Raw genomic sequence first — 56,156 nt, 5'->3', positions numbered from 1 at the left:
ACCTGGAGATCCTCGGCGCCCTGTCCGGCAGCCATGCCAACTTCGAACTGCGGGTCTACAACCCGACCTTCGGCAAGGCGCGCCTGAACTACTTCGATTACGCCGCCAGCGTGGTGTGCTGCTTCCGCCGTTTCAACCAGCGCATGCACAACAAGCTGCTGGTGGTCGACGATGCACTGGGCGTGGTCGGTGGGCGCAACTACCAGGACGACTATTACGACTGGGACAGCGAATACAACTTCCGCGACCGCGATGTGATCGTGGCCGGCCCGGAAGTGCGTGAGATGGCCGCCAACTTCGATGCGTTCTGGCGCGCGCCGCGCAGTGTGCCGGCCGAGCGCCTCAACGATGTCGGCCGCACGCTGCTCCGCCAGGGCGTGCCGACCATGCCGCCGGCCGACTTCCGGCGGCCCGAGCGGGTCGAGCGGGTCAGTGAAGAGGCCGACGATCCGGACTACGTGCGCCGCACCTTCGTCGATACCGCCCTGCCGGTGGCCTCGGTGCAGTACGTCGCCGATCTGCCGCGCAAGCATCGCCGCGAACGTGCCAGCCAGCCGGCCAACGGCCAGCACGTGACCGAGCCGCAGCTGGATGCGCTGATCGCCAGCGCACAGTCCGAGGTGCTGCTGCAGACGCCGTATCTGGTGTTGTCCAAGCCGGCGCAGCGCCTGTTCCGCGACCTGCGCAAACGCGAGCAGGCACCGCGCGTGGTGGTGTCCACCAACAGCCTGGCCGCCACCGACAACCCGATCGTCTACGCGCTGTCCTACAAGTACAAACGCCGCAACCTGCGTGAGCTCGGGTTCAACATCTACGAGTTCAAACCGTTCCCGCTCGATGCCCCGGTGGACTACCGCAACCTGCTGCCGGCACCGCTGGGTTCCGAGGTGCCGCCGTCGCAGGGCAAGCGCAGCAGTCTGCTCGGGGGCAGCGCGGCCGGCAGCAATGCGCGCGGTGGCAGTGACGGCCGTGCCAGCGATGGCCCGCGCCGTGGCAACGCCGACCGCAACAGCGCCAGCGGGCGCCGCCGCAGTACCGATGGCAGCGAAGTGGAGCGCCGCGTGCTGCGTGCTGAAACCCGGCCCTCGTTCCTGGGCACCAAGGCGGTCAACAAGCCGCTGCCGGTCACCCGCAAGGGCGCCCGCATGGGCCTGCATGCCAAATCGATGGTGGTGGATCGCCGCATCGGCGTGATCGGCACCCACAACTTCGACCCGCGCAGCGAGAACTACAACACCGAAGGGGCGGTGATCATCGATGACCCGGTGTTCGCCGAGGCGCTGGCGCAGAGCATCCTGCGCGACATCCACCCGCAGAACTCCTGGGTGGTCGCGCCGCGTGCCAAGCCGCCGGTCCTGTCCGGCCTGAACTACAGTGTCGGCAAGGCCTCCGAGGCGCTGCCCGTGCTCGATTTCTGGCCGTGGCGCTACGCCACCGATTACGAGTTCCAGCCCGGGCCCGAGTGCCCGGATCCGCTCAAGCGGCAGGACCCGGCCTTCCACACCTGCTACGTCGCCGTCGGGGATTTCCCCGAGGTGAATGTCGGGCCGAAGTGGCTGCTGGTGCGCATGCTCACCGCCTTCGGCGCCGGGCTGGTTCCGATTCTGTAAATCTGCAACCCCACGGAGAAGCTGCATGCCCCAGGTATTCCGCGACGCGGTGTCGATCCAGGCGCTCAACACGCTCAGCCGCAACACGCTCATCGAGCACCTGGGCATCGTGTTCACCGCCGCGGGCGAGGACTGGATCAGCGCCACCATGCCGGTGGACGAACGCACCCGCCAGCCGTACGGCATCCTGCATGGCGGGGCATCGGTCGTGCTGGCCGAAACCCTCGGCAGCAGCGCCGGCAACCTGTGCGTGGATACCACCAGGGAGGTCTGCGTCGGGTTGGAGATCAATGCCAACCACATCCGCGCGGTGCGCGCCGGCACGGTCACCAGCACTGCGCGTGCGGTCCATGTGGGGCGCAGCACCCAGGTGTGGGACATCCGCATCGAGGACGCGGCCGGCAAGCTGGTCTGCACGTCGCGGTTGACCCTGGCGGTGGTGCCCGCGGTGCGCCCGGGCTGATCGCACGCATGGCACGGATGCTGTGTTGCGTGGCTCATGACAGTGCGCCGGCGCATGTGCGCACGGCCGTTGTGCCGCCGGTGGCCGTTGGCTTGACAGCGTGCGGCGGCTGGCTTGGGCCTGCCATCGATTTGTCCGGATTCCGCTGGCAGAGCCTGCGGCGCTCGGGTATCGTTCGCGGATGAATTCCCCCACTCCGGCCTCACGTGGCGGCGTGGCGCGTGTGTGCCGTTACCTGTACCGCGTACCGCTGCTGCTGGTCCACCTGTTGCTGTTCCTGCCGATGCTGCTGATCGCCATGCTGCCGCCGTGGGGGCGCGTGCGCGTGGGCCAGCGCACGTTCGAGCATGTGGCGGTGAACGCCTGGTCGGGCGGGCTGATGTGGATCTTCGGCTTCCGCCTGCACCGGATCGGCACACCGCTGCCGGGTGCGGTGCTGTTCGTGGCCAACCATGTCAGCTGGGTCGATATTTCGATGCTGCACAGCCAGCGCATGATGGGCTTCGTGGCCAAGCAGGAGATCGCCGGCTGGCCGGTGGTCGGCTGGCTGGCCGCGCGCGGGCAGACGATCTTCCACCAGCGCGGCAGCACCGAGTCGCTGGGTGGGGTGATGCAGGAAATGGTCGTGCGCCTGCGCGAGGGCAAGGCAGTGGGCGTGTTCCCGGAAGGGCGCACCCGCGGTGGCCATGAAGTCGGCCCCTTCCATGCGCGCATCTTCCAGGCCGCGGTCGAGACCCAGGTCCCGGTGCAGCCGGTCGCGTTGCGCTACGGCTGGCGCGGTGACGCGCAGACCATTGTCGCGTTCGGCCCGAAAGAGAGTTTCTTCGCCAACTTCCTGCGTCTGCTGGGAGAGCCGGCACGGCGGGCCGAGGTGCACTTCCTCGCGCCCATTGATACCCACGATCTGGAAGGCCGTCGCCGCATCGCGGAAACCTCGCGCGCGCGCATCCTGGCGGCCATGTCCGCCGAGTAAGCGGTGGTGGTCCTTCACACGCCAGCGTCGCGGCCGGGAGCAGGCTCGCGCCCATGTTGACCGCTGCCGACTATCACCCCCCGCGTTGGCTGCGCAACCCGCACCTGCAGTCGATGCTCAGCTCGAGCCGGATGCGGATGCAGCGCGGGCTGGTGCTGCTGGCGGCGACCGGCGCGCACACCGACGAGCTGATCCTCGATGGCGGTGAAGGCGTGCGCCTGCAGGGCTGGCACAGCTACCTCCAGGGGCGCCAGCCGGTCGGCATGGCGCTGCTGCTGCATGGTTGGGAAGGCAGTGCCGAATCGAGCTACATGCGCATGACCGCCGCGCGGCTGCTGGAAGAAGGCTACGACGTGGTGCGGCTGAATTTCCGCGACCATGGCAATACCCACCACCTCAACCCGGGCATCTTCCACTCCAACCGCATCGATGAAGTGGTGCACGCAGCCGGTGACATCGCCCGCCGCTGGCCCGAGCTGCCGCTGGTCGCCGCCGGCTATTCGCTGGGCGGCAACTTCGTGCTGCGCCTGGCCCTGCGCGCGCCCTCGGCCGGCGTGCCGCTGCGCCGCGTGGCCTCGGTGTGCCCGGTGCTGGACCCGGCGATCACGATGGAGAGCATCGAGAACGGCCCGGCGATGTACGACTGGTACTTCCGGCGCAAATGGGCCGGCTCGCTGCGTCGCAAGCGCGATCTGTTCCCCGAGCTGAGCGACTGGGACGACCGCGTGCTCAAGCTGGACATCCGCGCGCTGACCGCCTGGCTGGTCGAGCACCACACCGAGTTCGGTTCGCTGCAGGCCTACTTCGATGGTTACTCCATCGCGGGCGACCGCCTGGCCGGGCTGCAGGTGCCGGCCGACATCCTGATGGCGCAGGATGACCCGGTGATCCCGTTCGCCACCTTCAACGGCTGGCGGCTGCCGGCCCACGCCCACCTGGAAATCGCCCCGTGGGGTGGCCACTGCGGCTTCCTGGAAAACTGGCGTGGTGATGGCTTCTCCGAACGCTGGGTGGCCCAGCGGCTGCGGATCGAGGCGAACACGCCGGCCTGACAGCCGTTCTGGCCGGCCGGCCCCGCTACAATCGGGGTTTGCCCTCGAGTTCGGACCGTCATGCAAGACCAGATTCTCCAAGCCCTGCGCCGCAATGCGGTGGACGATGCCGTGCAGCTGGCGCGCGAGTGGATCGCGGCCGAGCCGGAGCAGCCGCAGGCGCACCGCTGGCTGTCGCTGTCGCTGCAGCAGCAGGGCCAGTTCGATGACGCGCTGGCCAGCCTGCAGCAGGCCCTGACGCTGGCGCCGGACAACGCCGACCTGCATCTGCAGCAGGCCGGCCTGTTGCTGGCCCTGCGCCAGTTCGACGCGGCCGGCTCGGCGCTGGACCGCACCGCCGAACTCAACCCCAACGAACTGTCCGCGTACGTGATGCAGGCGCACCTGGCACTGGCCCGCAATGATGTGGACGACGCCGACCGCCTGACCCGCCTGGGCCTGCGCGTGGATGAGGAACATCCGGAACTGGCCGCCCTCTCGGGCATGGTCGCGCTGCGCCGGGGTGAGGTGGATCGCGCGCTGGCCCAGCTCTCGGCGGCCAGCCAGGCGCTGCCGGATGATGCCCGGGTGCTTTACGCACTGGGCTTTGCCTACCTGGGCAAGGACATGCTGGCCTTCGCCGAGCAGGCCTTCCGCCGGGTACTTGCCCTGAATCCGGCCACCACCGCCCTGCAGGGGCTGGTCGTCCAGCTCGCGCTGCGCCAGGGCAACCTGGAGAGCGCAGCGGACATGATGCGCCAGGTCCTGGCCGTGCCCGGCGGCGATACGCCGGCCATGCGCCGCCTGGCCGGCGAGCTCGAACTGCAGGCCGGCCAGCCGTTGCAGGCGCTGGAGCACCTGCTGCCGGTGCTGGCGCAGTGGCCCTCCGATCGGCACACGCTTCAGCTGCTGCTGATGGCGTGGCAGCGCCTGGGCCGTGAACAGCAGGCCCGCGAGACGCTGGATGCGACCTTGGCCGATCATCCCGAGGTGCATGACCTGTGGATGGCGCGCCTTACCGTGGAACCGGTGGGTGGCCCGGAAGCGGTGGCCGTGGGCGAACGCTGGCTGCAGGCCATGCCGGAGCACCTGCCGGCACTGGAAACGCGTTTGCGCCTGCACGACATGAACAACGAAGCCGACCAGGCCGAGGCCGTGGCCGAGCGCATCGTCGCGCTGGAGCCGGGCCGGGTTTCCGGTGAAGTGCGCCTGGTCGATGGACTGCTCACGCGTGAGCCGGCTGCCGCGATCGCGCGCGTGCAGGCGCTGCTGGACACGGCCCCGGAGGATGCCCGGGCGGGGCTGCGCGCCTGGCTGGGCTCTGTGCAGGACCGTGCCGGCCAGTACCAGGATGCGCTGCGGACGTGGGTCGACCTGCATGCGGCCGAGGCGCCGCAGCGCCTGCCGCTGCCGCCGCAGGCCAAGGCACCGCTGAGCTGGCCGGACCTTGCGCCGGTGGCTGAAGACAATGCGATCGCCCCGCTGTTCATCTGGGGCGCACCCGGCTCCGGCGTTGAACGCGTGGTCGCCGCGATGGCCGCCGCCAGCCCGGTGATGCGTGGTGACCGCTTCGGGCCGACGCCGCCCAACGATCCCTTCCAGCGCTATCACACGCTGCAGGAGCTCTCGACCGGCAAGCTCACGCCCGAGGCACTGGTGGAGCAGTGGCGCAGCCAGTTGCCAGCCCGGGGCATCGCCGACGGGGCGGTGATCGATTGGCTGCTGTGGTGGGACAACGCGCTGCTGTGGGCGCTGCGCCCCCAGCTGCCGGAGGCACGCCTGGTCATCGTGCTGCGCGACCCGCGCGACATGCTGCTGGAGTGGATCGCCTTCAGTGCCCCGGCCCCGCTCGCGGTGACCTCGGTGCACGAAGCGGCCGAATGGCTGGCGCGTGCGCTGGCCCAGGTCGCCACCCTGCACGAGCAGAGCCTGTACCCGCACGCGCTGTTGAAGATCGACGAGATCGGCAACGATCCGCAGGCGATGGCCGAGTACCTCGGTGCCCACTTCGGCATGCGTTTCCCGCCGGCCGGCACGCTGGGCCCGGCCCGCATGGCCCCCGGCCACTGGCGCGATTACCGCGAGGTGATGGGGCCGGCGTTCGCGCTGCTGACCTCGGTCGCGGTGCGCCTGGGTTACCCGGAAGAATGAGGAGACCTGTATGCATCTGAGCAGTGACAGCATCACCAACGGCCAACCGATCGCCGCCACCTTCGCGGCCGGCGATGCCGAAGGCTTCGCCCCCAACCGCAACCCGCAGCTGGCCTGGCACGATGTGCCGGCCGGCACCCGGTCGTTCGCGCTGCTGTGCATCGACCCGGATGTGCCGACCGTGCCCGATACGGTCGGCCGCCAGGATTGCACGGTGCCACGCGATCAACCGCGTGCGCACTTCGCGCACTGGGCGATGGCCGATATTCCGGCCGATGTGCGCGCGCTGGCCGCGGGCAGCTGCAGCGACGGCTTCACCGTGCGCGGCAAGACCCAGCCGGCCGGCCCGGCGGGCAGCCGCCAGGGCCTGAACGATTTCACCGGTTGGTTCGCCGGCAATCCGGACATGGCCGGCCAGTACCTGGGCTATGACGGCCCGTACCCGCCGTTCAACGACGAGCGCGTGCACCGCTACTTCTTCCGCGTGTTCGCGCTGGACGTGGCGCAGCTGGAGCTGCCCACGCCGTTTACGGCTGCCGATGTGCTGCATGCGATGCACGGGCACGTGCTGGCCGAAGCATCGCTGCATGGCACGTATACGTTGAACCCGGCGCTGGCGTGATCCCCCGGTGGGTGCCGACCGTTGGTCGCCACCACATCCGGTAGATGCCGACCGTTGGTCGGCGTTACATCCGGTAGGTACCGACCGTTGGTCGGTACTGCGCTGTCGGGAGCCGGCCAGCGGCCGGCACTACAGTCCGGAGCCCGCCAGCGGCCGGCACTACAGGATGAAGAAGGGCGGCCAGCGGCCGCCCTTCTGCGTTCTTATTTCTTCTCGTTCGCCGACTCGACCACCATGTCCAGCACGTAAGCGTTGGACGAGGCATCGGCCGGTGGGTTGGCGATCGTGTAGCGCTTCACGCGCACCACGTTGCGCACGCCGTCTTCGTGGGTGTAGCCCTCGATGACGTCGTAGAAGTTCTGCCACTCGCCCGGCTCGCCCTGCTTGATGCCGTTGGCGTCGTAGCGGATCTCGCGCGTCTGCAGGCACTGCTTGTCGCGGATCAGCGGGTGCGGGCACGGCTTGGTCTGCGCGGCCACCTCCAGGAACACCGTTTCGCCTTCGCCGCCGTAGCGGGTCTCAGCGGTCGGCTCCGGGGTGAACACCAGCACATCGCCGTTGGCGGTACGCAGGGTCAGCTGGCCGGCATCGCCCAGCTCGGTCTTGAGCGCGCCTTCCAGGCGGCTGCCGACGGCCTGGTCCAGCGCCATCAGGTTCTTGTCGGTGCAGGCCATCATGGTCGAGGCCATCGGCGAGACGGTCAGCGAACCATCGGCCAGCGTGTAGCCCCCGCCCATGCGGTTGCAGGTGTTGCTGATCGCGATGCGGTCATCCTTGAAGTCCAGCGTGACCGGCTTGTCCGCGCGGGCGAACAGCGCATCGATGCGCTTGCCGCTTGCATCGGTGGCCGATTCCAGGCGCCAATGGCTGCCCTGCAGGCGCTGCACATCCAGGCGGGCCACGGCAGCCTGGTCGGCGGCGGCGGTCGGTGCCGGGGCGAGGTCATCGCGGCCGGCCGGGGCGGTGGAAGGGTTGCTGCAGGCGGCCATCAGGGCCAGCGGCAGCATCAGCATCAGGGTGCGTTTCATGTACATCTCCTTGGGAACCTGGGGAAAAACGCCGACGCGCCCCCAACGGGGTCAGGTCGGCGCCGGGCCGTTCAGTTGCCAGCGGGCAACCAGAGCAGCAAGGCCGCGCCCAGTGCGATGCGGTAGACCGCGAACGCCGTGAACTTGTGCGACTTGATGTAGCCCAGCAACCACTTCACTACGATGAAGCCGGTGACGACCGCGGCAAGGAAGGCCACGCCGACGTCGGTCCAGTTCTCACTGGCGAGCTTGCCGTCCTTGGCCAGTTCCAGGAAGGCATAGCCGCTGGCGGCGAACATGGTCGGGATGCCGACCAGGAACACGAACTCGGTGGCTTTCGCGCGGCGGCTCAGGCCGAACAGCATCGCGATGAAGATCGCCGCCGCCGACCGCGAGGTGCCCGGGAACACACCGGCCACCACCTGCGCCACACCGACCAGGATGGCGACCTTCCAGGTCACCTCATCGCGCTCGGGCAGGCGTGCGGTGTAGGCCTCCACCAGGATCATCCACAGGCCGCCGATGATCAGTGCCCAGGCTACCGGCGTGACCGTCTCCGGCAGTTCCCAGCCGGCCAGGCGGACCGGCAGGCCGACCACGGCGGTGACCAGGAAGGCGGTGCCGAGCTTGAGCACGTAATCGCGGTTGGCGCGCTCATGCAGGCCGGTCGCCAGGGTCCACAGCCGCTGCCGGAACACCAGCGTGATCGCCAGGATCGCGCCGGCCTGGATGATGATGTTGAAGAAGTCCGAGCGTGCGCCCAACCAGTGCTGGGCGATCAGCAGGTGGCCGGTGCTGGAGATCGGCAAGAATTCGGTGAGGCCTTCAAGAATGCCCAGAAGGAGGGCGGAGAGCAGGTCGGACATCGGGGGGGCTGGGGCTCGGAATGGGTGAAATCGGGAGGCAGCATAAAACATCCGCGTCCCGCACCAAATGTGTGCGTGGTGCAGGGCGCGCACTATTTTGGTGCGGATAGCCGTGCACTGCGGGGTCGGGCAGCCCAGTGAAATCAAGGGTTTGTGAAGTCTGAAAAGTTGGCACGGGGATTGCTTTATCCACTCAGGCAATCACCCATCTGAGGTTTCACCGATGTCCGTGGAAAATGTTGAGAAGCTGATCAAGGACAACCAGATCGAGTTCGTCGACCTGCGTTTCGTCGATATGCGTGGTATCGAGCAGCACGTCACCTTCCCGGTCAGCATCGTGGAGCCGTCGCTGTTTGAAGAAGGCAAGATGTTCGATGGCAGCTCGATCGCCGGCTGGAAGGGCATCAACGAGTCGGACATGGTCCTGCTGCCGGACCCGTCCAGCGCCTACATCGACCCGTTCTACGCCGACCCGACCCTGGTCATCAGCTGCGACATCCTCGATCCGGCCACCATGCAGCCGTACGGCCGCTGCCCGCGCGGCATCGCCAAGCGCGCCGAGGCCTACCTGAAGTCCTCCGGCATCGCCGAGCAGGCCTTCTTCGGTCCGGAGCCGGAGTTCTTCATCTTCGATTCGGTCCGCTTCGCCAACGACATGGGCCACACCTTCTTCAAGATCGATTCCGAAGAAGCGGCCTGGAGCACCGGTGACAAGTACGACGGCGCCAACAGCGGCTACCGTCCGGCCGTCAAGGGCGGCTACTTCCCGGTCCCGCCGACCGATTCGCTGCACGACCTGCGTGCGGAAATGTGCAAGACCCTGGAACAGGTCGGCATCGAAGTGGAAGTGCAGCACCACGAAGTGGCGACCGCCGGCCAGTGCGAAATCGGCACCAAGTTCAGCACCCTGGTGCAGAAGGCCGATGAACTGCTGCGCATGAAGCACGTCATCAAGAACGTTGCCCACCGCAACGGCAAGACCGCCACCTTCATGCCCAAGCCGCTGGTCGGCGACAACGGCAGCGGCATGCACGTGCACCAGTCGCTCTCCAAGGGCGGCACCAACCTGTTCTCCGGTGATGGCTACGGCGGCCTGAGCCAGCTGGCGCTGTGGTACATCGGCGGCATCTTCAAGCACGCCAAGGCGATCAATGCCTTCGCCAACTCCGGCACCAACAGCTACAAGCGCCTGGTCCCGGGCTTCGAAGCCCCGGTGATGCTGGCCTACTCGGCCCGCAACCGTTCCGCCTCGTGCCGCATTCCGTGGGTGTCCAACCCGAAGGCGCGCCGCATCGAAATGCGCTTCCCCGATCCGATCCAGTCCGGCTACCTAACTTTCACCGTGCTGATGATGGCCGGCCTGGACGGCATCAAGAACCAGATCGACCCGGGCGCACCGAGCGACAAGGATCTGTACGACCTGCCGCCGGAAGAAGAGAAGCTGATCCCGCAGGTCTGCTCCTCGCTGGACCAGGCCCTGGAAGCGCTGGACAAGGACCGCGAGTTCCTCAAGGCCGGTGGCGTGATGAGCGACGACTTCATCGACGGCTACATCGCACTGAAGATGCAGGAAGTCACCAAGTTCCGCGCGGCGACCCACCCGCTCGAGTACCAGATGTACTACGCGAACTGAGCAACAGGTGACGATGACGAAGGATTTCCCTCCCACCCTTCGTCATCGTCGCCGCTTTTCCGGCTGGGGAGCCGGCAAGGCGACCATGTTGTAGAGCGGACCGTTGGTCCGCTGAAAAAGGTAGAGCGGACCGTTGGTCCGCTCTACCACCAGGGGCAAGAGAGACCGGACGCGTGTCATGGGCCCTTCCTCCCTCCCGCGTCACCGCTGGCGTCGCCCTTCGGGCGTCGGCAACGGCGTGGCCCATGCAACGTTCGGCGCAACGACCGGCGGCCATGTGCAAGTGGCCGCCGGTTGACCTGACATCGGCCCCATGCGGGCCGGTTCCATCCACCATCGGGATATGCGCATGAAACTGATCTCCGCCATCATCCGGCCGTTCAAGCTCGACGAGGTCCGCGAGGCCCTCTCCGACGCTGGCGTGTCGGGCATCACCGTGACCGAAGTCAAAGGCTTCGGGCGCCAGAAGGGCCACACCGAGTTGTATCGCGGCGCGGAGTACGTCGTGGATTTCCTGCCGAAGATCAAGATCGAGACCGTCGTGACCGACGATCGCCTGGAGGCCGTGGTCGAGGCCATCCAGACCGCGGCCGGCACCGGCAAGATCGGCGACGGCAAGATCTTTGTCACCGCGGTCGAACAGGTCGTCCGCATCCGCACCGGCGAAATCGGCGCTGACGCGCTCTAACCCCACTCGGAGCCCACAATGAAGACCTCTTTGTTCACCGGGTGGCAAGCCCGGTTCCATGCCGTGTGCCTGATGATGGTGCTCAGCGCGCTGGCCGTCGGTGCCTTCTCCACCAGTGCGCACGCCCAGGCCCAGGTTACCCCGGCACCGTCGGAGACGGTCGCGGTCGAGCCGCTGCCGGCCACGCCGGAAGCCACGGCCGCCCCGGTCGCCGAAGCCGCCGCGGCGGCCACGTTCGATCACGGCGATGTCGCCTGGATGCTCACCTCCACCCTGCTGGTGCTGCTGATGGTGGTGCCGGGCCTGGCCCTGTTCTACGGCGGCCTGGTGCGCTCCAAGAACGTGCTGTCCATCCTCAGCCAGATCCTGGTGGTGTTCTCGCTGGTGCTGATGCTGTGGGTGGCCTACGGCTACAGCGCGGTGTTCAGCCAAGGCAACGCCTTCTTCGGCTCGTTCACCGAGTTCGCCTTCCTCAAGGGCTTCGGCCCGGATACCGTCGGCAACACGCCGATCGCCGGCCTGCCGGACTACCTGTTCGTCGCCTTCCAGTCGACCTTCGCCGGCATTACCACCGCGCTGATCGTCGGTGCGTTCGCCGAGCGCATCAAGTTCAAGGCCGTGCTGCTGTTCTCGGCCCTGTGGTTCACCCTGAGCTACATCCCGATGGCGCACATCGTGTGGGGCGGCGGCTATCTGGGTGAGATGGGCGCGATCGACTTCGCCGGTGGCACCGTGGTCCACATCAATGCCGGCGTGGCGGGCCTGGTGGGGGCGTACTTCGTCGGCAAGCGCATCGGCTACGGCCAGACCGCATTGAAGCCGCACAACGTGCCGTTCACCTACATCGGCGCGATGCTGCTGTGGGTGGGCTGGTTCGGCTTCAACGCCGGCTCGGCCGCCGCCGCCGACACCGTCGCCTCGCTGGCCTTCATCAACACCATCCTCGCCACCGCCGCCGCGGTACTGGGCTGGACCCTGGTCGAAGCGGTCAGCAAGGGCAAGCCGTCCGCGCTGGGCGCTGCCTCCGGCGCCGTCGCCGGCCTGGTCGGCATCACCCCGGCCTGCGGCACCGTCGGCCCGCTGGGCGCGATCGTGATCGGCCTGGTCGCCGGCGTGGTCTGCGTCTGGGGCGTCACCGGCCTCAAGCGCCTGCTCAAGGTCGATGACACCGCCGATGTGTTCGGCGTGCACGGCATCGGCGGCATCGTCGGTGCGCTGCTCACCGGTGTGTTCAGCGCGCAATCGCTGGGCGGCACCAAGGCCGACCTGGACATCGGCCACCAGGTCTGGGTGCAGCTGGTCAGCGTCGGCTTCACCATCGTCTGGTGTGCCGTAGCCACCGTGCTGATCCTGCTGGTGGTGCGCATGGTGTTTGGCCTGCGCGTCACTGAAGAAGCAGAGCGCACCGGCCTGGACGTCACCTCGCACGGCGAGTCGGCCTACGAGGCCTGATCCGCGCGCGCTACCGCATTAGAAACGAGAGAGAGATGTTCTACCTTTGCCGGCGGCCTTCGGGTCGCCGGTTTTTTGTGGGCGCCTGCCGGGCATTACCGTGCTTTGGCAGCTGATCGTGCAATCACGCACAATGCAGGCATGCACGTGACCCGTACTTCCCTCGCACTGCTCGCCCTTCTGCTGCTCGCCGCCTGCGCCAGCACCGAGGTCCGCAGCCCGCTCGCCACCTGGGTGCCGTCGCCGAACCACAACGCGCGCGCGCCGGTGGTGATCGTGCTGCACCACACCGATCAGCATTCCGTGCAGCAGAGCCTGGACACGCTGCGCAGCGCCAACAGCGGCGGCAAGGTCAGTTCGCACTATCTGGTCGGGGCCGATGGCCACATCTACCAACTGGTCGGCGATGACCGGCGCGCCTGGCATGCCGGTCCCGGTCGCTGGGGGACGATCACCGATCTCAACTCGGCCTCGATCGGCATCGAGATCGACAACGATGGCGACACGCCGTTCGCACCGGCACAGATCGCGGCCCTGATCCGCCTGCTGGATGACCTGTGCACGCGCCTGCGCATTCCGCCCAGCCAGATCATCGCGCATGCCGATCTGGCCCCCTCGCGCAAGCAGGATCCCAGCCGTTTCTTCCCGTGGCAGCAACTGGCCGAAGCCGGTTTCGGCGTATGGCCGCGCGCAGCCGATGGCCCGGCACCGGCCGGCTTTGATGCCTGGATGGCCCTGCAGGCCTTCGGCTACCCGATGGACGACCGGGCGGCCGCCGTCGGCGCCTTCCATCGCCGCTTCCGCGGGCGCGACGATCTTCCCGCAGATCTTGATGCCGAAGACGCCCGCATCCTGCACTCGCTGCTGCTGCAACAGGAACGCCGCCCATGAAGTCCGATTCCCTTCGCCACGCACTCAAGCACGCCGCGCTGTCGGGGGTCGGGTTGGCCATGTTGAGCGCCTGCGCGGTCGCGCCGCAGCGCCCTGCGTCATCGCCAGCGACCGTGCCCACCAGCACCTACGCAAAGACGAGTTGGAACGCATTGCCCGCCGTCGCGGACGCCGATCTGCAGGCCGGCTTCGCCGCCTGGCGCAGTGCCTGCCCGCGCCTGAAGACAGAGGCCAACTGGGCACCCACCTGCGCCGCGGCCGCCAAGGTTGCCACCACGCCGGCCGCCATCCGCCAGTTCCTGCAGGCGAATCTCGACGTCTATGCCCTGCGCGCCGGTGGCAACCGGGCCGATGGCCTGATCACCGGTTACTACGAGCCGATCTATGCCGGCAGCCTCACCCGCACCGCCAAGGCGGCGGTGCCGGTGTACGGTGTGCCCGACGACATGATCAGCGTCCAGCTCGAGAGTCTTTATCCCGAACTCAAGGGCAAGCGCCTGCGCGGACGCGTGGAAGGGCGCGTGCTCAAGCCGTATGACGATGCCGCGCGGATCGCCGCGAACGGCGTCAAGGCACCCGTACTGGCCTGGCTGACCAGCCCGATGGACCTGCAGTTCCTGCAGATCCAGGGATCGGGCCGCGTCCAGCTGGCCGATGGCCGTCAGCTGCGGATCGCCTACGCCGACCAGAATGGCCATCCCTATCGCCCCATCGGCCGCTGGCTGGTGGAGCAGGGTGAACTGAAGCAAGCCGACGTCAGCATGGCCGCCATCCGCGCCTGGGCCGATGCCCACCCGACCCGTGTGCCCGAACTGCTTGCCAGCAATCCCAGCTATGTGTTCTTCACCCGCGGCCCGGACAGCGACGAAGGCCCGCGCGGCTCGTTGAACGTGCCGCTGACCGCCGGCTACAGCGTTGCCGTGGATCGCAACGTGGTGCCGTTGGGCAGCCTGCTGTGGCTGTCCACCACGCGCCCGGGCGGCACCGCGCTGGTGCGCCCGGTCGCCGCGCAGGATACCGGCGGTGCCATCACCGGTGAGGTCCGCGCGGACCTGTTCTGGGGCACCGGCGATGCGGCCGGCGAACTGGCGGGGCACATGAAGCAGAAGGGCACGATCTGGATGTTGTGGCCGAAGGGCGTGGCGTTGCCGAAGGCGCCGGTCACGGCGAACTGACGACGCGCGGATCTGGTGGAGGCGGGTATACGTGCGGTTGTTGCAGCGCCCGGGAGGGCTCATGAAGGTCAAACGCATCATCGCCAATATCGCCGCGTCCGATCCGTCCGCCGCGGACAGTTTCTATCGGGACATCCTCGGCCTGGAGCTGGTCATGGATCACGGCTGGATCCGCACCTATGCGGGATCCGCGGATATGACCGTCCAGGTGAGTGTGGCGTCCGAAGGCGGCTCCGGTACCGCCGTGCCCGATCTCTCCATCGAGGTCGACGATCTGGACGAACTGCTTCGTCGGGTGAACGCGGCCAACCTCCCCATCGCCTATGGCCCAGCCAACGAACCGTGGGGCGTGCGTCGGTTCTACCTCCGCGATCCGTTGGGCCGGCTGGTCAACATCCTGCAGCATGCGTGAGCGAGGCAGGAAACCGGGATCAACAGGCTTGCCGTTTTGCACTACATTGGTGCAATGACCACCGCGCTCCCGCCTCCCGCCCTCGACGCCCTCGGCACCCCGGTCGCCTGGGCCGATGCCAGTGGCCGCCTGGTGGGCTGCAATCCCGCCTTCGCGCGCTGGCTGGGCGTGAGCGTGCGGCGCTTGCTGGGCCAGCCGATGGCCTCGCTGGAGGCCCAGGGCGACGCCCTGGCCCACTTCCTGGCCCGTGACGAGCGCGACACCCTGCGCCTGCACCGGCTGGCCCTGGCGCTGCCGGGCGATGCGCCGCGCTTTGCCGAGGGCTGGCTGAGCCGCTGGGACGAGGGTGGCTGGTTGCTGGAGGCGCATCCGGTCGATGAATTCCCGGGGCTGGATCCCACGCAGGCGCTGCCCAGCGCGCTCAGTGCCGCGCTCAAGGGTCTGGCGCACGAGCTGCGTAACCCGCTGGCCGGGTTGAAAGGCGCGGCCCAGCTGCTGGCACGGCGCAACGCGCAACGCGATCCGGACGAGCGTGAACTGATCGAGCTGATCGGCTCGGAGATCGAACGCCTCAACGGCCTGCTCGAGCAGCTGCTGTCGCCGGCGCCGGCCGCGCCGCATGCAGCGCTCAACATCCATGCCTCGCTGGAGCGCGTGCTGCGCCTGGCCGAGAGCGAGGGTGGCTGGGCCGTCCGGATGCAGCGCGATTACGACCCCAGCATTCCCGAGTTCGATGGCGACGCCGACCGCCTCACCCAGGCCGTGTGGAACCTGGTCCGCAATGCGATCCAGGCCGGTGCGGGCACCGTCACCCTGCGCACGCGCGTGGAGCACGGCGTGCGGATCACCGATCAGCTGCACCCGCTGGCACTGCGGCTGGAAATCGCCGATGACGGCCGTGGCGTGCCCGAAGACCTGGCCGAGCACCTGTTCCTGCCGCTGGTCAGTGGTCGTGCCGAGGGCACCGGGCTGGGCCTGGCGCTGGCGCAGCAGGTCGCGCGCGAGCATCGCGGCACCCTGACCTACCGCTCGCGCCCGGGCCATACCGTATTCACCGTGCTGCTGCCGATCGGGCAGGGCACCCCCGCCGAGGACACCGCCACTCATGGCTGACCAGGTCGATACCACTGCCCAGCGCGTCTGGGTGGTCGACGATGACCGCGCGGTGCGCTTCGTGCTGTGCACCGCGCTGCGCGAGGCCGGCTACCGTGTCGAAGGGTTCGACGGTGCGGCTGCCGCGCTGGCGATGCTCGCCGAGCAGGCGCCGCCGGATCTGCTGTTCACCGATGTCCGCATGCCCGGCGATGATGGGCTGGTGTTGCTCGACAAGCTCAAGGCAGCGCATCCGCAGCTGCCGGTGATCGTGATGTCGGCCTATACCGATGTGGCGAGCACCGCAGGTGCCTTCCGCGGCGGTGCACAGGAGTTCCTGTCCAAGCCATTCGATCTGGACGATGCGGTCGCCCTGGCGCAGCGCGTCCTGCCGGCCCCGGATGTCACCTTGGCCGAGCCGAGCGAGACCGCCAGCACGATACCGCCCGATCAGCGTCCGCAGCTGGTCGGCGATACGCCGGCGATGCGCGCGCTGTTCCGCGCGATCGGGCGCCTCGCGCAGGCGCCGTTGTCGGTCTTGATCAACGGCGAAACCGGCACCGGCAAGGAGCTGGTCGCGCATGCGCTGCACCACGAGTCGCCGCGCGTGCAGGGGCCGTTCGTCGCCCTCAATACCGCGGCGATTCCGTCCGAGTTGCTGGAGAGCGAGCTGTTCGGCCACGAGGCGGGTGCGTTCACCGGTGCACAGCGTCGCCATATCGGCCGCTTCGAGCAGGCCAATGGCGGCACCTTGTTCCTGGATGAAATCGGCGACATGCCGTTGCCGCTGCAGACGCGCCTGCTGCGCGTCCTGGCCGAGGGCGAGTTCTTCCGCGTCGGCGGGCGCGAGTTGATCCGGGTCGATGTGCGTGTGATCGCCGCGACCCATCAGGATCTGGAAACGCTGGTCGCGCAGGGGCGCTTCCGCGCCGATCTGCTGCACCGGCTGGATGTGGTGCGGTTGCGATTGCCACCGCTGCGTGAGCGTCGCGACGATGTCGCGCAACTGGCCGAGACCTTCCTGGCCGCGGCCGCGCGCAAACTGGATACGCCTCCCAAGCGGCTGACCGCGGCGGCGCTGCAGGCGCTGCGCGAACACGATTGGCCCGGCAACGTGCGTGAGCTGGAGAACGTGTGCTGGCGCATGGCGGCGCTTGCCGCGGCCGACAGCATCGGCGTGGCCGATGTGGACAGCGCACTGCACCGCGGTGCCGGCGCACCGCGCTCGCGCAGTGCCGGCGATCCGGGGCAGTGGGAAACGTTGCTCTCGGCATGGGCGCGCCAGCGTCTGGCCGAAGGTGCCGAAGGCCTGCACGCGCAGGTGCGTGACCGGGTCGACCAGGCCCTGCTCGAAGCGGCGCTGCAGATCACCCACGGCCGCCGTGCCGAGGCCGCCGCGCGGCTGGGCATGGGCCGCAACACCCTGACCCGCAAGCTCGGCGCCGGCCGCCGTCGCGGCGGATGAACCGCATGTCCACACCGCGTGTGCGCCATGTCCGGGCCGCTTTCATGGCCTGTGGACGAGCACACGGTTAGTTTGCAACCAAGGAGTCTTCCCATGCGCAGTTCCCATGTCGTCCTCGCTGCGGCGATCACGGTCGGTCTGGCCGCCTGCGGCAGCACACCGCCGCCGCGCCCCGTCGCCCCCGTCGTGCCGGTGGTCAGCACCGCGCAGATGGCAGAGGCCAATCTGTCGCCCGCCTCGGCCAGCCTGGTCAGTGGGCGCCTTGCTCTGGTGCCGGATGCCCGTGGCGTGCACATCACCGGGGTCATCGGTGGCCTGCAGCCGCTGCAGGTGGCCGGGTTCCACGTGCATGAGCGCGGCGACTGCAGTGCGGTCGACGCGAGCAGCGCTGGCGCGCATTTCAATCCCGCCGGTCAGCCGCACGGCCGCAACAGTGCCGGTGCGCATCACGCCGGTGACATGGACAACCTGCGCGCCGATGCGCAGGGTCGCGTCAATGTCGACATCCGCCTGCCAGCGGTTACGCTTGGCGGCGGCGCAGCCACCGATATCGCCGGGCGTGCACTGATCGTGCACGCCAACGCCGACGATTACCGCAGCCAGCCGGCCGGCAACGCCGGCGCCCGCATTGCCTGCGGCGTCATCCGGGTCGTGCGCTGATCGCGCCCTCCCACGACGTCGTTTCTATCAACGCTACCCGCAAGGAGATCCACATGCGCCTGATCCACACCACGCTGTTCGCTGCCATCGCCGCGCTCGGCCTGACCGCCTGCAACAAGCCGGCCGACACCACCCCTGAAGCCACCCCGGCCGCCGAAGCCACTGCCGCCCAGCCGACCGCTGAAGCGACCCCCGAGGCACCGCCGGCGATGACCAGCGAAGCCCATGCCAACCACACCGCCAGTGCCGATCTCGCGGCCACCCAGGGCAATGACGTCAAAGGCACCGTGACCTTCAGCGTCGTTGACGGCAAGGTGCACGTGAAAGGCCAGGTCAGCGGCCTGAAGCCGAACAGCGAGCACGGCTTCCACATCCATGAGAAGGGCGACTGCAGCGCGCCGGACGGCGCCAGCGCCGGCGGCCACTTCAACCCGGGCCAGGAAGACCATGGCAGCGTGGCCAGCGAACCGCATCACGGCGGCGACATGCCCAACATCAAGGCCGACGCCCAGGGCAACGCCGTGGTCGACGCCCCGGTGTCGACCAACGTCAACATCGGCAAGGGGGATGGCTTTGACATCATCGGCCGCGGCCTGATCGTCCATGCCGACGCGGATGACTACAAGACCCAGCCGACCGGCAATGCCGGTGCGCGCCTGGCCTGTGCGGTGATCAAAGCGGCCCCGTAATCCGGGCCGTGTTTGACGAAAAACGCCGGCGAACGCCGGCGTTTTTTTTGAACGTTGGTAGAGCCACGCCATGCGTGGCTGCCATGAGCGATATCGATTTTCCCGAGGGAGCCGGCCAGCGGCCGGCACTACCGTCAACGCGCCAGCAGCTCGCGCGCGTCCTGTCCGGCCTCGCAATGCACGAACAGCACCGGCAGGCCATGCGCTTCGAGCACGGCGGCCATCTGCCGCTGGCGGATCAGGTACTGGTCGTAGATGCCCTGCAGGCGATCGCAGTCGCCGGTGCCGTGGTTGTAGTACGCACACCAGCCGGCGGGATCGAACAGCGCCATACGCACTTCGCCATCAGCGTATCGAAGCAGCGGCTCCGGCGCGGCATCCAGCCACTCTTCCACGTGCGGTGCCATCAGCGCGGTTTCGATTAGCGGCCACAGAATCGCCAGGCCCTGGTTGTCGTACTGCATCGACATCATCGCGGCGAGATCATTCACCGTGAAATAGCGGGCGTGCTCGATCTGCGCGCCGAAGGCGTTCTGCGCCTGCAGCGCGGTATCGGCCTGCGCCATGCCCTGGGCCAGCAGCACCTCTTCCAGTGCTTCGGCCACGGCCTGGGTCTGGACGACTTCGGTGCCGGTCAGCAGGAACGGGACGACCCGCAGGCCGCCACCGGTCAGGCTGGCATCGGCCTGGAACGGCAACGGCACATCGCCGTCGGCGCCGGCACCAAAGGCCAGCACGCGCGGGCCCTGGTTGCGGCCCGGGGCGCGCATCTGCAGTTCTTCCAGGCGCCGGTGCACCGGCCAGCCCGGGCGCAGGATTTCCGCCGGATCGAAATGGGCGCCGGCGAACACGAAGTCCAGCCCGCTGACGCCGGGCACCAGCTTGGCCAGATCGCGGCCGACGCGCTCGGCCAGTTCACCAGCCTGTTCGGAGGACAGCGCGGCATGGCGCGGGGCGTCGCCGCCGGCCAGTTCCAATGCCAGTACGCCAATGGCATTCATGCCGTGGTCGGGTTTGCTCATGGTTTCACGGTTGGCCCATCACAGGGCGGCAGCTACACTTGGCCCCATTATGCCTGCTCCTTCGTGCAGGCCATGTTGCAGACACCCCTCCCATGCCAGGTATCTCCATGCCCAACGCCCGTCCCGTCGCCATCCTCGGCGGCGTCCGCATTCCGTTCTGTCGCCAGAACACGGCTTATTCGGACGTCGGCAACCTCGGTATGTCGGTGCGCACCCTCGGTGCGCTGGTCGAACGCTTCGGCCTGCACGGCCAGCAGTTGGGCGAAGTGGCGATGGGCGCGGTGATCAAGCACTCCAGCGACTGGAACCTCGGCCGCGAAGCCACGCTGTCCTCGGGCCTGTCTCCGCTGACCCCCGGTATCACCATGCAGCGCGCCTGCGGCACCTCGCTGGATACGATCATCGCGGTGGCCAACAAGATCGCGCTGGGCCAGATCGATTCGGGCATCGGCGGCGGTTCGGACACCACCTCCGATGTGCCGATCGTCTATGGCAAGAAGCTGCGCGCGCGCCTGCTGGCGGCCAACCGCGCCAAGAGCACCGGCGACAAGCTCAAGGCACTGACCCGCGGCTTCAAGCTGAGCGAGCTCAAGCCGGAGTTCCCGGGCGTGGCCGAGCCGCGCACCGGCAAGAGCATGGGCGACCACTGCGAAGACATGGCCAAGGAGTGGAACATCTCCCGCGACTCGCAGGATGAGTGGGCGGTGTCCTCGCACAAGAAGCTGGCCGCTGCCTACGAGCGCGGGTTCTTCAACGACCTGATCGCGCCGTTCCGCGGCGTGGAGCGCGACAACATCCTGCGCGCCGATACCTCGCTGGAAAAACTGGCCACGCTGAAGCCCGCCTTCGACAAGGTCTCCGGGCGCGGCACGCTGACCGCCGCCAACTCCACCCCGCTCACCGACGGCGCCTCGGCGGTGCTGTTGGCCAGCGAAGAGTGGGCGCGCGCGCATGGCCACGAGCCGCTGGCGTACCTGCGTGATTCGCAGGTGGCGGCCGTTGATTTCGTACACGGCGAAGGCCTGCTGATGGCGCCGACCATCGCGGTGCCGGAGATGCTCAAGCGCAATGGCCTGACCCTGCAGGATTTCGATCTCTACGAAATCCACGAGGCCTTCGCTGCACAGGTGCTGTGCACGTTGCGCGCGTGGGAAAGCGAAGACTACTGCCGCAACCGGCTGGGCCTGGAGGCGCCGCTGGGCAAGATCGATCCGGCCAAGATCAATCCGCTGGGCTCCTCGCTGGCCACCGGCCACCCGTTCGCCGCCACCGGCGCCCGCGTGATCGCCACGGCGGCCAAGCAGCTGGCCGAACGCGGCGGTGGCCGCGCGCTGGTCTCGATCTGCACCGCCGGCGGCATGGGCGTGGTGGCGATCGTCGAGCGCTGATCGCCGACGCAGGAAATGAAGAAGGCCGCCCAAGGGCGGCCTTCTTCGTTTCCGGGTAGATCCACGCCATGCGTGGATGTCCCAAATCCCGCGCCGGCTGTTACGGCAGGCGCGGGTTGCCGAACTCGTCGCGTTCCACGTGCAGGCGATCTTCCTCGGCGTGCATGCGGCCCTGCTCCACGTGCAGGCGATCATGCACCGGCGCCGGTTCACCCATCAGCGATTGCTCTTCGACGGTGGCGCGCTCGGGCACGATCGGGTCCAGCGACGTCGCGGTCGAGGCACGGGCCAGCGCCACGCTGTCGTCGCCGCGCTGCTGGCGCAGGGCATTGGCGAAGCACTGCGAGGCCAGTGCGGTCTCGCCGCGTTCCAGGAGCAGCTCGCCCAACGCTTCCCAAGCGGCCGGGCCGGCACCAGCGGCGATCGCGCGGTGCAGGTAATCCTCGGCCAGCGTGTGCTGGCGCTGACGGGCGGCAATGCGACCCAGCGCCAGCAGCAGTGCGGGGCTGGAGGGCTGGGTGGTCAACCAGCGCTGCAGGTTGGCCTGGCGCGTGGCCAGCTTCTCCACCGGCATCTGGCCGTAGAGCGTCACCACCGAGTCGTCCCAGCGCGTGTCCAGCGCCTGCTCCAGGTTCAGCAGGGCCGGTTCGTCCCAGTCCAGGGCAACCGCCCGCAGGGCATAGGCCGAAACCACGTCCGGATCGCTGCGCAGGGCCTTCGGCGTGGCCTCCCACTGCGCGGCCAGTGCGTTGACATCACCGGCCTCCAGCAGCGACTGGGCCGCCAGGCGGATTTCCAGTTCGGCCACGGCGGTGTCCGGCAGCACCTTCTGCTTGCGCAGCGCGCCCAGCTGCCCGTACGCCTCATGCGCGCGATCGGCACGGGCCAGTGCCTCGGTGCGCAGCCACAGGCCGCGGGGCGGCAGCGGCTGGATCGCGGCGATGTCGAGCACGTTGATCGCATCCACCGGGCGCTCCTGTGCCAGCAGACGTTCGGCCTGCAGCAGGGCATGGCTGGTGGCGTCTTCGGCGGCCAGGCGCTGCAGATACTGGTTGACCGCGGTGTCGTCGTCGCGCGCCTGCGCGCTGCGCACCGCAGTGACCAAGGCGACAGCACTCACTTCCTTGTCTTCGGCGGCGCTGGTCAACAGCTTTTCCGCACGCTGCCAGTGGCCCTGTTCATGGGCCTGCAGGCCCTCGGTCAGGCGCGCACGGCCCTGCTTGCGGCGGTAGCGGCCCCAGGCGCGGAACGGCGAGGCCAGCAGGCTCCACAGCAGCCACAGCACCAGCAGACCCACCAGCACCATCAGGGCGACCTGCGGCACGGTGGAGCGGTAGTCGGTACCGCCGTAGCGGTAGATCACTTCGCCGAACTGCCGCAGCTGTTCGGTGCCGAGCCACTGTGAGGCGATCACGCCCAGGGCGACGGCCAAGAGCAGGACCACCAGAGATTGAAAGGGCTTCATCGATTACCTCCCGTTACGCATCGAGCGCAGTTGCTGCAGGGTGCTGCCCAGTTCGGGCAACGATGGACGCAGCTCGCAGGCGCGTAGTTGATGCAGTTCAGCACGTTGCTCGCGCAGAGCAGGTGAATCCGGCCACAGCCGCGGCAGCCACAGCGCCACGCGGTCCAGCGCCTGGAGATAGCCCGGCTGATCGCCGCGCTCCACCGCTGCCCGCGCCAAGGTCAGTTCCAGCTGCAGCGAATCCCACGCGGCCACGCGGTCGGCTTCGGTCAGCGGGCCCTGCAGGCGGGTGGGGGTGATGGTCACGAACGGCGCCAGCACCTGGTGCCACCAGGGCGTGGCGCCAGCGGTATCGGCGGGGGCGTCGATCTGTTCGGGCAGGGTGGTCAGGGCCTGGGCGAACCGGCCCAACCGTGCCTGGGTCTGCGCGCGCACCCCGGGGCCGAGCGCGTCCACCGCATTGCGCTCCTGCATCAATGCCTGCCGCAGGTTCAGATACTCGTTGCCCTGCACATCGTCCAGCGAGGCGGCCGCCAACGCGTACAGGCGCTTGGCGCCTTCTGCGTCATCGGCATAGGCCAGCCGCTGGCCGGCCTGGCTCAACAACAGTTCGGCTTCTTCCAGCTGCAGTGCCTGCGCGCCGTGGCGGGTGCTGTCGGCCAGCTTGGCCAGGTTCTCTTCAAGCAGCGCATTGCGCTGGCTCAGGCCGAGCATTTCATCGCGCAGCACGCGGTTGGTGGCGGCGGCGTCCTGCACGCGCTGTGAGGTCGAACGCTGGTCGCGGCGCAGTGCTTCCACGCTGTCCAGCAGGCCCTGCACCTGCAGCTGGTCGTTCTCTTCCCGCAGTCGTTCCTGCGCCTGTCGCGATTGCCACTGCGTCCAGCCCCAGGCGCCGCCGGCGGCCAACACGACAAGCGCCGTGATCGGCACGATCCAGCGCAGGGGGCGGCTCGGAGAGGGGGGCGAAACAGGGTCATTCATACGGGCATCCTTGTCGCGCGCGCCGGGCAATCCGCTTGGCTGGCGAGCGACGTGGCACACAGCATCGCCCGCCGCCCAAGGCCCCTGCAAGACCGCCCCGGCTCCCTGTTCAGGAAGATGCGGGCGGGATGAGCGCGGCGTGTGCAGCCGCAACCAGCTGTGCCGGCATCGGCCCGGCGGCGACCCGCACCTGCCCGAAGCCTGCGGCGCGCGCCTGTGCGGCCAGCCGCTCGCTGGCGGCCACCACGGTGGCCGCGCGCAGCGGTGCCTGCAGATCGTCGGGCAACTGCGCCAGCAACAGCGCCAGGGCCTCGCCGCTGCTCAGCGCCAGCACCCAGGGCATGGCCGCACGGCGCAGGCGCTGCAGGGTGCGCGGGGCCAGCGGCAGCGGCTGGCGCGCATAGACGTTGGCGCGCAGCAGTTGGGCACCACGTTGCTCAAGGGTCTGGGCGATCACCCCGCGGCCGCCGGGGGCGGTGACCAGGCCCGCGCGCAGGCCGCGCAGGTCAGCCAATGCCGGCAACGCAAGCAGGCCCTCGCTGTCCATCCGTGCCGGTGCGGCGATGTCCTGCGCGCCCTGGCGGTGCAGCGCCGCTGCCGTGCCGGCGCCCACGGCAAGCCACTGCCCCGGGTGGGGTGCGGCCAGATCCACCAGGCGCGCGGCGGCCTCCACCGCGGCGGGACTGCTGAAGACCACCCGCTCGGCCGCCAGCGCGGCGGTGAGGTCGGCGTGGGCGGCAGTATCGCGCTGGGCCTGCAGCGCCCACGGCGACAGCGCGATGAGGTGGGCACCCGCCGCCTTCGCCGCACGCCGCAGCGGCGCATGCTGGCCACGCGGGCGCAGCGAGATCAGGGTCCAGGGCGCGACTTTCGTTTCGGTGTTCATTGCGGGCATTATGCGAGCCCTTCGATGTGACGTGATCAACCAGATGTCCGCAACCGATTCCCTGCCGGCGCAGTTGTCCGCGCTGCAGCATGTCCTGGATGCCATGCCGCCGGTGGCGGCCATGCAGATCCGTGTCCACGACTATCGCGACGGCGTCCTGCACATCCATGCCCCGCTGGCGGCCAACGTCAATGACAAGGGCAACGCCTTCGGTGGCAGCCTGGCCTCGGCCCTGACCCTGTCCGGCTGGGCCCTGGTGACGCTGCGGCTGCGCCTGGCTGGGTTCGATGCCGATGTCTACGTGGCCGACAGCCACATCCGCTACCTGGCGCCGGTCTACGGCGATCTGCATGCGCAGGCCCAGGCGGATGCGGAAACCGACTGGGACAGCTTCTTGGCCACCTTCGCCCAGCGCGGCAAGGCCCGCATCAGCCTCACCGCCCGGCAGCCGGGCGAGGGCGACAAGGCCGCCGCTGAACTGAGCGGCCGTTTCGTGGCCTTCGCCAGGCGGTAGGATGGGCGCCTTGCCTATTGGGGAATTCGCATGCGTCGTACGCTTCAGATCCTGCTGCTGGCATTGCTCGCGCTGACCAGCGTGAGTGCCCTGGCCGCCGAGCAAAAAACAACCCGGAAGCAGCGCAAGGATCTGGAGGAAACCCAGATCAAGTACGACGCCACGATGCGCTGGGGCACCGTTGAAGACGCGTTGCCGTACCTGGACCCGGAATACACCCGGGTCCACCCGCTGACCGATCTGGAACTGCGCCGCTTCGAGCAGGTGAAGATCTCCAGCTATCGCGCCAGCGACAACGTGCCCATGCCCGATGGCCGGGTAGGGCGCACCGCCGAGGTGCGGGTGATCAACAACAACACCCAGGCCGAGCGCACGGTGCGGGTTCGGGAGATCTGGCGCTGGGACGCCGAAGACAAGCGCTGGCTCCAGGCCAACGGGCTGCCCGACCTCTGGCAGGACCGCTGACGCCCGGCCACACGGGGCTGGACGCCGATTCGCCCGCATGTGCGACAATCGGCGCCCGCTTATCGACCCGTGATCTTAGTGAATTACGAAGAGTTGCTGGCCTTTGCCGGCCGAAACCCGATGTTGTCGATGGCCCTGGTCGGCCTGACCGTGGCCATCATCGTGACCGAAGTCCGCCGTCTGTTCCGAGGCTTCAAATCGCTCAAGCCGGCGGAACTGACCCAGCTGATGAACGCCGGTGGTGCCATCGTGGTCGATCTGTCCTCGAGCAGCGATTTCGAGAAGGGCCATATCGCCGGCAGCCGCAATGTGCAGCCGAGCCAGTTCGGTCCGGAGCACAAACTGGTCGCCAAGGCCCAGCAGAGCCCGGTCGTGCTGGTCTGCCGCAGCGGCAACGCCTCCGAGACGGCCGCCAAGGCCTTGAAGAAGGCTGGTTTCACCCAGGTCAACGTGCTCGATGGCGGCATCCCGGCGTGGCAGCAGGCCGAGCTGCCGCTGGTCAAGGGCCGCAACTGATCCCCGTCGGATTGCAGCGCACGCCTTGTACGCGGCGCACAGCGCCCCCATCGCAGGGCATGTAACAATCCGTTTTTACAGCATTCATTTTTGGAGCAACAGGAAATGTCCGAAGAGAACACCAACGGCGCCGTCGCGCCGGTCGACGCCGCCACCGGTCCCTCGTTCACCGTCGAGAAGATCTACGTCAAGGACGTTTCGTTCGAATCGCCGAACGCTCCGGCCGTCTTCAACGACGCCGTGCAGCCGGAACTGCAGCTCAACCTGAACCAGCGCGTGCAGCGCCTGGGCGAGAGCGCCTTCGAAGTCGTGCTGGCCGTGACCCTGACCTGCAAGGCCGGCGAGAAGACCGCCTATGTGGCCGAAGTGCAGCAGGCCGGCGTGTTCGGCCTGGTGGGCCTGGACCCGCAGTCGATCGACGTGTTGCTCGGCACCCAGTGCCCGAACATCCTGTTCCCGTACGTGCGTTCGCTGGTGAGCGAGCTGATCCAGGCCGGTGGCTTCCCGCCGTTCTTCCTGCAGCCGATCAACTTCGAAGGCCTCTACGCCGAAACCCTGCGCCAGCGCCAGGAACAGGGCGAGACCTCGCTCGCCGATTCCGAGCCGGCCGGCAACGCCTGATCGGCGCTGCAGTCGTACGGATGAGCAAGCACGCAGACAAAATCGCGGTTCTCGGCGCCGGCTCCTGGGGCACTGCCCTGGCCAGCCTGCTCGCGCGGCACGGTCACCCGACCGTGCTGTGGGGGCGCGATGCGGCGATGGTCGAGGCCATCGACCAGCGCCACGAGAACACCCGTTATCTGCCGGGTATTCCGCTGCCCGAGTCGCTGCGCGCGACCACCGACCTGGCCGCTGCCGTCAAGGACGCCGCCTGGATCCTGGTGGTGGTGCCGTCGCACGCCTTCGGTGAAACCGTGCGTGCACTGGCGCCGCTGCGCCCGGCTGATGCCGGCGTGGCGTGGGCGACCAAGGGCTTCGAACCCGGCTCCGGTCGGTTCCTGCACGAAGTGGCGCGTGAGGTCCTCGGGCCGGACGTGCCGCTGGCGGTGGTGACCGGCCCGTCGTTCGCCAAGGAAGTCACCCAGGGTCTGCCGACCGCGATCACCGTCCACGGTGACGCGCCGGACTTCGCCCAGCAGGTGGCCGATGCCATGCACGGCCCGGCGTTCCGCGCCTACACCGGCGATGACATGGTCGGTGCCGAGCTCGGCGGCGCGATGAAGAACGTGCTGGCCGTGGCCACCGGCGTTGCCGATGGCATGCAGCTGGGCCTCAACGCCCGTGCCGGCCTGATCACCCGTGGCCTCAACGAAATGCTGCGGCTCGCCGCGGCGATCGGTGCCAAGCCGGAAACCCTGATGGGGCTGGCCGGCTTGGGCGATCTGGTGCTGACCTGCACCGGCGACCTCTCGCGCAACCGTCGGCTGGGCCTGGCCCTGGGCCGTGGGCAGACGCTGCAGGATGCGGTGCGCGAGATCGGCCAGGTGGTGGAATCGGTGCAGACCGCCGATGAAGTGATGCGCCAGGCGCGGCGTCATGGCATCGACCTGCCCATCTCCGACCGGGTGCGCGCCGTGCTGCACGGTGAGCAGACCCCCGAAGAAGGATTGCGTGCGTTGTTGGCACGCGAGCAGAAGCCGGAGTATCCGGACACGCTGTTCAAGTGAGGCACCCAAAACCCCGGCAGATGCCGGGGTTTTTTTGGGGTCTTCGTCCATTCTTTTGAGGCGCGACGGCGGATGGGTCGGGCGCTGGGCCACGCCAGAACGAAACAACCCGGCACGTGGCCGGGTTGTTTCGTGGCGTACCGACGAGGGTGTGGCCATGCCAACCGCAAAAAAACCGCGACGGCCGTGCAGGTAGAGCCGACCGTTGGTCGCCTGCTGTAAAAGTGAAGCCCGGCGTGAGCCGGGCTTCATGGCGCAGGGGAGAGAGACCGCGCCATCCAACAACGTACCGCGGTATTGCGTATCGCGTATTACCAGGTGAAGCGCGGACCGACGAACCATTCCTTGTCGCCGCCCTTGGCCAGCTTCACTTCGCCGGCCAGGCCCCAGTTCTGGTTGAGCTTGGCCTGGGCGCCGACGCGGCCGTAGAACTCGCCGTCCGGATTGATGCCGTGCTTCTTGCTGTAATCCTCGTAACCGGCCATCACGTAGCCTTCGAAGTTCGGGGTAAACGCGCTGCGCACGCCGACTTCGGTGGAGTAGCCGTTGAAGTCCGGGCCGTGCTTCGGGTCGAACTTCTGGTAAGCAACGCGGGCGACCAGATCGGTGGTCGGGGCGATGCCGTAGTTGTAGCCCACACCGACGCGCCACTGGTCGACGTCGTTGCTGCCGCGCTTGGTTTCCTGCGCGTTGTAGTCACCGAAGACATGGAAGTTCGGCGCCACGGCGACCGAGCCCTTCACCGCCCAGCCATCGGCGTCGCCGCCCTTGGCATCGGTGTTCACGTAGCCGCCTTCGACGTAGTTGTACGACAGGCCGTCGGTTGCCGACGCAGCGAACGGCAGTGCAGCGAGCAGACCCAGAGCAAGCAGGGAAGTCTTCATTTTCGGGAACACCTTTTTATTTTTTGGTTTTGTCCGCCAGCAGAGGAAGGGGGAATCGCTGCTGGCGACAGGTGTGAATTATCCGTTAGTCACCCGAATTAGCCCTGAATATCAAACTGAGCAGTACATAAATGAAGCGGCGATATTGGGAACTCTTCGTTCGCTATCTGCTACGCACGCGCACTCCGTCTCATGCGTAAAGCGCGCACACGACAGGACACCATCGCGATGACGTGCATCGCATGGGTATCGAAGAAAAAAGAGCGCGCGTCCGCAGGCGGACCGGGATCAGCGTTCGCCGTCGCGCAGGTAGTCGAACAGCTCGGCGTCGCCTTTCAGCCCGAGCTTCAACATCGCAACGCCTTTCTGGCGGCTGATGGTGCTGACGCTCTTGTGCAGATGGAGGGCGATCTCCTTGACCGTCATGCCGCTGCCAAGCAGCCGCAGCACTTCCACTTCGCGTGGCGACAAAGGACTGGCTCCGCCTTCCTCGACACTCTCCGTGCCGATTGCGTCAATGCGTTCCTTCAGCGACAGGCTGACGTAGGGCACGCCGCGCTGCACGGTCTGGATCGCCAGCGGCAGCTCATCCATCGAGGAGGTCTTGTCGACCAGGCCAAGCACGCCGGTCGCGACCACCATGCGCAGGATCGCCAGGTTGTTGGACACGCTGAGCATCAGCACCGGCAGCTCGGGAAAACGCCGGCGTATCATGGCGATCATCGCGAAGCCATCGGCCTGCGCGCCGCCGGGCATGGAGTAATCGGTGACCAGAACATCGCACTCGTGGTCGCCCAGTACGGTCATCAGCTCGGCCACGGTACTGGCCTCGGCCACCACCTGGCCAACGCCGCTGGACTCGATCACGGCCTTCGTGCCGATCCGTACGACCGGATGGTCATCGGCGATGATAATGCGCAGGGTCATGGACTAGTATTGCCTGTGAGGCAGCCGTCGGGCCGTGCCGGGATGGGGATGTCATTCTACGGAGATCAGGCAGCATGCGTACCCACGTCATTCGCTGGCTGGTTCTGTTCGTGCTCGCGATGGCGACGGGCATGCAGGTATCCGCGGCTGCGTCGCCTCCCTTGCCCCCCCACCAGAGCGAGTGGCTTGGCAGGCACCCTACCATCATCCTGGGCATGTACGACAGCGGTTGGCCGCCGTTCGAGTCCATGCAGAACGGCAAGCCGGTCGGCCTCGGCTACGACTACCTCAGCCTGCTGACCCGGCAGCTGGGGGTGCAGGTGCAGGTGCGGATGTATCGCGACTGGACCGAGGTTTTGGAGGCGGCATGCCGGGGTGAAGTCGATGTGGTGATGAACATCACGCTCACCGCCGATCGCACGCGCTGCATGGTCTACACCCGCCCCTACGCCCGGGCGCCACTGGCGCTGGTGGGTCGCCCCGGCGAAACCCGCGCATCGTCTGATCCTGACCTGCGCGGCCTGCGCGTGGTCACCGAGCGTGAGTTCGTCACCAGCGACGAAGTACGCTCGCGCTTTCCCGGCGCCCGGCGCGTGACCGCGGCCAGCACCACCGCCGCATTGGCCATGGTCGGCAGCGGCGAGGCCGACGTCTACATCGGCAACGCGTATGTGGCCACGACCCTGATCGCCGAGCGACGGCTGACCGATGTCAGCCTGCTGCGCCCCAGCGACCTGCCACCGGAGCGGTTGCACTTCGGTGTGCCCAACGCCAAGCAGCCCTTGGCTGAAGCGCTGGACATGGGCCTGGCCGCGCTCGCCGAGACCGAGCGCGAGCGCCTGGAACGGCGCTGGCTCCCGACCCCGCGATGGTCGGTGCAGTCGCAGGTGATCCTGGGCAATGCGGAGAGGCGTGTCCTGGCCACCCCCCTGCGCCTGGCCTTCGCGCCGAACGCGGCACCGCTGGCCTTCATCGACAGTGCCGACCGGCCCAGCGGTGTCTCGGCCGAGTACCTGCGCCTGCTGCGCACGGTAGGGGCGCAGCTCACGCGGGTGCCGGCGCACGACTGGTTCGATGTGCGCGAGCAGCTGCGCCGCGGCGAGGTCGACGCGATCATGGGCATCCCCAACGATTCGAACTACCTGGGCGACGGCTGGGTGTTCAGCCAGCCCTTCATCACCGTTCCCAACGTCGTGGTGACGGCCAGTGGCAGTGCGTCGGTGCTGGGCGTGCCCGATCTGGATGGCCGCAGCATCCTGCTGTCCGATCCGGAACGGTTGCGCGGGTATGTCCTGCAGCAGGCCCCCAATGCGCGCATCGTGCCCGCGCGCAGCGCCGAACTGGCGCTGGCACGGCTGGCCAAGGGAGACGCCGATGCGTACATCGGCAACCTGGCCGTCATCGATCGGATCGTGCGTGATCACTATCCCGCGCAGCTGCACGTGGCAGCGCCGGCGGGATTCAGCGATCGCCTGTCGTTGGCGGTCAAACGCCAGTACGCGCCGCTGGCCACCACGTTCGACCGCCTGCTGTTGAACATGAGCGCGCGCGAGCACGAAGCGATCCGCAGCGACTGGTTGTCGGCCGAGTACCGCAGCGATCTGGACTGGCGCAGGATCGCGCGCTGGGCGGTGCCGCTGGCCCTGGTGCTGCTGACCGCACTGCTCGTCCATGGGTGGGGGCACTGGCGCCTGCGCAGTGAGGTGACGATGCGCCGCCGTGCCGAGCAGCGCCTGGCCGACGTCACCGACAACCTGCCGGCGATCGTCTACCAGGGCCGTCGCGAACGGGATGGCCGGCTGTCGCTGCCGTATATCGCCGGTGACACCGAAGCGCTGTTCGGGCTCACCGCGGCCGAGGCGATGGCCGATGAAAGCGCGCTGATGGCGCGCATCGACGAGCGTGATCGCGCCAGTGTGCGCCAGGCCATGGAAAGCGCCGCGCGTGACTTCGCCCCGTTGGACATGGAATTCCGTACCCGCCCAAGTGGCATGCTGCGCTGGGTACGTTCGCGCGCGCTGCCCTACGACGCCGAGGACGGGGTGCTGCTGTGGAGCGGCTATTGGATCGATGTGACCGATGCGCGCGCCCAGGCCGACGCGCTGGCGCTGGCCAAGGCGGCAGCCGAGCGCGCCACCGCCGCCAAATCCGAATTCCTGGCCACGATGAGCCACGAGATCCGCACGCCGATGTCCGGCGTGCTGGGCATGGTGGAGGTGCTCTCGCATACCTCGCTGGATGGCGAGCAGCGCCGCATCATCAGCGTGATCGAGGACTCGGCGCAGATGCTGCGGCAGATCCTCGATGACCTGCTGGACTACTCCAAGATCGAGGCCGGCGCGCTGTCCCTGCAACCGCATCCGGTTGCGCTGCGCGCATTGCTTGGCAACGTGCAGCAGCTGCTTGCCCCACAGGCGGTGGCCAAGGGGCTGGAGCTGCAGATGCAGATCGACGACGCGCTCGCGGCCATGCACCTGGTCGACGGCATGCGCCTGCGGCAGATCGCATTCAACCTGCTCAGCAATGCCATCAAGTTCACGCGCGCCGGCGAGGTCGGCATCGCGCTGGAGGTGCTCGACGGTGATGCCGACGGCGCGCAGCAGCTGCGCCTGACCGTTCGCGATACAGGCATCGGCATCTCGCCCGAGCAGCGCGAACGGCTGTTCGCGCCGTTTGTACAGGCGGACGCGGCGACCAGCCGCCAGTACGGTGGCACGGGGCTGGGGCTGAGCATCTGCCAGCGCCTGGTGGCGATGATGCACGGCACGCTGACGCTGCACAGCGTCCCCGGTGAGGGCACGCGCGTGGAGGTGCTGCTGACCGTACCGGTGGTGCCGGTGGACGAACAGCCCAGTGCCGCCGAAGAACACACGCAGGCGGTGCCGTTGCCGGCCGCATTGCAGCAGCGGCGCATCCTGATCGTGGAGGACCATCCCACCAACCAGGCGCTGATGGGGTGGCGCATGCAACAGCTGGGCCTGCCACACGTGCTGGCCGAGAACGGCGAACAGGCACTGGCGCTGCTGGCGCGCACCCGTTTCGACCTGGTGCTGACCGACTGCCGGATGCCGGTCATGGACGGCTATGCCATGACCCGCCGCATCCGCGAGCAGGAGCGTGACCGCGGCGGTGCCCGGCTGCCGGTGATCGCGCTGACCGCCAGCGCGATGGAGGACGATCTGCAGCGCTGCCGCGAGGCCGGCATGGACGATCTGCTGGCCAAGCCGGTCCCACTGGGCGCCTTGCGCCAGGCACTGCTGCAGTGGCTGCCGGACGGGGATGGCCCCTTGTCCGGCGCGGAGCAGGCACCGGGTGCGGATGACGCGCCGCCGGACCGGGCCGCGCTGGTGCGCCGGTTTGGTTCGGAGCATGTGGCCGGCGTGCTGATCGAGAGCCTGTGCACCGCCTCGGCCGAGGATCTGGTGAAGCTGCAGGCAGCCCTGGATGCGCAGGCCGGGCCCGCACTGGTGAATGTGCTGCACCGGCTGGTGGGGGGGCTGGCAACGCTGGGGGCCGACGCGCTGGCGCTGCAGGCGCGCAGCCTGATGGAACGCGTCGACGACGAAGGCGTGGCGGCGCACGCCGAGGCGGTCAGCGCATTCGATGCGGCGTTGCGCGCTTATCTGGTGCAGCTGCAGGCGTCCTGACCGGCGCCTGCCGGTCATCGCTGCTGCTGCAGATACTCGATCACCTGCCGCCGGCGCTCCGGGTCAGCAGTGGAGTTGACCATGCGCGTGCCCGGCACCGCCTGCGTGGGCGAGCGCAGGAACGCATCGAGGGTCTGTTCGTTCCAGGTCAGCCCTGCATCGCGCATCGCGTTGGAATACGGATAGCCGGCGACACTGCCGGCACGCCGGCCGATCACGCCATGCAGGTTCGGGCCGAACCGATGCACGCCACCCGGGCTGACGGTGTGGCAACCGGCACAGATCGCAAAGGCGCGCTGCAGGTCCTGCTGATGGGCCTGCTCCGGCGTCTGCGGGGTGCGCGAACACGCCGCCAGCAGCAGGCAGGCCAGTAACGGCAACGTCGATCGGAAAGCAGGGGCCATGGCGCCACGGTCACGTCCAACAGGACGCTCAGGATAGCCAGCGCGGCGGTGCCTGCCGCGCCTGATGGCCTGCGACCGGTGGTCGCAGGCCATGCCGATCACATCCCCGAGTAGTTCGGGCCGCCGCCGCCCTGGGGGGTCACCCACACGATGTTCTGGGTAGGGTCCTTGATGTCGCAGGTCTTGCAGTGCACGCAGTTCTGCGCGTTGATCTGCAGCTGTTCGTGCCCATCGCTGCCGACGAACTCGTACACGCCGGCCGGGCAGTAGCGCGCTTCCGGACCGGCGTACTCGGCCAGGTTGATCCGCACCGGCACGCTGGCGTCCTTGAGGGTCAGGTGGCTGGGCTGGTCTTCGGCGTGGTTGGTGCTGCTCAGGAACACCGAGCTGAGCCGGTCGAAGGTGAGCACGCCATCCGGCTTGGGATAGTTGATCTTCGCATGCTTGGAGGCCGGCTCCAGGCAGGCGTGGTCCGGGGTGCTGTGGCGCAGCGTCCACGGCGGATTGCGGATGCCCAGCTTGGGCAGCAGCCACTGCTCGATGCCGGTCATCAACGTGGCCACGGTCTGGCCCTTCTTGAACCACTGCTTGAAGTTCTTGGCCTGCTGCAGTTCGGCATGCAGCCAACTGGTCTCGAACGCCTGCGGATAGGCGCTCAATTCATCGTGCTGGCGATCGGCCACCAGCGCATCGAAGGCGGCATCGGCGGCGAGCATGCCGGTCTTGATCGCGGCATGGCTGCCCTTGATCCGGCTGACGTTGAGATAGCCGGCCTCGCAGCCGACCAGCGCGCCACCGGGGAACACCGTCCTGGGCAGCGACATCAGCCCACCGGCGGTGATCGCGCGCGCACCGTAGCCGATGCGCTTGCCCCCTTCCAGGTGCTTGCGGATGTCCGGGTGTGTCTTGAAGCGCTGGAACTCTTCGAACGGGCTCAGCCACGGGTTCTTGTAATCCAGGCCGACCACATAACCGATCGAGACCTTGCCGCCCTCGGCGTGATACAGGAACGCGCCGCCGTAGGTGTCGTTGTCCAGCGGCCAGCCGGCGGCGTGCACCACCAGGCCCGGCTCATGCTTGGCCGGATCGATCTGCCACAGCTCCTTGATGCCGATGCCATAGGCCTGCGGATCCTTGCCGGCATCGAGCTGGAAGCGTGCGATCAACTGGCGGCCGAGATGGCCGCGCGAGCCTTCGGCGAAGATCGTGTACTTGGCGTGCAGCGCCATGCCGCGCTCGAACGCGGGGCCGGGCTGACCGTTCTTCTCGATGCCCATGTCGCCGGTGGCCACGCCGATCACCGCACCGTCCTCGCTGTAGAGCACCTCCGCCGCGGGGAAGCCGGGGAAGATCGCCACTTCCAGCGCCTCGGCCTGCTGCGCCAGCCAGCGGGTGACCTCGCCGAGGCTGACGATGTAGTTGCCTTCGTTGTGGAAGCACTCCGGCAGCAGCGCGTTGGGCGTGCTGCGCGAGCCGGCTTCACTGAGGAACAGGAATTCGTCGCGGGTGACCTTCTGCTTCAGCGGTGCGCCGCGCTCGGCCCAGTCCGGGAACAGTTCGCTCAGTGCCCGCGGATCCATCACCGCACCGGAGAGGATGTGCGCACCGGGTTCAGAGCCTTTCTCCAGGATGCACACCGACAGCTCGCGGCCGGCTTCGATGGCGCGCTGGCGCAGCCGGATCGCCGTGGCCAGGCCAGCGGGACCGCCACCGACGGTCACCACATCGAATTCCATCACTTCACGCGGGGGCAGGACGTTGATTTCTTCGCTCATGGGGCTGCGTAACTCGTGGGTAGTGCCGCGGGTTGAACGGCGGCGGTTGCCTGGGAATCGCGCGTGTCACACCACGGCGAAACGGTGGATCAGTGCGCCAGAGTACCGGCACGGCGCATTTAAGCCTAGATCGCCGACGATGACAGCGGTGTCGCCGCGCGTTCGATACCAGGATGCTGCGGCGCAGCATCCGCGCTGCCTCGCCGTCCCTTGGCCGCTTCGCGCACAACGACCACAATGGGGGCCGGTTCCACCGCCACCTGCCGGGATGCCATGTCACTGAATCCGTTCGATCTGTTCGATATCCGTTCGCTGCTCAGCGAGGAGGAGCGCGCGGTGCAGGCGACGGTGGCGCGATTCACCGATACGCGGGTGCTGCCGATCATCGGCGATGCGTTCGACGACGGGCGCTTCCCGGACGAATTGATTCCCGAGATCGCCGCGCTGGGCCTGCTCGGCTCCAGCCTGCCCGAGCAGTACGGCGGCGGCGGGCTCAATGCGGTGAGCTACGGCTTGATCTGCCAGGAGCTGGAGCGCGGCGATTCGGGCCTGCGCAGCTTTGTCTCGGTGCAGAGTTCGCTGTGCATGTACCCCATCCATGCCTACGGCAGCGAAGAGCAGCGCCTGCGCTGGTTGCCGGACATGGCCACCGGCAAGGTGATCGGCTGCTTCGGGCTGACCGAGGCGCATGGCGGCTCCGATCCGGCGGCGATGAAGACCCGCGCGGTGCGCGATGGCGGTGACTGGCTGATCAACGGCAGCAAGATGTGGATCACCAGCGGACCGGTGGCCGACATCGCGATCGTGTGGGCGCATACCGACGATGGCATCCAGGGCTTCGTGCTGGAAAAGGGCATGGCCGGGTTCACCACGCAGGAGATCAAGCACAAGATGAGCCTGCGCGCCTCGCTGACCGGTGCGTTGTTCTTCGACAACGTGCGCGTGCCCGACCGCAACCGCCTGCCGAACGTGCAGGGGCTGAAGGGGCCGCTGGGCTGCTTGAACCAGGCGCGCTACGGGATCAGCTGGGGTCCGATCGGCGCTGCGGTGGCCTGCCTGGATGAAGCCCTGGGCTACACCAAGCAGCGGGTGCTCTTCGGCCGGCCGGTGGCGGCCACGCAGAGTGCGCAGATCAAGCTGGCCGACATGGCGCGGCGGATCACCACCGCGCAGCTGCTGGCCCTGCAGCTGGGGCGCCTGAAGGACGCCGGCCAACTGCAGCCGCAGCAGGTCAGCCTGGCCAAGTGGAACAACTGCCGCATGGCCATCGACATCGCGCGCGAATGCCGCGACCTGCTCGGCGGCGCCGGCATCACCACCGAGCACGTGGCGATCCGGCATGCACTCAATCTGGAATCGGTGATCACCTACGAGGGCACCGAGACCGTGCACCAGCTGGTGATCGGCCGCGAGCTGACCGGGATCAATGCGTTCTGAGGTCACCTGACCAACGGTCAGGTGCTACACAATGGTCAGGTGCTACACCAACGGTCAGGTGCTACACCAACGGTCAGGTGCCTGTGTCACCGGTAGGTGCCGACCGTTGGTCGGCACGGCATCTTATTCCCCGCCGGCAAACCCGTTCTGGCGCCATGCCTCGTACATCACCACGGCGACCGTGTTGGACAGATTGAGGCTGCGGTTGTCCGGCTGCATCGGCAGGCGCAGGCGGCGGCCGTGGGGCAGGCTGTCGAGCAGGTCCTGGGGCAGGCCGCGGGTTTCCGGGCCGAACAGGAAGGCATCGCCGTCTTCGAACTGCTGGGTGTCGTAACGCACGCTGCCGCGGGTACTCAGCGCGAACAGGCGCTTGGGCGCAATGACCTGCAGGGCGGTTTCCAGATCAGGATGGACCTGCAGCCGAGCGTATTCGTGATAGTCCAGGCCGGCGCGCTTGAGCTGCTTGTCGCTCAGGTCGAAACCGAGCGGCTCGATCAGGTGCAGCCGCGCGCCGGTGTTGGCGCAGAGGCGGATCACATTGCCGGTATTCGGCGGGATTTCGGGTTGGAACAGGACGACATGGAACGTGGGCGTGGCAGTCATCGGCGAAGTGTACGCCGTGGCTGCGGAAGACCGCAGCAGCGGCTTACTGGCGGATCAGGGTCGTGGCGGCGGCAGCGGCGGTTTCCAGGGCCAGGGCCTGCAGGTCGGCAGCCGACGGACGCACCTGCAGGGTCGGCAGGTTGATGATCACTTCGTTGGCCACGGCAGTGGCGGCAGCGGTGAAGGTGGCGACGTAGCCGCGGTCGTTGGTCTGTTCGGCAGCCAGGGCCTGGCGCTGTTCGGCGGTCGGACGCACTTCCACGGCGGCCAGGGTGGTGACGCGGCGGTTGGCGGCCAGTTCGGCGCGGTACTCGGCGATCAGGCCAGCGGTCGGACGGACTTCCACGACCGCCAGGGTCGGGATGTCGCTGGTGCGCTCAACCTCGGCCTGGGCGATCTGGTCGGCCGAGGGGCGGACCTGCACGGTGTCCAGGGTGACGATGGCGGGGGCGGCCTGCACCGACGAAGCAAACGCGGAACCGGCGGCAAAGGCGATGGCGATGGCGAGAGTCTTGGTGTTCATGGCGAGGTCCTGTTTAGTGTTGGTGATCAGTGGTGTGGTAGTAAGGTAGTACACCGATTCGGGGCTTGCAAGAATAATTTCACTATTCTTGTTGTTGTTCAGCATCCAGTCAGTTTCGGTTTGATCCTTGTTTCCCTTGCCATGTACCAAGCAGGTCGCGTGCCAACTTTTACGCATTGATTTCAAAGGGTTTTTTGCGAAGTAGCGGTGTCCGATGTCCGGACACGTGTCCGCCGCAGGGCCGCGGACTGTCCGCCCGGCCGCGTGCGGCCACGCTCGGATGTGCGGTTCGTGGCGGATCCGCCGCCATCGGCAGGTCAATGACTGTTGGCCGATGCCTTTTGCCCGGGCGGCGCGCTAGCATCCGGCTTCACTTTCATGACCAAGGAACCGGAATGACCGTCCAACTTCGACCGCGTGCCGCGCTGCTGGCTGTAGCGCTTTCCGCCGCCCTGGGCTCGTTCGCGCCGGCACCGGTCCTGGCCAAGCCGGCCACGGCGGCCAAGGTCGACATTCCGTTCGAACAGTTCACCCTGCCCAATGGCCTGCGCGTGGTGGTGCACACCGACCGCAAGGCGCCGATCGTGGCGGTGAATATCTGGTACCACGTGGGCAGCAAGGACGAACCCGCCGGCCGCACCGGCTTCGCGCACCTGTTCGAACACCTGATGTTCCAGGGCAGCGAGAACCACGACGGCGAATACTTCGAGCCCTTCAAGCAGGTTGGGGTGACCGGCCAGAACGGCACCACCAATACCGACCGCACCAATTACTTCGAGAACGTGCCGACCACCGCGCTGGACATGGCGCTGTGGATGGAGTCCGACCGCATGGGGCATCTGCTCGGGGCGATCGACCAGGCGGCGCTGGACGAGCAGCGCGGCGTGGTCCAGAACGAGAAGCGCCAGGGCGAGAACCAGCCCTATGGCCAGGTCTGGGAAAAGCTGACCCGCGCGATGTATCCGGCCGGACACCCGTACCACCACAGCGTGATCGGCTCCATGAACGATCTCAACGCCGCCTCGCTGGACGACGTGAAGACCTGGTTCCGCACCTGGTACGGCCCGAACAATGCGGTGCTGGTGCTGGCCGGTGACATCGACGTGGCCACCGCGAAGGAAAAGGTCGCCAAGTACTTCGGCGACATCCCGGCCGGCCCGAGCATGGCCCAGCCCAAGGTGGACGTAGCCAAGCGCGAGAAGAGCACGCGCGAAGTGATGACCGACAAGGTGCCGCAGGCGCGCATCTACCGCGCCTGGAACGTCGCCCAGGTCGGCACCACCGATATCGACCAGCTGCAGCTGTTCGCGCAGGTCCTTGGCGGTGCCAAGTCCTCGCGCCTGGACCAGCGCCTGCTGCACCAGGACAAGCTGGTGGACAACATCAGCGCCGGTGCCTACAGCTCGCAGCTGGGCTCGAACTTCGTGATCATGGCCAGCGTCAAGCAGGGTGTGGATCCGGCCAAGGTCGAGGCGATCATCGATGAAGAAGTGAAGCGCCTGGCCAAGGACGGTCCGACCGCCGATGAGCTGAGCCGTGGCAAGACCGCGTTCCGCGCCGGCTTCATCCGCGGCATCGAGCGCATCGGGGGCTTCGGCGGCAAGGCCGACGCGCTGGCCGAGTGCACCGTGTACGAAGGTGACCCGGGCTGCTTCCGCACGTCGCTGGCCACCATCGATGGGGCCACGGCCGCGCAGGTGCGCGATGTCGGCGCCAAGTGGCTGGGTATCGGGGATCACACCATCGTGGTCGAGCCGGGCGCGCGCGTTGCCCTGGCCGAACTGCCGTCGGAAACGCCCAAGCCGTTCACCGTGCCCGCCGTGGATCCGCGCTTCACCACGCTGCCCAAGCAGGTCGACCGCAGCACCGGCGTGCCGCAGACCAAGACCTTCCCGGACCTGAAATTCCCCGAACTGCGCCGCGCCACGCTCAAGAACGGCACCCAGGTGATCCTGGCCGAGCGCCATGACATCCCGGTCGTGCAGTTCAGCTATGAATTCCCGGGTGGCTTCACCGCCGACCAGGGCCGCAAGTCCGGCACGGCCAACTTCACCATGGGCCTGCTCACCGAAGGGGCCGGCAAGCTCGGTGCGCTGCCGTTCGCCGATGCGGCCGATGCACTGGGCGCCAAGCTCGATGCCTCGGCCTCGCTGGACAGCACCAGCGTGTACCTGTCCGCATTGAAGGAAAACCTGGCCCCGTCGCTGGCCCTGTATGCGGACATGCTGCGCCAGCCGCGCTTCGACCAGACCGAGATCGACCGGGTCAAGGCGACCTGGATCGCCGGCATCCAGCAGGAGAAGGTCAACCCCAGCGCGGTGGCGATGCGGGTGATGCCGACCCTGCTGTACGGCGCGGGCCATCCGTATGCGATCCCGTTCACCGGCAGCGGCAATGAAGTGGACATCCAGTCCATGACCCGCGAAGACCTGGTCGACTTCCACCGTGACTGGCTGCGCCCGGAGCAGGGCACGCTGATCGTGGTGGGTGACACCACGCTGAAGGAAATCGTGCCGCTGCTGGAGCGCCAGCTCGGCAACTGGAAGGCCGAAGGCCCGGCGCCGCAGGTCAAGGCCCCCGTGGATGTCGCCCGTCCGGCGCATGCCCGCGTGTACCTGATCGACCAGCCGGGCGCGGTGCAGGCCAACCTGTTCGCCAGCCAGGTGGTGCCCTCGTCCAGGGACCCGGGTTCGACCCGCTTCGATATCGCCAACGGCGTGCTCGGCGGCGACTTCACCTCGCGCCTGAACATGAACCTGCGTGAGCAGAAGCACTGGTCCTACGGGGCCGGCAGCAGCGCCAGCAACACCCTGGGCCAGCGCCCGTGGGGCGCCCGCGCGCCGGTGCAGATCGACAAGACCGCCGAGGCGATGCAGGAGATGCAGAAGGAAATCGCCGAGTTCGCCAGCGGCGCCAAGCCGGCCACCCCGGCCGAAGTGGCGCGTATCCGCAACATCCAGAACCTGAGCCTGCCCGGCGCCTATGAGACCGCCAGCGCGGTGATGGGCACCATCAGCGGGATCGTGCGCTACCAGCGCCCCGACGATTACGTGGTCCAGCGCAAGGCCGAGATCGAAGCGATGACCCCGGCCCAGGTGCAGCAGGCCGCGGCCACGCTGGACCCGAACGCGCTGACCTGGGTGGTGGTGGGTGACCTCAAGCAGACCGAGGTACCGGTGCGTGCGCTCAAGCTTGGCCAGGTGCAGGTCATCGATGCCGAAGGCAAGGTGGTCGACGCCCCGGCCACTCCGGCTGCCCCGGCACCAAAGAGCCGGTGACGCCCAACGCGGGCCGGCCACCGCGCCCGCCAGCCGCTCAGGTGCCGGGGACCCACCCGGCACCTGATCACCCCCGATTCAGTTGTTTCCCGCACACTCCCTTACGTATTCCAGCCAGGCCTTGCCCATGCGCATTCTGCTTCTGTCCGCCCTGATCCTCAGCGTTTCCGCCTGCACCTGGGTGCCGATCGAATCCTCCGGCAAGACGGTCCGCGTGCTGCCGGCCGGTGCGGTTCCCAGCGGCTGCCAGAGCAAGGGCGAAGTGGTGGTGACCGTGAAGAGCAAGGTCGGCTTCTACAACCGCAACCCGCTGCGCGTGCAGGAAGAGCTGGAAACCCTGGCCCGCAACGAGGCCCCCAGCGCCGGTGCCAACGCCGTGCAGGCCTCGGGCCTGCCGGCCGATGGCAGCCAGCGATTCCTGGCTTTCCAGTGCCCGCCACGCTGAACCCTTCACCCCGTGCCCGGACCATACGCCCGGGCGTGAATTCGTAAAGGTGCGGTGAAAGCCGTGCCGGCTTACAATAGCGCCCCCTTCGCCTGAGCCTTGGCGCTAACTGATGCTCTTCAAGAATGTCTCGATCGCCGGCCTGGCGCACATCGACGCGCCGCACACGCTGACGTCCAAGGAAATCAACGAACGGCTGAAGCCGACGCTGGATCGCCTTGGCATCCGTACCGACGTGCTCGGCGATATCGCGGGCATCCACGCCCGCCGCCTGTGGGATGCCGACATGCTGGCCTCCGACGCCGCCACGCTGGCCGCCCGCAAAGCCCTGGAAGACGCCGGGATCGGCGCCGACAAGATCGGCCTGCTGGTCAACACCTCGGTCAGCCGCGATTACCTGGAGCCGTCCACGGCCAGCATCGTCTCGGGCAACCTGGGGGTCGGCGACGAATGCATGACCTTCGACGTCGCCAATGCCTGCCTGGCCTTCATCAACGGCATGGACATCGCCGCCCGCATGCTCGAACGCGGCGAGATCGACTACGCGCTGATCGTCGACGGTGAAACCGCCAACCTGGTGTACGAGAAGACCCTCGAGCGCATGGCCCTGCCGGGCGTGACCGCCGATGACTTCCGCAACGAGATGGCCGCCCTGACCCTGGGCTGCGGTGCCGCGGCGATGGTCATGGCGCGCACCGAGCTGGTGCCCGATGCCCCGCGTTACCGCGGTGGCGTGACCCGCTCGGCGACCGAGTGGAACCAGCTGTGCCGCGGCAACCTGGACCGCATGGTCACCGACACCCGCATGCTGCTGATCGAAGGCATCAAGCTGGCGCAGAAGACCTTCGTCGCCGCCCGTGAAGCACTGGGCTGGGCCGTGGAGGAACTGGACCAGTTCGTGATCCACCAGGTCAGCCAGCCGCATACCGCCGCCTTCATCAAGAACTTCGGGATCGACCCGAAGAAGGTGATGACGATCTTCGGCGAGCACGGCAACATCGGCCCGGCCTCGGTGCCGATCGTGCTGAGCAAGCTCAAGCAGCTGGGCAAGCTGAAGAAGGGCGATCGCATCGCGCTGCTCGGCATCGGCTCGGGCCTGAACTGCTCGATGGCCGAAGTGGTCTGGTAACCCATTGGCCGCAGCCTGCTGCGGCGTTGCTTCCGGGGCCGTGTCTGCTGCGCCGGAATTGAACATCAAGGGCCGGTTCTGCCGGCCCTTTTCACAGGTGCGATTGAATGCCCCAGCTGCCCGGTTACCCCGCCCATCCGCACCGCTTCCAAGTGCGCCCCGGCCTGTCGATGAGCTATCTCGACCAAGGCCCGCGCGATGGCGAGGTGGTGGTGATGGTCCACGGCAACCCGTCGTGGAGCTATTACTGGCGCACCCTGGTGGCCGGCCTCTCGGACAAGTACCGCTGCATCGTGCCGGACCATATCGGCATGGGCCTGTCGGACAAGCCCGATGATGCGCACTACGACTACACCCTGCAGTCGCGCGTGGATGATCTGGACGCGCTGCTCGCGCACCTGGGCATCACCGGCCCGGTGACCCTGGCCGTGCACGACTGGGGCGGCATGATCGGCTTTGGCTGGGCGCTGTCGCACCACGCACAGGTCAAGCGCCTGGTGGTACTCAACACCGCCGCCTTCCCGATGCCGGCCGCGAAGAAGATGCCGTGGCAGATCGCGCTGGGCCGCCACTGGAAGATCGGCGAGTGGCTCATCCGCACCTTCAACGCCTTCTCCTCCGGTGCCTCGTGGCTGGGCGTGGAACGGAAGATGCCGGCCGATGTGCGCCGCGCGTACGTGTCGCCGTACAACAGCTACGCCAACCGCATCAGCACCATCCGCTTCATGCAGGACATCCCGCTGTCACCGGCCGACAAGGCCTGGTCGCTGCTGGAGCGTTCCGGCCAGGCCCTGCCCAGCTACGCCGATCGCCCGGCGTTCATCGGCTGGGGCCTGCGCGACTTCGTGTTCGACCATCACTTCCTGAAGGGCTTCCAGGCCGCGCTGCCGCAGGCGCAGGTGCATGCCTTCGAGGATGCCGGGCATTACGTGCTGGAGGATAAGCACGAGGTGCTGGTGCCGAAGATCCGCGCGTTTCTGGACGCGAATCCGATCTGATCGGCGTGACGACCCACGGTCGTCACCTACCATCAACCGGTAGGCACCCTCACCGGTAGAGCCGACCGTTGGTCGGCTGCTTTCCGGTCGGCTGCTTCCGCCCTCGCGCCATAACCCCGGCGCCCCCAACTACGCCGCGATCGGCGCCTGCGGCGCCGGCGAATTGCCGTTGTCATCGGGATGATCATCATCATTGCCCGCCTCGTCCCGCCAGCGCCAGTCGGCCAGGGTCAGCGCCGGCATGCCGTGCGCGATGCGCGCCTTGTCGCACTGCGGGCTGGCCTTGCCGTACTCCCACGAGGCGTCCACCTCACGGCACACGCTGGGGCGGTTGGGGTGGATGCTGCAGCGCGAATACACCCCGATCTCCGCATCCAGCGCCACGCAGTAGACCGGCTTGGACAGGGTGCCGCGCATGCACAGCCGGTGCGGGTCCAGCACCTGGGTGAGCTCGTGCGGGACGCCCCCCGGGGTGACCTCGTCCGATTCCATCCAGTGGAAGGCCACACGGTACTGGGTGCAGCAGGCGCCGCAGGTGAGGCAGGGATGGGGCATGGGGCACCGGCCTTGGGCGGCAGCGAAGCAGGAGGGAAGGGCGCGAATTTTCCACGCCAACGGCCGGCGCGCAAGAATTTTCTGCAGCGGCGACAATGAACGGATGAACAGCGCCATCAATATCGCCGCGCGCCTGCCCGAGCTGGCCCGTGAACGCCCCGACCAGATCGCCATCCGCTGCCCCGGCACGCCCGGGCCCGGCGGCATGGCGCGCTACGACGTCACCCTGGATTACCGCACCCTCAACGCCCGCAGCGATGCGATGGCGGCCGGGCTGGCCGCGCACGGCATCGGCCGCGGCGTGCGCGCGGTGGTGATGGTGCGGCCCTCGCCGGAATTCTTCCTGCTGATGTTCGCGCTGTTCAAGAACGGCGCGGTCCCGGTGCTGGTCGACCCGGGCATCGACAAGCGCGCGCTGAAGCAATGCCTGGACGAGGCCCAGCCGGAGGCCTTCATCGGCATCGGCCTGGCCCACGTGGCGCGCCTGGCGCTGCGCTGGTGCCGCTCTGCACGCCTGCTGGTGACCGTTGGCCGCCGCTGGGGCTGGGGTGGCACCACCCTGGCCCGGCTGGAAGCCCAGGGCGCCACGGTGGCGCCTGCGCTGGCCCCGACCGATGGCGAGGACGTCGCCGCGATCCTGTTCACCAGCGGCTCCACCGGCGTGCCCAAGGGCGTGGTCTACCGCCACCGTCATTTCGTGGGCCAGGTCGAGCTGCTGCGCGCCGCCTTCGGGATGGAGCCGGGTGGGGTCGACCTGCCGACCTTCCCGCCGTTCGCGCTGTTTGATCCGGCGCTGGGGCTGACCTCGGTAATCCCGGACATGGATCCGACCCGGCCGGCCCAGGCCGATCCGCGCAAGCTGCATGACGCGATCAACCGCTTTGGTGTCACCCAGCTGTTCGGCTCGCCGGCGCTGATGCGGGTGCTGGCCGATCACGGCCAGCCGCTGCCCGGCGTGCGCCGGGTGACCTCGGCCGGGGCACCGGTGCCGCCGGACGTGGTCGCGCGGATCCGCCGCCTGCTGCCCGACGACGCCCAGTTCTGGACCCCCTACGGCGCTACCGAGTGCCTGCCGGTGGCGGTGATCGAAGGTCGCGAGCTGGAGAACACCCGCCAGGCCACCGAGGCCGGCGCCGGTACCTGCGTCGGCCGCGTGGTCGCGCCGAACCAGGTGCGCATCATCGCCATCGATGACGCGCCGCTGCCGGGCTGGTCGCAGGCCCGCGAGCTGGCCGCCGGCGAGGTCGGCGAGATCACCGTGGCAGGTCCGACTGCCACCGACAGCTACTTCAACCGCCCGCAGGCCACCGCGGCGGCGAAGATCACCGAGACTCTAGCCGACGGCAGCACGCGGGTCGTGCACCGGATGGGCGATGTCGGCTATTTCGATGCGCAGGGGCGGCTGTGGTTCTGCGGGCGCAAGACCCAGCGCGTGGAAACCGCGCAGGGGCCGCTGTATACCGAGCAGGTCGAGCCGGTGTTCAACGCGCTCGATGGCATCGCCCGCACCGCGCTGGTCGGCGTGGGTGCGCCGGGCCGGCAGCAGCCGGTGCTGTGCTACGAACTGCAGCCCGGCACCGTCGATTCGCCCGCCCTGGTCGAGCGCTTGCGCCGGGAAGCGGCGGCACACGCACACACCGCGCGCATCGAGCATTTCCTGCCGCACCCGGCCTTCCCGGTCGACATCCGCCACAACGCCAAGATCGGCCGCGAGAAGCTCGCGGTCTGGGCCACCGCGAAACTGGAGCAGCACGCATGAAGATCCTCGTTACCGGTGGCGGCGGCTTCCTCGGCCAGGCCCTGTGCAAGGGGCTGATCGAGCGCGGTCATCAGGTGCTGGCGTTCAACCGCGGTCATTACCCTGCGCTGCAGGCGATGGGCGTGGGCCAGATCCGCGGCGACCTGGCCGACGTGCAGGCGGTGATGCACGCGGTGGCCGGCGTCGATGCGGTCTTCCACAACGGGGCCAAGGCCGGTGCCTGGGGCAGCTATGACAGCTACCACCAGGCCAACGTGGTCGGCACCGACAACGTCATTGCCGCCTGCCGGGCGCACGGCGTGGGCAGGCTGGTCTACACCTCCACGCCCAGCGTGACCCGTCGCGCCACGCATCCGGTCGAGGGCCTGGGCGCGGACGAAGTGCCGTATGGCGAGAACTTCCAGGCGCCGTACGCGGCCACCAAGGCGATCGCCGAGCAGCGCGTGCTGGCGGCCAATGATGCGCAGCTGGCCACCATCGCGCTGCGCCCCCGGCTGATCTGGGGCCCGGGCGACCAGCAGCTGGTGCCGCGCCTGGCCGAGCGCGCCCGCGCCGGCCGTTTGCGCTTCGTCGGCGATGGCCAGAACAAGGTCGATACCACCTACATCGACAACGCCGCGCTGGCCCACTTCCTTGCCCTGGAACATCTGGCCCCGGGCGCGGCCTGCGCCGGCAAGGCGTACTTCATTTCCAACGGCGAGCCGCTGCCGATGCGCGAGCTGCTCAACAAGCTGCTGGCCGCCGTGGAGGCCCCGCCGGTGACGAAGTCGATCAGCTTCAAGGCGGCCTACCGGATCGGCGCGGTCTGCGAGCGGCTGTGGCCGCTGCTGCGCCTGCGCGGCGAACCGCCGATGACCCGCTTCCTGGCCGAGCAGCTGTGCACGCCGCACTGGTACAGCATGGAACCGGCGCGCCGGGACTTCGGCTATGTGCCCCGGGTCAGCATCGAAGAAGGGCTTGCGCGGCTGGCATCTTCATCGAACGCACAGGAATCCATCACTCCCTGAACACCGCGGGTTGGTGAACATGGACCCACGCCAACTCCGGCACGCATCAACGCGAGGGTCGACATGCTGCATTACGCCGTCATCTTTTTTGTCATCGCCATCATCGCGGCGGTACTTGGTTTCTCGGGCATTGCCGGCGCTGCCAGCAACGTCGCCTGGATCCTGTTCGTCGTCTTCCTGATCCTGGCGGTGGTGTCGATGTTCCGCAAGCGGACCTAGTGTCCGGCGCGTCCCACGCCACCTCTCTCCGGCGTGGGACGCGCTGCGGAAACCACGACGGCCTGACATCGGCGACGATGATCAGGCCGTCGTTGCGATGGAGCTGCGCAGATCGCGCTCGTGGGCATGCCGGGCCATCGCCAGTTCCAGCAGCCGCGTAATCAAGGCGGTGTAATCCAGCCCGCTGGCGGCCCACAACTTCGGGTACATGCTGATGCGGGTGAAGCCGGGCAGCGTGTTGATCTCATTGATCACCACCTCCCCAGCCGGGGTCAGGAACACATCCACCCTGGCCAGCCCCGCACAGTCCAGCGCCTGGTAGGCCCGCACCGCGATCTCCCGGATACGGGACTGCTCGGCATCGGTGATGGCCGCCGGCACCACGACGTCCGCACCGCTTTCGCTGATGTACTTGGTGTCGTAGGAATAGAAATCATCGTGCACGACCACCTCGCCGCAGACACTGGCCTCGGGGTGTTCATTGCCCAGCACGGCGCACTCGATCTCGCGGCCGGTGATCGCTGATTCCACCAGCGCCTTGTGATCGAACGACAGCGCCAGCGCGAGTGCGGTGTGGAACTCCGCCTCGCTGCGGACCTTGCTCACGCCCACCGAGGAGCCCTGGTTGGCCGGCTTCACGAACAGCGGCGTGCCCAGTTCGGCAACCAGCGCGGTGTAATCGGCCCGCGCCGCAGTGACCCGGTTGAAGCAGGCGAACGGTGCCACCGCCAGACCGGCATCGCGCAGTAGGCGCTTGGCCACGTCCTTGTCCATCGCCACCGCCGAGCCCAGCACGCCGGAGCCGACGAAGGGCAGGTTGGCCATGCGCAGCAGGCCCTGCAGCGAGCCATCCTCGCCCAGCGTGCCGTGCACGATCGGGAACACCACGTCGATCTGCTCCAGCGCGATGGCCGGATCGGTCGGGACCAGCTGCTGGCGCTCCAGGCCGGGCCGCACCGCCACCGCATTGCCCGAGCGGTGCAGCGCGATCCGTGCGGGGTCGCTGGCGTTGAGCAGGAAGTCGCGCGGGTCGCTCACATGCCACTGGCCCTGCTTGTCGATCCCGATCAGGCTGACCTCGAACCGGTCCTTGTCCAGCGCATCGAGAATGTTCTTCGCCGATTGCAGCGAAACCTCGTGCTCGGCCGACCGGCCGCCGAAGATGATGCCTACCCGGGTCTTGCCCATGCCTGTTGCCGCTCCTGTCGCTGTGTTGGGGAGCCATAGCATGAACCGAGTCGGCGCCCGCGAAAACGCGTGTCCGGTGTCGATGTGGTGGGCACCTGGCGCGTGGCCAGGCGTGATGCCAGCGGACGCCCGCCGTTCAAGGGCGCGCGGTAGAATGCGGTGATGGCCCGTTCCCTGCTCTCTTCCCTCAAGCCGCTGGCTGGCAATGCGCTGCAGCTCACGCTCAACCGCGCACTGGCGCTGGACCCGGACACCCGCAGCGCGCTGGCCGCGCTGGATGGCCGCCACATCGCCCTGACCCTGGAATCGCCCGCGCTGGCGATGCGGATCGGGGTGGACGGTGAGCGGCTCACGGTCGGCCCGGTCGATCCGCAGCAGGAGCCGGACCTGGCCGTGCGCAGCACGCTGGGCGGGGTGCTGGCCCAGCTGCCGTTCCTGGCCAACGCCCGCCGTGGCGGTGATGCGCCGGCCGGGCGGGTCAAGGTCTCCGGTGATGCCGAACTGGCCCGCCGCCTGCAGCAGCTGGCGACCCGTTTCGATCCGGACTGGCAGCAGCCGTTCGTGCGCGTGTTCGGCGAGGTGATGGGCGTGCAGATCGCCAACACCCTGCGCTCGGCACTGCAGCACGCGCGCCGCGGCGCGTCCGACCTGGCGCACAGCGCCGCTGAATTTGTCACCGAGGAGTCGCGCGACGTGGTACCCCGAGCAGAACTGGATGCCTTCCACGACGATGTGGACGTGATGCGCGACGACGTTGAACGCATGGCCGTGCGCGTCCAGCGCCTGCGGCAGGTGGGCGCATGAAGGCGATCTTCCGGGCCAGCCGCATCGGCCGCATCATCCTGCGCTACCGCCTCGACGATCTGCTCCAGGGCACCCCGGCCGAACGCTGGCTGCGCCTGGCAAAACCGTTCGTGCCACGCGCCTCGGCCGACATCGCCGCACAGTCGCGCGGCGCGCGCCTGCGCCTGGCACTGCAGGACCTCGGCCCGATCTTCGTCAAGTTCGGCCAGATCCTCTCCACCCGCCGCGACCTGATCCCGGCCGATGTCGCCAACGAGCTCACCCTGCTGCAGGACCGGGTCAAGCCGTTCGATGGCGCCACCGCGCAGGCGATCGTCGAACGTGCGCTCGGCCGCCCGGTCAGCGAAGCGTTCGCCAGCTTCGATCTGCAGCCGCTGGCCTCGGCCTCGATCGCGCAGGTGCACGCGGCCACGCTGGCCGATGGACGCCAGGTGGTGGTCAAGGTGCTGCGCCCGGACATCGAAAAGCAGATCGACGCGGACATCGCCCTGCTGAAGTCGGCCGCCGCACTGATCGAACGCGCGCACCCGCGCGCCGACAAGATCCGCCCGCGCGAAGTGGTCGCCGAAGTTGAAAACACCCTGGCCGCCGAGCTGGATCTGCAGCGCGAAGGCGCCAATGCCAGCGTGCTGCGTCGCAACTGGATCGACTCGGACGATCTGTACGTACCGGAAGTGATCTGGAGCCATACCGCCGAGCGCGCGCTGACCCTGGAGCGCGTGTGGGGCATTCCGTCGGATGACATCGTCGCGCTGGACAAGGCCGGCATCGACCGCAAGGCGCTGGCCGCCAAGGGCGTGCGGGTGTTCTACACCCAGGTGTTCCGCGACAACTTCTTCCACGCCGACGCGCACGCCGGCAACATCTGGGTCGACACCGATCCGGCGCGCCGGGACAACCCGCGCTTCATCGCGCTGGATTTCGGCATCATGGGCCAGCTCTCCGAAGAAGATCAGTACTACCTGGCCGAGAACTTCATGGCCATCTTCAACAAGGATTACCGGCGCATGGCCGCGCTGCATGTCGAAGCCGGCTGGATGCCCAACAACGTGCGCATCGATGAGCTGGAAGCGGCCGCGCGCTCGGTGTGCGAACCCTATTTCACCCGCCCGCTGTCGCAGATCTCGCTGGCCGAGGTGCTGATCAAGCTGTTCCGGGTGGCCCAGCGTTACGAGCTCACGTTGCAGCCGCAGCTGATCCTGCTGCAGAAGACCCTGCTCAACATCGAAGGCGTCGGCCGTCAGCTCGATCCGGAACTGGATATCTGGGCGGTCGCACGGCCGGTGCTCGAACGCATCCTGCGCGAACGTTACAGCCCGCGCCGCGTGCTCAAGGAAGTGCGCAAGCGCCTGCCTGAAATCATGACGCATACCCCGGACATGCCGCGCCTGGTCCATGCCTGGCTGCGCCAGCAGGTGGAAGGTGACCACGAATTGTCGATGCGCTCGCGCGATCTGGCGGCGTTGAACGTCAGCGTGCAGAAGCTGCAGAAGCGCGCGGTGGCCGCAATCGCCGGCGTCGGCCTGATGATCGTCGCTGCGGTGCTGTATGGCCTGCAGCCGGGCGGCTGGTACTTCGGCGATGCCCCGGTGTGGAGCTGGGTGACCGGCGCGGCGGGCGTGTTCTCGCTGGCCAGTGCCTGGTGGCGCCGATGAGCGCGGTCGAGCTGCAGGCCGAGGCCATCGCCGAGGCGCCTGTTGCGCTTCCGCCCCTGCAACTGCTGCACCTGGACGACCAGCTTGCCGTGGTCAACAAGCCCGCCGGGCTGATGGTCCACGACAGCAAGCTCGCCCGCGGCGAAGACGACTTCCTCGCCGACCGCCTGCGCGAACAGCTCGGCAAGCCGATCTTCCTCGTCCACCGCCTGGATCGCGCCACCAGCGGCTGCCTGCTGCTCGCCTTTGATCGCGAAAGCGCCAGCGTGCTCGGCAAATCGCTGATGGGTGGGGACGTCACCAAGGATTATCTGGCGATCTGCCGTGGCTGGCCGGCCGACGAGGCCTTCACCGTCGATCACGACCTCGATGGTGGCCCGGGCAAACCGGTCAAGAAGCAGGCGATCACGCACTTCCAGCGCGTCGCCGTGGGCGAGATCGCCATTCCGATGGGCGGGTTCGAGACCTCACGTTACGCCCTGCTGCGCTGCCAGCCGCAGACCGGCCGGTTCCGTCAGATCCGCCGCCACCTCAAGCACCTCTCGCATCACCTGATCGGCGACACCAGCCACGGCGATGGCCGGCACAACCGCAGCTTCCGCATGCAGGGCATCCACCGCATGCTGCTGCACGCCGAGCGCCTGCGCTTCCCGCATCCGGACGGCACGCCGATGGACATCAGCGCGCCGGTGGACGGGGAGTTCCGCAAGGCGATGGATCTGTTTGGTTGGGACGTGCGATAGCCGACCAACGGTCGGCTCTACCGGTTATTTTTTTGCTGGCGCCGGTTCATTGACGATCGCTTCCAGGTCCTTCTGCAGATCCACGAACAGCGGCTGCATCTTGGCCTGGATCGCCACCATCACGTTCTGCATCAGCGCCGGCGTCTTGTCCAACAGGCTCTGCCCGGCCGAGCTCTCATAGAACTCGGCCATCGCCAGCACGTCTTCCTTGCTGAAGGTCTGCTTGTACAGATCCACGTACATCGGCCGCAGTTCCTTCCACGACAACGCCTGGCGCACCGTCTGGCTGGTCCGCTGCTCGATCCGCTGCAGCTGGGCCTGCTGTGTCGCATCCAGCTGACGCTGCTGGGCCACCTGCTGGAACTGCTGGCGCTGCATCGCCTCGATCTGCGGCAGCATCGTATCGAGCATGCTCTGCGCGCGCGAGGCGGCCAGCAGGCGGTTGATGTCGGCATCCGACGGCGGCGCGGCCAGGGCCGGCGCGATCGCGGCCAGGCCCAGCGCGAGGGCCAGGGTGAAGCGGGTCAGGCCGCGGCGGGCCAGCGGGCGGATCAGTGACATGGCGGAGCATCCTGCGTTGCGTGGAGTCCGGAGAATACCTGCGATGGCGTCATCAGGCCGTAATTGAGGACGTTATCGGCGACATCCACGCACGTTGCAGTCACCCGACCGGCGGGTCCTCCCCTTACAATGCCGCCCATGGGCAACGGGTCAGTCACCATCAGCGCGCACCTGACGATTCCGGAGACGGAACTCGTCGAGCGGTTCGTGCGCGCCAGCGGTGCCGGTGGCCAGAACGTCAACAAGGTCTCCACCGCCGTCGAACTGCGCTTCGACGTGGCCGGCTCGCCTTCGTTGCCCGAGCCGTTGCGCGCGCGCCTGCTGGCCCGCCGCGACCGGCGCATGACCGGCGAAGGCGTGCTGGTCATCGATGCACAGCGTTTCCGTACCCAGGACCGTAACCGCGAGGACGCGCGCGATCGACTGGCCGCCTTCATCCAGGCGGGGCTGAGCGTGCCCAAGGCGCGCGTGGCCACCAAGCCGACCTACGGGTCGAAACTGCGTCGTCTGGACGCCAAAAAGGGGCGCGCGCAGATCAAGCGCGGGCGCACCACACGCAATTGGGAGTGATTGCTTGAACAACCGAAGTCCGCTGTTGCCGGTGGTTCCGCCGAACATGCCGCAGGTCAAACCGAACCGCTTCCTCCGCTGGCTGGCCCGCTGCACGCTGCGCCTGGGCGGCTGGAAAGTGACCGGCACCCTGCCGGACGTACCCAAGCTGGTCTTCATCATCGCCCCGCATTCGTCCAACTGGGACGGCTTCTGGGGCATGGCAGCGAAGATCGCACTGGGCATGCAGGTCAAGGTGCTGGGCAAGGCCTCGCTGTTCTGGTGGCCGCTGGGCCCGCTGCTGCGCAAGCTGGGCGTCATCCCGCTGGATCGCAGCTCGCCGCAGGGCACCGTGGAACAGGCGGTCAGCCTGATCCGTGGCTCGGACCGCCTGTGGTACGCGATCACCCCGGAAGGCACACGCAAAGCGGTGCAGCACTGGAAGGCCGGCTTCCTCAAGATCGCGCGCATGGCCGACGTGCCGGTGCTGGCCGCGTACTTCCACTACCCGGAAAAGACCATCGGCATCGGCCCGTTGTTCCATCCCACCGGCAACGACGTGGCCGACATGGCTGCGATCCGCGAGTACTACCGCCCCTGGCAGGGCAAGACCCGCGGCACCGTCTGAACGCCGCCAGGCGGGTCGGGCGGGGTAGCCCCCACGGCCCGCACAGCCACGCGCCACGACCGGCACATGCCGCCTGCGGGCTTTGGGAGTAGGGTGACCGGCTGCGGGATTTTCCGTCCCGCGCCCTCATCCAAGGAGCCCGTTTCATGTCGCGTACCGTAGTTTTGGCCGCTGCCATCAGCCTGGCGCTGGCGGCCTGTTCCGGCAAGGAGTCCACCCCCGTGACCGATACCCAGCCCGCCCCGACCCAGCAGCCGGCCGATGCGTCCGCCAACCCGCTGTTGAGCGCCAGCACGCTGCCGTTCCAGGCGCCGCCGTTCGACAGGATCAAGGACAGTGACTACCTGCCGGCCTTCAACGAAGGCATGAAGCAGCACCTGGCTGAAGTCCGCAAGATCGCCGACAACCCCGAGCCGGCCACCTTCGACAACACCATCGAAGCGCTGGAGCGCAGCGGCGAGACCCTGACCCGCGTGTCGCGCATCTTCTTCGGCCTGGTCCAGGCCGACACCAACGATGCACGCCAGAAGGTGCAGGAAGAAGTCGCCCCGAAGCTGGCCGAACACCAGGACGAGATCAACCTCGACCCGAAGCTGTTCGCCCGCATCAAGACCATCTACGACCAGCGCGATGCGCTGGGCCTGGACCCGGTGCAGAAGCGCCTGGTCGAACGTGACTACCAGGAGTTCGTGCGCGCCGGCGCGCAGTTGAACGATGCCGACAAGGCCTCGCTGCGCAAGCTCAACGTGGAAGAAACCACGCTGGCCACGCAGTTCCACACCCGTCTGGTGGCTGCGACCGCCGCCGGTGCCGTGGTGGTCGATGACAAGGCCAAGCTGGCCGGCCTGGACGAGGATGCGATCAACACCGCCGCCGCCGATGCCAAGGCCCGCAACCTCGATGGCAAGTACCTGCTGCCGCTGCAGAACACCACCCAGCAGCCGGTGCTCGGCTCGCTGAGCGACCGCGAGCAGCGCGCCGCCGTGCTCAAGGCGTCGGAAACCCGTGCTGAAAAGGGCGACGCCAACGACACACGCGAGACCATCCAGCGCCTGGCCCAGCTGCGCGCGCAGAAGGCCAAACTGCTCGGCTTCGAGAACTACGCCGCCTACAGCCTGGCCGACCAGATGGCCAAGACCCCGGCCGCCGCGCTCAAGCTGCTGACCGACACCGTGCCGGCCGCTACTGCCAAGGCGCGTGGCGAGATCAGCGAAATGCAGAAGGTGATCGATGCGCAGAAGGGCGGTTTCAAGCTCGCTGCCTCCGATTGGGACTTCTACGCCGAACAGGTGCGCAAGGCGCAGTACGACCTGGACGAATCGCAGATCAAGCCGTACTTCGAGATGGACAACGTGCTGCAGAACGGCGTCTTCTACGCCGCCACGCAGCTGTACGGCATCACCTTCAAGCCGCGTACCGATATCCCCACCTACCATCCGGACATGAAGGTCTATGAAGTGTTCGACAAGGACGGCACCTCGCTGGCCCTGTTCTACACCGACTACTTCAAGCGTGACAGCAAGTCCGGGGGCGCCTGGATGGACGTGTTCGTCGAACAGGATGGCCTGACCGGTGCCAAGCCGGTGGTCTACAACGTGTGCAACTTCACCAAGCCCGCCGCCGGCCAGCCCGCGCTGCTGAGCTTCGATGACGTGACCACGATGTTCCATGAGTTCGGGCACGCGCTGCACGGCATGTTCTCGAAGGTGAAGTACCCGTCCATCGCCGGTACCAGCACCTCGCGTGACTTCGTCGAGTTCCCCTCGCAGTTCAACGAGCATTGGGCGCTGGACCCGAAGGTCTTCGCCAACTACGCCAAGAACTACAAGACCGGCGAGCCGATGCCGCAGGCGCTGGTCGACAAGATCCTCAAGGCCCGCACTTTCAACCAGGGCTATGCGACCACCGAGTACCTCTCGGCGGCCCTGCTCGACCTGGCCTGGCACACCCAGCCGGCCGACGCCAAGCTGCAGGACGTCGCCCCGTTTGAAGCGGCCGCGCTGAAGAAGTTCAAGGTCGACCTGCCGCAGGTGCCGCCGCGCTACCGCACCAGCTACTTCGATCACATCTGGGGTGGCGGGTATTCGTCCGGTTACTACGCCTACTTCTGGGCCGAGGTGCTGGACCATGATGCCTTCGAGTGGTTCAAGGAAAATGGTGGCCTGACCCCGGAGAACGGCCAGGTCTTCCGCGACAAGATCCTCTCGCGCGGCAACAGCGTGGAGCTGGCCGATCTGTACCGCGAGTTCCGCGGCAAGGATCCGTCGGTGGAACCGCTGCTGGTCAATCGTGGCCTGAAATAATCGCGGCATCCCGGTAGGTACCGACCGTTGGTCGGTACGCCTGCCACCGGTACACGCTGAAACCAAAACGGCAGGGGAAACCCTGCCGTTTTTTTTGGGTTGCTGCTCCGCTGAGCCGGGTCGCTGGGGCGGGCACTGGGCCCCTATACCCTTTCCGGCGAATGTCCTCCGGCGTCGGCCTGCGGCCGCCCCCTCCCCCTTTATTTGGTTCTTCTCCCATCTGAGGGGAGAAGGCGCACGGCCGACCAGCTAGATTTGTAGTTGTCGAGAAAACAAACCGAGGCCGGCCGTGGCCAAGCTGGATTGTATGCCGTTGCTGGGAGGCTGGGC

The 56,156-nt window shown here is 67.8% G+C and carries 52 protein-coding genes (1 of these 52 running past the window's edge); 37 read left to right on the top strand and 15 right to left on the bottom strand.

Annotated features, from left to right (window positions below):
* The 6 genes from NJD74_RS15650 to NJD74_RS15625 form a co-directional block, all read left to right on the top strand.
* Positions 1-1,610: the 3' portion of a phospholipase D family protein gene (locus tag NJD74_RS15650; RefSeq protein WP_319624545.1), read on the top strand. It extends 424 nt beyond the left edge of the window; only the last 1,610 of its 2,034 coding nucleotides appear in the window; its start codon lies off the left edge, out of view; the stop codon is at positions 1,608-1,610.
* Positions 1,611-1,635: 25 nt separating this feature from the next.
* Positions 1,636-2,073, top strand: a complete 438-nt coding sequence (locus NJD74_RS15645; RefSeq protein ID WP_319624544.1) for a hotdog fold thioesterase — start codon at positions 1,636-1,638, stop codon at positions 2,071-2,073.
* 181 nt (positions 2,074-2,254) lie between these two features.
* A complete protein-coding gene (locus NJD74_RS15640) occupies positions 2,255-3,046 on the top strand; it encodes a lysophospholipid acyltransferase family protein (RefSeq protein ID WP_319624543.1) in 792 nt (263 codons plus the stop codon).
* A gap of 56 nt (positions 3,047-3,102) precedes the next feature.
* Positions 3,103-4,098, top strand: a complete 996-nt coding sequence (locus NJD74_RS15635) for an alpha/beta fold hydrolase (protein ID WP_026070062.1) — start codon at positions 3,103-3,105, stop codon at positions 4,096-4,098.
* Between the two features lie 60 nt (positions 4,099-4,158).
* On the top strand, positions 4,159-6,228 hold the full coding sequence (locus NJD74_RS15630) for a tetratricopeptide repeat protein (RefSeq protein ID WP_070473816.1): 2,070 nt from the start codon (positions 4,159-4,161) through the stop codon (positions 6,226-6,228).
* A gap of 10 nt (positions 6,229-6,238) precedes the next feature.
* On the top strand, positions 6,239-6,850 hold the full coding sequence (locus NJD74_RS15625) for a YbhB/YbcL family Raf kinase inhibitor-like protein (RefSeq protein ID WP_019184911.1): 612 nt from the start codon (positions 6,239-6,241) through the stop codon (positions 6,848-6,850).
* Positions 6,851-7,053: 203 nt separating this feature from the next.
* Here NJD74_RS15625 and NJD74_RS15620 read toward each other — a convergent pair whose 3' ends face one another.
* On the bottom strand, positions 7,054-7,878 hold the full coding sequence (locus tag NJD74_RS15620) for an META and DUF4377 domain-containing protein (protein ID WP_026070061.1): 825 nt from the start codon (positions 7,876-7,878) through the stop codon (positions 7,054-7,056).
* A gap of 71 nt (positions 7,879-7,949) precedes the next feature.
* Positions 7,950-8,744: an undecaprenyl-diphosphate phosphatase gene (locus tag NJD74_RS15615; protein ID WP_026070060.1), complete on the bottom strand. Its 795-nt coding sequence runs from the start codon at positions 8,742-8,744 to the stop codon at positions 7,950-7,952.
* Positions 8,745-8,967: 223 nt separating this feature from the next.
* Here NJD74_RS15615 and glnA point away from each other — a divergent pair, with 223 nt between their 5' ends.
* From glnA to NJD74_RS15565, 10 genes are all read left to right on the top strand, one after another.
* Complete coding sequence (gene glnA, locus NJD74_RS15610; RefSeq protein WP_019184908.1) at positions 8,968-10,377, top strand: type I glutamate--ammonia ligase; 1,410 nt, start codon at positions 8,968-8,970, stop codon at positions 10,375-10,377.
* A 349-nt stretch (positions 10,378-10,726) separates the two neighbouring features.
* On the top strand, positions 10,727-11,065 hold the full coding sequence (locus NJD74_RS15605; RefSeq protein ID WP_019184907.1) for a P-II family nitrogen regulator: 339 nt from the start codon (positions 10,727-10,729) through the stop codon (positions 11,063-11,065).
* An 18-nt stretch (positions 11,066-11,083) separates the two neighbouring features.
* Positions 11,084-12,517 (top strand): ammonium transporter, encoded by a 1,434-nt coding sequence (gene amt, locus NJD74_RS15600; protein WP_070473814.1) that lies wholly within the window; start codon positions 11,084-11,086, stop codon positions 12,515-12,517.
* A gap of 141 nt (positions 12,518-12,658) precedes the next feature.
* Positions 12,659-13,408: an N-acetylmuramoyl-L-alanine amidase gene (locus NJD74_RS15595; RefSeq protein ID WP_070473812.1), complete on the top strand. Its 750-nt coding sequence runs from the start codon at positions 12,659-12,661 to the stop codon at positions 13,406-13,408.
* A gap of 59 nt (positions 13,409-13,467) precedes the next feature.
* The gene (locus NJD74_RS15590) at positions 13,468-14,583 is read left to right on the top strand and encodes an MltA domain-containing protein (RefSeq protein ID WP_254427820.1); all 1,116 of its coding nucleotides are present in this window, start codon (positions 13,468-13,470) and stop codon (positions 14,581-14,583) included.
* A gap of 61 nt (positions 14,584-14,644) precedes the next feature.
* Positions 14,645-14,995 (top strand): VOC family protein, encoded by a 351-nt coding sequence (locus tag NJD74_RS15585; RefSeq protein ID WP_070473808.1) that lies wholly within the window; start codon positions 14,645-14,647, stop codon positions 14,993-14,995.
* Between the two features lie 54 nt (positions 14,996-15,049).
* Positions 15,050-16,108: an ATP-binding protein gene (locus NJD74_RS15580; RefSeq protein ID WP_070473806.1), complete on the top strand. Its 1,059-nt coding sequence runs from the start codon at positions 15,050-15,052 to the stop codon at positions 16,106-16,108.
* A complete protein-coding gene (gene ntrC, locus NJD74_RS15575; protein WP_319624542.1) occupies positions 16,101-17,552 on the top strand; it encodes a nitrogen regulation protein NR(I) in 1,452 nt (483 codons plus the stop codon). Before NJD74_RS15580 ends, ntrC begins: the two co-directional genes overlap by 8 nt.
* 93 nt (positions 17,553-17,645) lie before the next feature.
* A complete protein-coding gene (locus NJD74_RS15570) occupies positions 17,646-18,212 on the top strand; it encodes a superoxide dismutase family protein (protein ID WP_070473801.1) in 567 nt (188 codons plus the stop codon).
* 53 nt (positions 18,213-18,265) lie between these two features.
* On the top strand, positions 18,266-18,901 hold the full coding sequence (locus tag NJD74_RS15565) for a superoxide dismutase family protein (protein ID WP_102788809.1): 636 nt from the start codon (positions 18,266-18,268) through the stop codon (positions 18,899-18,901).
* A gap of 134 nt (positions 18,902-19,035) precedes the next feature.
* On the opposite strand, the gene NJD74_RS15560 is transcribed toward NJD74_RS15565, so the two are convergent.
* A complete protein-coding gene (locus NJD74_RS15560) occupies positions 19,036-19,923 on the bottom strand; it encodes a hypothetical protein (protein ID WP_070472014.1) in 888 nt (295 codons plus the stop codon).
* Positions 19,924-20,015: 92 nt separating this feature from the next.
* Here NJD74_RS15560 and NJD74_RS15555 point away from each other — a divergent pair, with 92 nt between their 5' ends.
* Entirely contained in the window at positions 20,016-21,311 is a 1,296-nt protein-coding gene (locus NJD74_RS15555) for an acetyl-CoA C-acetyltransferase (protein ID WP_026070059.1), read from the top strand.
* Between the two features lie 100 nt (positions 21,312-21,411).
* On the opposite strand, the gene NJD74_RS15550 is transcribed toward NJD74_RS15555, so the two are convergent.
* The 3 genes from NJD74_RS15550 to NJD74_RS15540 form a co-directional block, all read right to left on the bottom strand.
* The gene (locus tag NJD74_RS15550; RefSeq protein ID WP_319624541.1) at positions 21,412-22,776 is read right to left on the bottom strand and encodes a heme biosynthesis HemY N-terminal domain-containing protein; all 1,365 of its coding nucleotides are present in this window, start codon (positions 22,774-22,776) and stop codon (positions 21,412-21,414) included.
* Positions 22,777-22,779: 3 nt separating this feature from the next.
* Entirely contained in the window at positions 22,780-23,757 is a 978-nt protein-coding gene (locus NJD74_RS15545) for a uroporphyrinogen-III C-methyltransferase (protein ID WP_319624540.1), read from the bottom strand.
* Positions 23,758-23,866: 109 nt separating this feature from the next.
* Positions 23,867-24,643: a uroporphyrinogen-III synthase gene (locus NJD74_RS15540; RefSeq protein WP_102788811.1), complete on the bottom strand. Its 777-nt coding sequence runs from the start codon at positions 24,641-24,643 to the stop codon at positions 23,867-23,869.
* Between the two features lie 43 nt (positions 24,644-24,686).
* Between NJD74_RS15540 and NJD74_RS15535 the strand changes: the two genes are divergently transcribed.
* The 5 genes from NJD74_RS15535 (at position 24,687) to NJD74_RS15515 (ending at position 27,805) form a co-directional block, all read left to right on the top strand.
* Positions 24,687-25,157: a YiiD C-terminal domain-containing protein gene (locus NJD74_RS15535; protein ID WP_026070058.1), complete on the top strand. Its 471-nt coding sequence runs from the start codon at positions 24,687-24,689 to the stop codon at positions 25,155-25,157.
* Positions 25,158-25,187: 30 nt separating this feature from the next.
* The gene (locus tag NJD74_RS15530; protein ID WP_019184893.1) at positions 25,188-25,622 is read left to right on the top strand and encodes a hypothetical protein; all 435 of its coding nucleotides are present in this window, start codon (positions 25,188-25,190) and stop codon (positions 25,620-25,622) included.
* Positions 25,623-25,700: 78 nt separating this feature from the next.
* Positions 25,701-26,138, top strand: a complete 438-nt coding sequence (locus tag NJD74_RS15525; protein ID WP_019184892.1) for a rhodanese-like domain-containing protein — start codon at positions 25,701-25,703, stop codon at positions 26,136-26,138.
* A 105-nt stretch (positions 26,139-26,243) separates the two neighbouring features.
* Entirely contained in the window at positions 26,244-26,759 is a 516-nt protein-coding gene (gene secB / locus NJD74_RS15520; RefSeq protein WP_019184891.1) for a protein-export chaperone SecB, read from the top strand.
* Between the two features lie 20 nt (positions 26,760-26,779).
* Positions 26,780-27,805, top strand: a complete 1,026-nt coding sequence (locus NJD74_RS15515) for an NAD(P)H-dependent glycerol-3-phosphate dehydrogenase (protein WP_019184890.1) — start codon at positions 26,780-26,782, stop codon at positions 27,803-27,805.
* 311 nt (positions 27,806-28,116) lie between these two features.
* On the opposite strand, the gene NJD74_RS15510 is transcribed toward NJD74_RS15515, so the two are convergent.
* Both NJD74_RS15510 and NJD74_RS15505 read right to left on the bottom strand, forming a co-directional pair.
* Positions 28,117-28,689, bottom strand: a complete 573-nt coding sequence (locus NJD74_RS15510; RefSeq protein ID WP_019184889.1) for an Ax21 family protein — start codon at positions 28,687-28,689, stop codon at positions 28,117-28,119.
* Positions 28,690-28,977: 288 nt separating this feature from the next.
* Positions 28,978-29,616 (bottom strand): response regulator transcription factor, encoded by a 639-nt coding sequence (locus NJD74_RS15505; protein WP_319624539.1) that lies wholly within the window; start codon positions 29,614-29,616, stop codon positions 28,978-28,980.
* 74 nt (positions 29,617-29,690) lie between these two features.
* Here NJD74_RS15505 and NJD74_RS15500 point away from each other — a divergent pair, with 74 nt between their 5' ends.
* Positions 29,691-33,263: a transporter substrate-binding domain-containing protein gene (locus NJD74_RS15500; protein WP_319624538.1), complete on the top strand. Its 3,573-nt coding sequence runs from the start codon at positions 29,691-29,693 to the stop codon at positions 33,261-33,263.
* A 14-nt stretch (positions 33,264-33,277) separates the two neighbouring features.
* Here NJD74_RS15500 and NJD74_RS15495 read toward each other — a convergent pair whose 3' ends face one another.
* A complete protein-coding gene (locus tag NJD74_RS15495; protein WP_070474236.1) occupies positions 33,278-33,667 on the bottom strand; it encodes a c-type cytochrome in 390 nt (129 codons plus the stop codon).
* A gap of 98 nt (positions 33,668-33,765) precedes the next feature.
* Entirely contained in the window at positions 33,766-35,442 is a 1,677-nt protein-coding gene (locus NJD74_RS15490) for an electron transfer flavoprotein-ubiquinone oxidoreductase (protein WP_319624537.1), read from the bottom strand.
* Positions 35,443-35,715: 273 nt separating this feature from the next.
* On the opposite strand from NJD74_RS15490, the gene NJD74_RS15485 reads away from it, so the two are divergent.
* Positions 35,716-36,879: an acyl-CoA dehydrogenase family protein gene (locus NJD74_RS15485; protein ID WP_070426378.1), complete on the top strand. Its 1,164-nt coding sequence runs from the start codon at positions 35,716-35,718 to the stop codon at positions 36,877-36,879.
* Between the two features lie 123 nt (positions 36,880-37,002).
* On the opposite strand, the gene trmL is transcribed toward NJD74_RS15485, so the two are convergent.
* The gene (gene trmL, locus NJD74_RS15480; RefSeq protein ID WP_019184882.1) at positions 37,003-37,482 is read right to left on the bottom strand and encodes a tRNA (uridine(34)/cytosine(34)/5-carboxymethylaminomethyluridine(34)-2'-O)-methyltransferase TrmL; all 480 of its coding nucleotides are present in this window, start codon (positions 37,480-37,482) and stop codon (positions 37,003-37,005) included.
* Positions 37,483-37,525: 43 nt separating this feature from the next.
* Positions 37,526-38,005 (bottom strand): hypothetical protein, encoded by a 480-nt coding sequence (locus NJD74_RS15475; protein WP_102788813.1) that lies wholly within the window; start codon positions 38,003-38,005, stop codon positions 37,526-37,528.
* A gap of 395 nt (positions 38,006-38,400) precedes the next feature.
* Here NJD74_RS15475 and NJD74_RS15470 point away from each other — a divergent pair, with 395 nt between their 5' ends.
* The 4 genes from NJD74_RS15470 to NJD74_RS15455 all read left to right on the top strand — a co-directional run bounded on the left by NJD74_RS15470 (position 38,401) and on the right by NJD74_RS15455 (position 43,855).
* Positions 38,401-41,283 carry a pitrilysin family protein gene (locus NJD74_RS15470; RefSeq protein WP_319624536.1) on the top strand — a complete coding sequence of 961 codons (2,883 nt, stop codon included), beginning with the start codon at positions 38,401-38,403 and terminating at the stop codon, positions 41,281-41,283.
* 127 nt (positions 41,284-41,410) lie between these two features.
* Entirely contained in the window at positions 41,411-41,728 is a 318-nt protein-coding gene (locus NJD74_RS15465) for a DUF4156 domain-containing protein (RefSeq protein ID WP_046272272.1), read from the top strand.
* 112 nt (positions 41,729-41,840) lie between these two features.
* Positions 41,841-42,857, top strand: coding sequence for a 3-oxoacyl-ACP synthase III (locus NJD74_RS15460; RefSeq protein ID WP_019184878.1), 1,017 nt, complete (start codon positions 41,841-41,843; stop codon positions 42,855-42,857).
* Positions 42,858-42,964: 107 nt separating this feature from the next.
* Positions 42,965-43,855: an alpha/beta fold hydrolase gene (locus NJD74_RS15455; protein WP_319624535.1), complete on the top strand. Its 891-nt coding sequence runs from the start codon at positions 42,965-42,967 to the stop codon at positions 43,853-43,855.
* Between the two features lie 129 nt (positions 43,856-43,984).
* On the opposite strand, the gene NJD74_RS15450 is transcribed toward NJD74_RS15455, so the two are convergent.
* The gene (locus tag NJD74_RS15450; protein WP_019184876.1) at positions 43,985-44,410 is read right to left on the bottom strand and encodes a YkgJ family cysteine cluster protein; all 426 of its coding nucleotides are present in this window, start codon (positions 44,408-44,410) and stop codon (positions 43,985-43,987) included.
* Positions 44,411-44,513: 103 nt separating this feature from the next.
* On the opposite strand from NJD74_RS15450, the gene oleC reads away from it, so the two are divergent.
* The 3 genes from oleC to NJD74_RS15435 all read left to right on the top strand — a co-directional run bounded on the left by oleC (position 44,514) and on the right by NJD74_RS15435 (position 47,395).
* Positions 44,514-46,169 (top strand): olefin beta-lactone synthetase, encoded by a 1,656-nt coding sequence (oleC, locus tag NJD74_RS15445; protein ID WP_319624534.1) that lies wholly within the window; start codon positions 44,514-44,516, stop codon positions 46,167-46,169.
* A complete protein-coding gene (gene oleD, locus NJD74_RS15440) occupies positions 46,166-47,176 on the top strand; it encodes a 2-alkyl-3-oxoalkanoate reductase (protein WP_319624533.1) in 1,011 nt (336 codons plus the stop codon). The genes oleC and oleD overlap by 4 nt, the downstream gene beginning before the upstream one ends.
* A 63-nt stretch (positions 47,177-47,239) precedes the next feature.
* Positions 47,240-47,395, top strand: a complete 156-nt coding sequence (locus tag NJD74_RS15435; protein WP_019184873.1) for a DUF1328 domain-containing protein — start codon at positions 47,240-47,242, stop codon at positions 47,393-47,395.
* Between the two features lie 81 nt (positions 47,396-47,476).
* On the opposite strand, the gene ddlA is transcribed toward NJD74_RS15435, so the two are convergent.
* Positions 47,477-48,583 (bottom strand): D-alanine--D-alanine ligase, encoded by a 1,107-nt coding sequence (gene ddlA / locus NJD74_RS15430; protein ID WP_319624532.1) that lies wholly within the window; start codon positions 48,581-48,583, stop codon positions 47,477-47,479.
* A gap of 162 nt (positions 48,584-48,745) precedes the next feature.
* On the opposite strand from ddlA, the gene NJD74_RS15425 reads away from it, so the two are divergent.
* Genes NJD74_RS15425 through NJD74_RS15415 form a run of 3 tightly spaced genes read left to right on the top strand, consistent with a single transcriptional unit; the run spans position 48,746 to position 51,785 of the window.
* Entirely contained in the window at positions 48,746-49,387 is a 642-nt protein-coding gene (locus NJD74_RS15425; RefSeq protein ID WP_019184871.1) for an SCP2 sterol-binding domain-containing protein, read from the top strand.
* Entirely contained in the window at positions 49,384-51,042 is a 1,659-nt protein-coding gene (ubiB, locus tag NJD74_RS15420; RefSeq protein WP_019184870.1) for a ubiquinone biosynthesis regulatory protein kinase UbiB, read from the top strand. The genes NJD74_RS15425 and ubiB overlap by 4 nt, the downstream gene beginning before the upstream one ends.
* The gene (locus NJD74_RS15415) at positions 51,039-51,785 is read left to right on the top strand and encodes a pseudouridine synthase (RefSeq protein WP_319624531.1); all 747 of its coding nucleotides are present in this window, start codon (positions 51,039-51,041) and stop codon (positions 51,783-51,785) included. The genes ubiB and NJD74_RS15415 overlap by 4 nt, the downstream gene beginning before the upstream one ends.
* A gap of 24 nt (positions 51,786-51,809) precedes the next feature.
* On the opposite strand, the gene NJD74_RS15410 is transcribed toward NJD74_RS15415, so the two are convergent.
* A complete protein-coding gene (locus tag NJD74_RS15410; protein WP_019184868.1) occupies positions 51,810-52,346 on the bottom strand; it encodes a DUF2059 domain-containing protein in 537 nt (178 codons plus the stop codon).
* 138 nt (positions 52,347-52,484) lie between these two features.
* On the opposite strand from NJD74_RS15410, the gene arfB reads away from it, so the two are divergent.
* The 3 genes from arfB (at position 52,485) to dcp (ending at position 55,826) form a co-directional block, all read left to right on the top strand.
* Positions 52,485-52,916 (top strand): alternative ribosome rescue aminoacyl-tRNA hydrolase ArfB, encoded by a 432-nt coding sequence (gene arfB / locus NJD74_RS15405; protein WP_319624530.1) that lies wholly within the window; start codon positions 52,485-52,487, stop codon positions 52,914-52,916.
* 46 nt (positions 52,917-52,962) lie between these two features.
* A complete protein-coding gene (locus NJD74_RS15400) occupies positions 52,963-53,523 on the top strand; it encodes a lysophospholipid acyltransferase family protein (protein WP_235318846.1) in 561 nt (186 codons plus the stop codon).
* Between the two features lie 146 nt (positions 53,524-53,669).
* Entirely contained in the window at positions 53,670-55,826 is a 2,157-nt protein-coding gene (gene dcp, locus NJD74_RS15395; protein ID WP_019184865.1) for a peptidyl-dipeptidase Dcp, read from the top strand.
* Positions 55,827-56,156: the final 330 nt, after the last annotated feature.

It is taken from the genome of Stenotrophomonas sp. RG-453 (assembly GCF_033843685.1).
Lineage (GTDB): Bacteria > Pseudomonadota > Gammaproteobacteria > Xanthomonadales > Xanthomonadaceae > Stenotrophomonas > Stenotrophomonas bentonitica_A.
The sequence above is the reverse complement of the archived record's forward strand: the minus strand, read 5'-3'. Positions and strand labels throughout refer to the sequence as shown.

Coding starts and splice junctions, on each gene's coding strand:
- NJD74_RS15505 (WP_319624539.1), bottom strand. CDS start 29,616: ATGACCCTGCGCATTATCATCGCCGATGACCATCCGGTCGTACGGATC.
- ddlA (WP_319624532.1), bottom strand. CDS start 48,583: ATGGGCAAGACCCGGGTAGGCATCATCTTCGGCGGCCGGTCGGCCGAG.
- NJD74_RS15565 (WP_102788809.1), top strand. CDS start 18,266: ATGCGCCTGATCCACACCACGCTGTTCGCTGCCATCGCCGCGCTCGGC.
- NJD74_RS15495 (WP_070474236.1), bottom strand. CDS start 33,667: ATGGCCCCTGCTTTCCGATCGACGTTGCCGTTACTGGCCTGCCTGCTG.
- NJD74_RS15535 (WP_026070058.1), top strand. CDS start 24,687: ATGTCCGCAACCGATTCCCTGCCGGCGCAGTTGTCCGCGCTGCAGCAT.
- NJD74_RS15595 (WP_070473812.1), top strand. CDS start 12,659: ATGCACGTGACCCGTACTTCCCTCGCACTGCTCGCCCTTCTGCTGCTC.
- trmL (WP_019184882.1), bottom strand. CDS start 37,482: ATGACTGCCACGCCCACGTTCCATGTCGTCCTGTTCCAACCCGAAATC.
- NJD74_RS15510 (WP_019184889.1), bottom strand. CDS start 28,689: ATGAAGACTTCCCTGCTTGCTCTGGGTCTGCTCGCTGCACTGCCGTTC.
- NJD74_RS15460 (WP_019184878.1), top strand. CDS start 41,841: ATGCTCTTCAAGAATGTCTCGATCGCCGGCCTGGCGCACATCGACGCG.
- NJD74_RS15470 (WP_319624536.1), top strand. CDS start 38,401: ATGACCGTCCAACTTCGACCGCGTGCCGCGCTGCTGGCTGTAGCGCTT.
- NJD74_RS15545 (WP_319624540.1), bottom strand. CDS start 23,757: ATGAATGACCCTGTTTCGCCCCCCTCTCCGAGCCGCCCCCTGCGCTGG.
- NJD74_RS15560 (WP_070472014.1), bottom strand. CDS start 19,923: ATGAGCAAACCCGACCACGGCATGAATGCCATTGGCGTACTGGCATTG.
- secB (WP_019184891.1), top strand. CDS start 26,244: ATGTCCGAAGAGAACACCAACGGCGCCGTCGCGCCGGTCGACGCCGCC.
- NJD74_RS15400 (WP_235318846.1), top strand. CDS start 52,963: ATGCCGCAGGTCAAACCGAACCGCTTCCTCCGCTGGCTGGCCCGCTGC.
- ntrC (WP_319624542.1), top strand. CDS start 16,101: ATGGCTGACCAGGTCGATACCACTGCCCAGCGCGTCTGGGTGGTCGAC.
- NJD74_RS15485 (WP_070426378.1), top strand. CDS start 35,716: ATGTCACTGAATCCGTTCGATCTGTTCGATATCCGTTCGCTGCTCAGC.
- NJD74_RS15570 (WP_070473801.1), top strand. CDS start 17,646: ATGCGCAGTTCCCATGTCGTCCTCGCTGCGGCGATCACGGTCGGTCTG.
- NJD74_RS15590 (WP_254427820.1), top strand. CDS start 13,468: ATGTTGAGCGCCTGCGCGGTCGCGCCGCAGCGCCCTGCGTCATCGCCA.
- NJD74_RS15500 (WP_319624538.1), top strand. CDS start 29,691: ATGCGTACCCACGTCATTCGCTGGCTGGTTCTGTTCGTGCTCGCGATG.
- NJD74_RS15615 (WP_026070060.1), bottom strand. CDS start 8,744: ATGTCCGACCTGCTCTCCGCCCTCCTTCTGGGCATTCTTGAAGGCCTC.
- NJD74_RS15620 (WP_026070061.1), bottom strand. CDS start 7,878: ATGAAACGCACCCTGATGCTGATGCTGCCGCTGGCCCTGATGGCCGCC.
- oleC (WP_319624534.1), top strand. CDS start 44,514: ATGAACAGCGCCATCAATATCGCCGCGCGCCTGCCCGAGCTGGCCCGT.
- oleD (WP_319624533.1), top strand. CDS start 46,166: ATGAAGATCCTCGTTACCGGTGGCGGCGGCTTCCTCGGCCAGGCCCTG.
- NJD74_RS15585 (WP_070473808.1), top strand. CDS start 14,645: ATGAAGGTCAAACGCATCATCGCCAATATCGCCGCGTCCGATCCGTCC.
- NJD74_RS15555 (WP_026070059.1), top strand. CDS start 20,016: ATGCCAGGTATCTCCATGCCCAACGCCCGTCCCGTCGCCATCCTCGGC.
- NJD74_RS15540 (WP_102788811.1), bottom strand. CDS start 24,643: ATGAACACCGAAACGAAAGTCGCGCCCTGGACCCTGATCTCGCTGCGC.
- NJD74_RS15410 (WP_019184868.1), bottom strand. CDS start 52,346: ATGTCACTGATCCGCCCGCTGGCCCGCCGCGGCCTGACCCGCTTCACC.
- NJD74_RS15625 (WP_019184911.1), top strand. CDS start 6,239: ATGCATCTGAGCAGTGACAGCATCACCAACGGCCAACCGATCGCCGCC.
- amt (WP_070473814.1), top strand. CDS start 11,084: ATGAAGACCTCTTTGTTCACCGGGTGGCAAGCCCGGTTCCATGCCGTG.
- NJD74_RS15490 (WP_319624537.1), bottom strand. CDS start 35,442: ATGAGCGAAGAAATCAACGTCCTGCCCCCGCGTGAAGTGATGGAATTC.
- NJD74_RS15415 (WP_319624531.1), top strand. CDS start 51,039: ATGAGCGCGGTCGAGCTGCAGGCCGAGGCCATCGCCGAGGCGCCTGTT.
- NJD74_RS15530 (WP_019184893.1), top strand. CDS start 25,188: ATGCGTCGTACGCTTCAGATCCTGCTGCTGGCATTGCTCGCGCTGACC.
- NJD74_RS15640 (WP_319624543.1), top strand. CDS start 2,255: ATGAATTCCCCCACTCCGGCCTCACGTGGCGGCGTGGCGCGTGTGTGC.
- NJD74_RS15455 (WP_319624535.1), top strand. CDS start 42,965: ATGCCCCAGCTGCCCGGTTACCCCGCCCATCCGCACCGCTTCCAAGTG.
- NJD74_RS15435 (WP_019184873.1), top strand. CDS start 47,240: ATGCTGCATTACGCCGTCATCTTTTTTGTCATCGCCATCATCGCGGCG.
- arfB (WP_319624530.1), top strand. CDS start 52,485: ATGGGCAACGGGTCAGTCACCATCAGCGCGCACCTGACGATTCCGGAG.
- NJD74_RS15645 (WP_319624544.1), top strand. CDS start 1,636: ATGCCCCAGGTATTCCGCGACGCGGTGTCGATCCAGGCGCTCAACACG.
- NJD74_RS15425 (WP_019184871.1), top strand. CDS start 48,746: ATGGCCCGTTCCCTGCTCTCTTCCCTCAAGCCGCTGGCTGGCAATGCG.
- dcp (WP_019184865.1), top strand. CDS start 53,670: ATGTCGCGTACCGTAGTTTTGGCCGCTGCCATCAGCCTGGCGCTGGCG.
- NJD74_RS15550 (WP_319624541.1), bottom strand. CDS start 22,776: ATGAAGCCCTTTCAATCTCTGGTGGTCCTGCTCTTGGCCGTCGCCCTG.
- glnA (WP_019184908.1), top strand. CDS start 8,968: ATGTCCGTGGAAAATGTTGAGAAGCTGATCAAGGACAACCAGATCGAG.
- NJD74_RS15475 (WP_102788813.1), bottom strand. CDS start 38,005: ATGAACACCAAGACTCTCGCCATCGCCATCGCCTTTGCCGCCGGTTCC.
- ubiB (WP_019184870.1), top strand. CDS start 49,384: ATGAAGGCGATCTTCCGGGCCAGCCGCATCGGCCGCATCATCCTGCGC.
- NJD74_RS15515 (WP_019184890.1), top strand. CDS start 26,780: ATGAGCAAGCACGCAGACAAAATCGCGGTTCTCGGCGCCGGCTCCTGG.
- NJD74_RS15605 (WP_019184907.1), top strand. CDS start 10,727: ATGAAACTGATCTCCGCCATCATCCGGCCGTTCAAGCTCGACGAGGTC.
- NJD74_RS15450 (WP_019184876.1), bottom strand. CDS start 44,410: ATGCCCCATCCCTGCCTCACCTGCGGCGCCTGCTGCACCCAGTACCGT.
- NJD74_RS15580 (WP_070473806.1), top strand. CDS start 15,050: ATGACCACCGCGCTCCCGCCTCCCGCCCTCGACGCCCTCGGCACCCCG.
- NJD74_RS15465 (WP_046272272.1), top strand. CDS start 41,411: ATGCGCATTCTGCTTCTGTCCGCCCTGATCCTCAGCGTTTCCGCCTGC.
- NJD74_RS15630 (WP_070473816.1), top strand. CDS start 4,159: ATGCAAGACCAGATTCTCCAAGCCCTGCGCCGCAATGCGGTGGACGAT.